Annotated in this window: 56 protein-coding genes (2 of these 56 cut by a window edge); 35 read left to right on the top strand and 21 right to left on the bottom strand. The window is 68.3% G+C overall.

The annotated features are described in order from the left end of the window. A protein-coding gene (locus tag OG555_RS08925) for a PLP-dependent cysteine synthase family protein (RefSeq protein ID WP_329482337.1) crosses the window boundary here: on the top strand, window positions 1-308 show its end. 817 nt of this gene lie to the left of the window's left edge; the window shows 308 of its 1125 coding nt (coding positions 818-1125); its start codon lies off the left edge, out of view; the stop codon is at window positions 306-308. 18 nt (window positions 309-326) lie between these two features. Here the strand turns inward: OG555_RS08925 and OG555_RS08920 are convergent, their stop codons facing one another. Next, a complete protein-coding gene (locus tag OG555_RS08920) occupies window positions 327-1481 on the bottom strand; it encodes a hypothetical protein (RefSeq protein WP_329482336.1) in 1155 nt (384 codons plus the stop codon). A gap of 176 nt (window positions 1482-1657) precedes the next feature. Continuing rightward, window positions 1658-2530 carry a 1,4-dihydroxy-2-naphthoate polyprenyltransferase gene (locus tag OG555_RS08915; protein WP_329482335.1) on the bottom strand — a complete coding sequence of 291 codons (873 nt, stop codon included), beginning with the start codon at window positions 2528-2530 and terminating at the stop codon, window positions 1658-1660. Between the two features lie 63 nt (window positions 2531-2593). On the opposite strand from OG555_RS08915, the gene menE reads away from it, so the two are divergent. The 3 genes from menE to menD are packed head-to-tail and all read left to right on the top strand — an operon-like array spanning window position 2594 to window position 6260. Next, a complete protein-coding gene (gene menE, locus OG555_RS08910) occupies window positions 2594-3694 on the top strand; it encodes an o-succinylbenzoate--CoA ligase (RefSeq protein WP_329482334.1) in 1101 nt (366 codons plus the stop codon). After that, window positions 3691-4623, top strand: coding sequence for an o-succinylbenzoate synthase (locus OG555_RS08905; protein WP_329482333.1), 933 nt, complete (start codon window positions 3691-3693; stop codon window positions 4621-4623). The genes menE and OG555_RS08905 overlap by 4 nt, the downstream gene beginning before the upstream one ends. Beyond that, on the top strand, window positions 4620-6260 hold the full coding sequence (gene menD, locus OG555_RS08900) for a 2-succinyl-5-enolpyruvyl-6-hydroxy-3-cyclohexene-1-carboxylic-acid synthase (protein ID WP_329482332.1): 1641 nt from the start codon (window positions 4620-4622) through the stop codon (window positions 6258-6260). The genes OG555_RS08905 and menD overlap by 4 nt, the downstream gene beginning before the upstream one ends. Here the strand turns inward: menD and mptB are convergent. The 4 genes from mptB to OG555_RS08880 all read right to left on the bottom strand — a co-directional run bounded on the left by mptB (window position 6247) and on the right by OG555_RS08880 (window position 10377). After that, window positions 6247-7689 (bottom strand): polyprenol phosphomannose-dependent alpha 1,6 mannosyltransferase MptB, encoded by a 1443-nt coding sequence (gene mptB / locus OG555_RS08895; protein ID WP_329482331.1) that lies wholly within the window; start codon window positions 7687-7689, stop codon window positions 6247-6249. The genes menD and mptB overlap by 14 nt on opposite strands. A gap of 49 nt (window positions 7690-7738) precedes the next feature. Beyond that, a complete protein-coding gene (locus OG555_RS08890) occupies window positions 7739-8539 on the bottom strand; it encodes an ABC transporter permease (protein WP_329482330.1) in 801 nt (266 codons plus the stop codon). After that, window positions 8536-9537, bottom strand: a complete 1002-nt coding sequence (locus OG555_RS08885) for an ATP-binding cassette domain-containing protein (RefSeq protein WP_329482329.1) — start codon at window positions 9535-9537, stop codon at window positions 8536-8538. The genes OG555_RS08890 and OG555_RS08885 overlap by 4 nt, the downstream gene beginning before the upstream one ends. A 210-nt stretch (window positions 9538-9747) precedes the next feature. Continuing rightward, window positions 9748-10377: a PadR family transcriptional regulator gene (locus OG555_RS08880; RefSeq protein ID WP_329482328.1), complete on the bottom strand. Its 630-nt coding sequence runs from the start codon at window positions 10375-10377 to the stop codon at window positions 9748-9750. A 57-nt stretch (window positions 10378-10434) separates the two neighbouring features. Between OG555_RS08880 and OG555_RS08875 the strand changes: the two genes are divergently transcribed. Both OG555_RS08875 and OG555_RS08870 read left to right on the top strand, forming a co-directional pair. Beyond that, on the top strand, window positions 10435-11262 hold the full coding sequence (locus OG555_RS08875; RefSeq protein WP_329482327.1) for a GNAT family N-acetyltransferase: 828 nt from the start codon (window positions 10435-10437) through the stop codon (window positions 11260-11262). Next, entirely contained in the window at window positions 11259-12095 is an 837-nt protein-coding gene (locus OG555_RS08870; RefSeq protein WP_329482326.1) for a GNAT family N-acetyltransferase, read from the top strand. The genes OG555_RS08875 and OG555_RS08870 overlap by 4 nt, the downstream gene beginning before the upstream one ends. Here OG555_RS08870 and OG555_RS08865 read toward each other — a convergent pair. Together OG555_RS08865 and OG555_RS08860 are read right to left on the bottom strand one after the other, a co-directional pair. Further along, window positions 12088-12705, bottom strand: coding sequence for an MBL fold metallo-hydrolase (locus tag OG555_RS08865; protein ID WP_329482325.1), 618 nt, complete (start codon window positions 12703-12705; stop codon window positions 12088-12090). The genes OG555_RS08870 and OG555_RS08865 overlap by 8 nt on opposite strands. Window positions 12706-12707: 2 nt before the next feature. Further along, window positions 12708-13979: an isochorismate synthase gene (locus tag OG555_RS08860; RefSeq protein ID WP_329482324.1), complete on the bottom strand. Its 1272-nt coding sequence runs from the start codon at window positions 13977-13979 to the stop codon at window positions 12708-12710. A gap of 142 nt (window positions 13980-14121) precedes the next feature. On the opposite strand from OG555_RS08860, the gene OG555_RS08855 reads away from it, so the two are divergent. The 17 genes from OG555_RS08855 to OG555_RS08775 all read left to right on the top strand — a co-directional run bounded on the left by OG555_RS08855 (window position 14122) and on the right by OG555_RS08775 (window position 32806). Then, window positions 14122-14820: a demethylmenaquinone methyltransferase gene (locus OG555_RS08855; protein WP_329482323.1), complete on the top strand. Its 699-nt coding sequence runs from the start codon at window positions 14122-14124 to the stop codon at window positions 14818-14820. A 164-nt stretch (window positions 14821-14984) separates the two neighbouring features. Then, a complete protein-coding gene (locus OG555_RS08850) occupies window positions 14985-16298 on the top strand; it encodes a geranylgeranyl reductase family protein (RefSeq protein WP_328526922.1) in 1314 nt (437 codons plus the stop codon). A 105-nt stretch (window positions 16299-16403) separates the two neighbouring features. After that, entirely contained in the window at window positions 16404-16763 is a 360-nt protein-coding gene (locus OG555_RS08845; protein ID WP_132147066.1) for an NADH-quinone oxidoreductase subunit A, read from the top strand. A 3-nt stretch (window positions 16764-16766) separates the two neighbouring features. Continuing rightward, window positions 16767-17321 carry a NuoB/complex I 20 kDa subunit family protein gene (locus OG555_RS08840; protein ID WP_329482322.1) on the top strand — a complete coding sequence of 185 codons (555 nt, stop codon included), beginning with the start codon at window positions 16767-16769 and terminating at the stop codon, window positions 17319-17321. Beyond that, window positions 17318-18025, top strand: coding sequence for an NADH-quinone oxidoreductase subunit C (locus tag OG555_RS08835; protein WP_405069452.1), 708 nt, complete (start codon window positions 17318-17320; stop codon window positions 18023-18025). The genes OG555_RS08840 and OG555_RS08835 overlap by 4 nt, the downstream gene beginning before the upstream one ends. Continuing rightward, the gene (locus OG555_RS08830; protein ID WP_329482321.1) at window positions 18025-19377 is read left to right on the top strand and encodes an NADH-quinone oxidoreductase subunit D; all 1353 of its coding nucleotides are present in this window, start codon (window positions 18025-18027) and stop codon (window positions 19375-19377) included. Before OG555_RS08835 ends, OG555_RS08830 begins: the two co-directional genes overlap by 1 nt. Beyond that, on the top strand, window positions 19378-20109 hold the full coding sequence (gene nuoE / locus OG555_RS08825; RefSeq protein WP_329482320.1) for an NADH-quinone oxidoreductase subunit NuoE: 732 nt from the start codon (window positions 19378-19380) through the stop codon (window positions 20107-20109). It begins immediately after the preceding gene. A 2-nt stretch (window positions 20110-20111) separates the two neighbouring features. Continuing rightward, entirely contained in the window at window positions 20112-21413 is a 1302-nt protein-coding gene (gene nuoF / locus OG555_RS08820) for an NADH-quinone oxidoreductase subunit NuoF (RefSeq protein ID WP_329482319.1), read from the top strand. Continuing rightward, a complete protein-coding gene (locus OG555_RS08815; protein ID WP_329482318.1) occupies window positions 21410-23839 on the top strand; it encodes an NADH-quinone oxidoreductase subunit G in 2430 nt (809 codons plus the stop codon). Before nuoF ends, OG555_RS08815 begins: the two co-directional genes overlap by 4 nt. Continuing rightward, window positions 23836-25146 (top strand): NADH-quinone oxidoreductase subunit NuoH, encoded by a 1311-nt coding sequence (gene nuoH, locus OG555_RS08810; RefSeq protein WP_329482316.1) that lies wholly within the window; start codon window positions 23836-23838, stop codon window positions 25144-25146. The genes OG555_RS08815 and nuoH overlap by 4 nt, the downstream gene beginning before the upstream one ends. Continuing rightward, entirely contained in the window at window positions 25139-25696 is a 558-nt protein-coding gene (nuoI, locus tag OG555_RS08805) for an NADH-quinone oxidoreductase subunit NuoI (protein ID WP_442914492.1), read from the top strand. Before nuoH ends, nuoI begins: the two co-directional genes overlap by 8 nt. After that, window positions 25693-26502 (top strand): NADH-quinone oxidoreductase subunit J, encoded by an 810-nt coding sequence (locus OG555_RS08800; protein WP_329482314.1) that lies wholly within the window; start codon window positions 25693-25695, stop codon window positions 26500-26502. Before nuoI ends, OG555_RS08800 begins: the two co-directional genes overlap by 4 nt. Next, the gene (nuoK, locus tag OG555_RS08795) at window positions 26499-26798 is read left to right on the top strand and encodes an NADH-quinone oxidoreductase subunit NuoK (protein WP_328525962.1); all 300 of its coding nucleotides are present in this window, start codon (window positions 26499-26501) and stop codon (window positions 26796-26798) included. The genes OG555_RS08800 and nuoK overlap by 4 nt, the downstream gene beginning before the upstream one ends. Window positions 26799-26809: 11 nt before the next feature. Further along, a complete protein-coding gene (gene nuoL / locus OG555_RS08790; RefSeq protein WP_329482313.1) occupies window positions 26810-28681 on the top strand; it encodes an NADH-quinone oxidoreductase subunit L in 1872 nt (623 codons plus the stop codon). Window positions 28682-28737: 56 nt separating this feature from the next. Further along, entirely contained in the window at window positions 28738-30201 is a 1464-nt protein-coding gene (locus OG555_RS08785; RefSeq protein WP_442914523.1) for an NADH-quinone oxidoreductase subunit M, read from the top strand. Further along, complete coding sequence (gene nuoN / locus OG555_RS08780; RefSeq protein WP_405072120.1) at window positions 30201-31787, top strand: NADH-quinone oxidoreductase subunit NuoN; 1587 nt, start codon at window positions 30201-30203, stop codon at window positions 31785-31787. The genes OG555_RS08785 and nuoN overlap by 1 nt, the downstream gene beginning before the upstream one ends. Further along, window positions 31784-32806 (top strand): polyprenyl synthetase family protein, encoded by a 1023-nt coding sequence (locus OG555_RS08775; protein WP_329482309.1) that lies wholly within the window; start codon window positions 31784-31786, stop codon window positions 32804-32806. The genes nuoN and OG555_RS08775 overlap by 4 nt, the downstream gene beginning before the upstream one ends. Here the strand turns inward: OG555_RS08775 and OG555_RS08770 are convergent. Then, window positions 32803-34362 carry a phospholipase D family protein gene (locus OG555_RS08770; protein WP_329482308.1) on the bottom strand — a complete coding sequence of 520 codons (1560 nt, stop codon included), beginning with the start codon at window positions 34360-34362 and terminating at the stop codon, window positions 32803-32805. The genes OG555_RS08775 and OG555_RS08770 overlap by 4 nt on opposite strands. A gap of 81 nt (window positions 34363-34443) precedes the next feature. Continuing rightward, window positions 34444-34956, bottom strand: a complete 513-nt coding sequence (locus OG555_RS08765; protein ID WP_329482307.1) for a hypothetical protein — start codon at window positions 34954-34956, stop codon at window positions 34444-34446. A gap of 74 nt (window positions 34957-35030) precedes the next feature. Here OG555_RS08765 and OG555_RS08760 point away from each other — a divergent pair, with 74 nt between their 5' ends. Next, a complete protein-coding gene (locus OG555_RS08760; protein WP_329482306.1) occupies window positions 35031-35795 on the top strand; it encodes a hypothetical protein in 765 nt (254 codons plus the stop codon). A gap of 134 nt (window positions 35796-35929) precedes the next feature. On the opposite strand, the gene OG555_RS08755 is transcribed toward OG555_RS08760, so the two are convergent. Genes OG555_RS08755 through rarD form a run of 3 tightly spaced genes read right to left on the bottom strand, consistent with a single transcriptional unit; the run spans window position 35930 to window position 37904 of the window. Beyond that, on the bottom strand, window positions 35930-36406 hold the full coding sequence (locus tag OG555_RS08755) for a cupin domain-containing protein (protein ID WP_329482305.1): 477 nt from the start codon (window positions 36404-36406) through the stop codon (window positions 35930-35932). A gap of 37 nt (window positions 36407-36443) precedes the next feature. Further along, window positions 36444-36926 carry an RrF2 family transcriptional regulator gene (locus tag OG555_RS08750; protein ID WP_329482304.1) on the bottom strand — a complete coding sequence of 161 codons (483 nt, stop codon included), beginning with the start codon at window positions 36924-36926 and terminating at the stop codon, window positions 36444-36446. Window positions 36927-36986: 60 nt separating this feature from the next. Continuing rightward, entirely contained in the window at window positions 36987-37904 is a 918-nt protein-coding gene (gene rarD / locus OG555_RS08745) for an EamA family transporter RarD (protein WP_329482303.1), read from the bottom strand. A gap of 108 nt (window positions 37905-38012) precedes the next feature. Here rarD and OG555_RS08740 point away from each other — a divergent pair, with 108 nt between their 5' ends. Next, window positions 38013-38765, top strand: coding sequence for a sugar phosphate isomerase/epimerase family protein (locus OG555_RS08740; protein WP_329482302.1), 753 nt, complete (start codon window positions 38013-38015; stop codon window positions 38763-38765). Here OG555_RS08740 and OG555_RS08735 read toward each other — a convergent pair whose 3' ends face one another. From OG555_RS08735 to OG555_RS08720, 4 genes are all read right to left on the bottom strand, one after another. Next, complete coding sequence (locus tag OG555_RS08735) at window positions 38766-39800, bottom strand: hypothetical protein (protein ID WP_329482301.1); 1035 nt, start codon at window positions 39798-39800, stop codon at window positions 38766-38768. Then, window positions 39797-40345 carry a SigE family RNA polymerase sigma factor gene (locus OG555_RS08730; protein WP_329482300.1) on the bottom strand — a complete coding sequence of 183 codons (549 nt, stop codon included), beginning with the start codon at window positions 40343-40345 and terminating at the stop codon, window positions 39797-39799. The genes OG555_RS08735 and OG555_RS08730 overlap by 4 nt, the downstream gene beginning before the upstream one ends. An 82-nt stretch (window positions 40346-40427) precedes the next feature. Then, on the bottom strand, window positions 40428-41675 hold the full coding sequence (locus OG555_RS08725) for a DUF445 domain-containing protein (RefSeq protein ID WP_329482299.1): 1248 nt from the start codon (window positions 41673-41675) through the stop codon (window positions 40428-40430). Window positions 41676-41710: 35 nt separating this feature from the next. Then, window positions 41711-42925, bottom strand: a complete 1215-nt coding sequence (locus OG555_RS08720; RefSeq protein ID WP_329482298.1) for an MFS transporter — start codon at window positions 42923-42925, stop codon at window positions 41711-41713. A 163-nt stretch (window positions 42926-43088) separates the two neighbouring features. Here OG555_RS08720 and OG555_RS08715 point away from each other — a divergent pair, with 163 nt between their 5' ends. The 6 genes from OG555_RS08715 (at window position 43089) to OG555_RS08690 (ending at window position 47779) form a co-directional block, all read left to right on the top strand. Beyond that, window positions 43089-43532: an SRPBCC domain-containing protein gene (locus OG555_RS08715; protein WP_329482297.1), complete on the top strand. Its 444-nt coding sequence runs from the start codon at window positions 43089-43091 to the stop codon at window positions 43530-43532. Between the two features lie 28 nt (window positions 43533-43560). Continuing rightward, entirely contained in the window at window positions 43561-43869 is a 309-nt protein-coding gene (locus tag OG555_RS08710; protein WP_329482295.1) for a putative quinol monooxygenase, read from the top strand. Window positions 43870-43973: 104 nt separating this feature from the next. Then, entirely contained in the window at window positions 43974-45125 is a 1152-nt protein-coding gene (locus tag OG555_RS08705) for an alpha-hydroxy-acid oxidizing protein (RefSeq protein WP_329482294.1), read from the top strand. Continuing rightward, window positions 45122-45766, top strand: coding sequence for an HAD family hydrolase (locus tag OG555_RS08700; protein WP_329482293.1), 645 nt, complete (start codon window positions 45122-45124; stop codon window positions 45764-45766). Before OG555_RS08705 ends, OG555_RS08700 begins: the two co-directional genes overlap by 4 nt. Before the next feature lie 119 nt (window positions 45767-45885). Further along, a complete protein-coding gene (locus OG555_RS08695) occupies window positions 45886-47037 on the top strand; it encodes a serine hydrolase domain-containing protein (protein WP_329482292.1) in 1152 nt (383 codons plus the stop codon). After that, a complete protein-coding gene (locus tag OG555_RS08690; protein WP_329482291.1) occupies window positions 47018-47779 on the top strand; it encodes an alpha/beta fold hydrolase in 762 nt (253 codons plus the stop codon). Before OG555_RS08695 ends, OG555_RS08690 begins: the two co-directional genes overlap by 20 nt. Here OG555_RS08690 and OG555_RS08685 read toward each other — a convergent pair. Next, window positions 47772-48851, bottom strand: coding sequence for a 2-oxoacid:ferredoxin oxidoreductase subunit beta (locus tag OG555_RS08685; protein ID WP_329482290.1), 1080 nt, complete (start codon window positions 48849-48851; stop codon window positions 47772-47774). The genes OG555_RS08690 and OG555_RS08685 overlap by 8 nt on opposite strands. After that, the gene (locus OG555_RS08680; protein WP_329482289.1) at window positions 48848-50848 is read right to left on the bottom strand and encodes a 2-oxoacid:acceptor oxidoreductase subunit alpha; all 2001 of its coding nucleotides are present in this window, start codon (window positions 50846-50848) and stop codon (window positions 48848-48850) included. Before OG555_RS08680 ends, OG555_RS08685 begins: the two co-directional genes overlap by 4 nt. Window positions 50849-51120: 272 nt before the next feature. On the opposite strand from OG555_RS08680, the gene OG555_RS08675 reads away from it, so the two are divergent. Together OG555_RS08675 and OG555_RS08670 are read left to right on the top strand one after the other, a co-directional pair. Further along, window positions 51121-51939, top strand: coding sequence for a hypothetical protein (locus tag OG555_RS08675; RefSeq protein ID WP_329482288.1), 819 nt, complete (start codon window positions 51121-51123; stop codon window positions 51937-51939). A 10-nt stretch (window positions 51940-51949) separates the two neighbouring features. Next, window positions 51950-52306 carry an NADH-quinone oxidoreductase subunit A gene (locus OG555_RS08670; protein WP_329482287.1) on the top strand — a complete coding sequence of 119 codons (357 nt, stop codon included), beginning with the start codon at window positions 51950-51952 and terminating at the stop codon, window positions 52304-52306. Window positions 52307-52602: 296 nt separating this feature from the next. Here OG555_RS08670 and OG555_RS08665 read toward each other — a convergent pair whose 3' ends face one another. After that, window positions 52603-53502: an ornithine cyclodeaminase family protein gene (locus tag OG555_RS08665; RefSeq protein ID WP_329482286.1), complete on the bottom strand. Its 900-nt coding sequence runs from the start codon at window positions 53500-53502 to the stop codon at window positions 52603-52605. 64 nt (window positions 53503-53566) lie between these two features. On the opposite strand from OG555_RS08665, the gene OG555_RS08660 reads away from it, so the two are divergent. Together OG555_RS08660 and OG555_RS08655 are read left to right on the top strand one after the other, a co-directional pair. After that, complete coding sequence (locus OG555_RS08660; protein ID WP_329482285.1) at window positions 53567-54916, top strand: serine hydrolase domain-containing protein; 1350 nt, start codon at window positions 53567-53569, stop codon at window positions 54914-54916. A gap of 179 nt (window positions 54917-55095) precedes the next feature. After that, window positions 55096-55416 (top strand): hypothetical protein, encoded by a 321-nt coding sequence (locus tag OG555_RS08655; RefSeq protein ID WP_329482284.1) that lies wholly within the window; start codon window positions 55096-55098, stop codon window positions 55414-55416. 131 nt (window positions 55417-55547) lie between these two features. Here the strand turns inward: OG555_RS08655 and OG555_RS08650 are convergent, their stop codons facing one another. Continuing rightward, on the bottom strand, window positions 55548-56186 hold the 3' end of the coding sequence (locus OG555_RS08650) for a helix-turn-helix transcriptional regulator (protein WP_329482283.1). The gene runs 2283 nt beyond the window's last position; 639 of the gene's 2922 nt are visible here — the last part of the coding sequence; its start codon lies off the right edge, out of view — the gene reads right to left on this strand; its stop codon occupies window positions 55548-55550.

Here is a 56186-nt window from a genome sequence, read left to right as displayed (position 1 = left end):
GGATGATCTCGGTCCCCGACGCCGCCTCGATCGCCGCGATGCGCTTCTGCTCCCGCGTCACCGGCCGCCTGGTGGGTGGCTCGACCGGCACCAACCTGTGGGGGTCGTTGCGGCTGGCCGCGGAGATGCGCCGTACCGGGGTCCGCGGCAGCATCGTCACACTCCTCTGCGACAGCGGCGAACGCTACGGCAACACGTACTACGACGACGCCTGGCTACGGACGAGCGGCATCGACATCACGCCGTACATGACAACCCTCGAAGCCTTCGCAACCACCGGCCACTGGAGCGAGCCCGGGCCGGTGTAGGGGGTAACCCACGCGTGCCTACAGGTAGTCCGCCTGGTGTCGGGCTCGGGACCGGGCGAGGTAGGTGCCCAACTCCACACGTCCGCCGTCGTGGTCGTCGTCGCCCTCCAAAATGCCTTGGAGATAGATTCGGTTCGCCATGCCCTCGAGCACAGCCTCCCTGACCTCTTCGGGTTGATTGGCGATGAATCCATGGACGGTCCGCAGCCGGAGATCGGCTCGCTTGGCTCTTCGTGATTCACGATGATTGACGGACCCGCGGCGGAAGCAGAGACAGGCGAGCCCGATTGCTGTGAGGGCGATCCCGAGCCTGGTCAAGGTGATGGTCGTCGATGACAGGACATTTGAATCCGAGCTGAAGTAGTGGGTCAGGAGGATGACCAGCGGAACCCCGCCGACCGCAAGTCCCAGCAAATCCCAGGTCCACCCGGCGAACGCCTTGTTGCGCGCATTCTCTCCGTAGCTGTCGGCGACCGCCTGTTGAGTAAGCGCAGTCAAGACATTCGCACCCTGGGATCGCATCTCCGTCAAGCTGGCCAGGTCTCGACTTGCCCCGAGTACGGCCGTCATGAGCGTTTCCTCGAGCTCATCGAGGTTCGCCCGATAAGTCTGCGTACTAGCCGAGATCTGCAGCTCCAGCGAATCCTTGATCTCCTTCTCCAGCTCTTCCTTGTACTGCGTGATCGTGACGGCGACGGCCTGACGAATTTCCTCCACCTGGCGAAGTAGCTGATCTCGATCTCCTTGGAGAGCTTCGAGCGAAACCTTCATCGAGGCTTCGTACTGTGAGTGCGCCTTCCGCGCGGCTTGCCCGGCACCTTTCGGACTCAGCGGCGGCCAGGTTCCCAGGTGCTCGAGCACAGCGTCGATGCCGTCAGCGGCAGTCCGCAGGTGCGACGCGAAACCGTCGGGATCCCGCGCATACTGAGAGAGGTGCGGCTGCACGTGTGCGGCGATATGAATGTGGACATTGTCCAGCATGCGCGTCGAGTAGCGTCGCGGGTCTTCCTGCCGATGCGCATCAATTGTCTCGACCAGCCACTGCAGGCGCGACAGCGAATCCGCTAAGCCCACATCATCCGGCAGCGCGAGGCCATTGAGTTCGCCAGTGATCTGATTGATCAGCGCCCAGAGCGGATGATTGTTGAATCTGGTCTCCCAAATCGACCCCATGATCCCCCTACAGACGTGATGCCAGGATGCGCTCCTGACCCAAACACGTCAACGCGTGCACGTCCCGGGTATCGACAAAGCGTGTGCAATCGTTACCCACCGTAGGAATGGAACCGGGCGGTCTCGGAACAATGCGCGACACGCTGCCCGATCGAGGCCTCCTCGGGTGGCAGACGCTAGCCGCCGAGGGCGAGGCCGATGGCCAATCCGATGGCGTAGAGGAGTTCGGTCAGGCCGGTGTTCTTGAGGACTGGGATGAGGGCTGGGCCGACGGCGTCGCTCAGGACTACTCGGACTGCCTTGACGGCGAGAGGCAGCGCGATGAAGGCAAGCAGTGTCCATGGGGTTGCGATCGCCGAGACGGCCGCAAGGACGAATGCGAGTGCGACGAGCGCGGCGTACAGCTTTCGTGAGCGGGAAGCGCCGAGGACTACGGCCAGGGTGCGTTTGCCGGTGGTGGTGTCGGTGGGGATGTCGCGGAGGTTGTTGGCGACCAGGAGGGCGCAGGCGATGGAGCCGACGGCGACCGCGCCGGCGACGGCTGTCCAGCTGAGCGTCTCGGCCTGCACGTAGGTGGTGCCGAGTACGGCGACCAGTCCGAAGAAGAGGAAGACGCTGACCTCACCCAGTGCGCGGTACCCGTACGGCCGCTTGCCGCCGGTGTAGAACCACGCTCCGATCAGTGAGGCCGCGCCGGCGACCAGTAGCCACCAGTTGGAGGTGGCGCACAGAATCACTCCGAGTACGGCGCCCACGCCGAAGCAGGTGAACGCTGCGGTCTTCACCTGTCTCGGAGTGGCGACCTTGGAGCCGACCAGACGCAGTGGGCCGACCCGGTTCTCGTCCGTGCCGCGGATGCCATCGCTGTAGTCGTTGGCGTAGTTGACCCCGATCTGGAGGGCCAGAGCGACGCCGAGGGCGAGCAGTGCCTTCCACCAGACGAAGCCGTCCAGGTACGCCGCCGCACCGGTTCCGACGAGGACAGGGGAGATCGCGGCGGGCAGCGTCCGTGGGCGCGCGCCTTCGATCCACTGGGCAGGGGTAGCCATGACCGTCGATTGTGTCAGCCACTCGGTCGGCACCCGCAACGAGGGCCGTACGCTCGGACTGACATGTCTACCTTGCGCCTGGTCCCCGGTACTCCGGATGCCGTGTTGTCCGCGCTCACCGGCGTACTGGACGGCAGCGGTACGCCGTTCGCACCGGTACCGTCCGATCCGGCGGCGGCCGCCCGTGTGCGGCAGGCTGCAGCGCCCGATGAGCCGCTGGAGGACGACTGTGCGGTGGTGCTGACCACCTCCGGGTCGTCCGGCGAGCCCAAGGGTGTGCTGCTCTCCCGAGACGCCTTGCTCGCGTCCGCGGTCGCCACCCACGACCGCCTCGGCGGACCGGGCCAGTGGCTGCTCCCGATGAAGCCGTACTTCGTCGGCGGCCTACAGATCCTCACTCGCTCGGTGGTGGCCGGCCTCGCACCGGTGATGCTCGGCGAGAGCTTCACCGCGAGCGCCAAGGTCATGACCGGGTCCCGGCGCTACACGGCGATGGTGCCGACCCAGCTGGCGCGCTATCTGGACACCGACCTGGACGCATTGCGATCGTTCGACGCGATCGTCATCGGTGGCGCCTCCACACCGGCACCTCTGAAGGCCCGAGCGGCGGAGGCCGGCATCACTGCGATCCCGGCGTACGGCATGACCGAGACGGGCAGCGGATGTGTGTACGCCGGGGAGCCGCTGGACGGGACGTGGATCGACTTGGACGACGGGCGGATCCTGATCAAGGGCAGCACACTGTTCTCCGGGTACCGGCTGCGGCCGGAGCTCACCGCGGAGGTGCTGCGGGACGGGTGGTTCCGGACCCAGGACCGCGGCGAGTTCGTGAACGGCCGGCTGCGAGTGGTCGGTCGGGTCGATGACGTGGTGATCTCGGGCGGGGTGAACGTCACGCTGACGACTGTGCAGGCGCGGTTGCTCGAGCATTCACAGGTGGCGGAGGCTGCGGTGCTGGGGGTTCCGGACGCGGAGTGGGGGACGCGGGTGGTGGCGTTCGTGGTCACCAAGCCCGGCGGTCCGGGTCGGGACGAGGTGCGGGATTTCGTGGCGGAGGTGCTGCCGCGGACCTGGGCGCCGCGGGACGTGATCCGGCTGGACGCGTTGCCGATGCTTGCCTCGGGCAAGGTTGATCGCCAGGCGCTGCTGGAGGGCGTGCGGTGATCACCTACTCGATCGGGCTGAAGAACAAGTTCCGGGGCATCACCGTCCGCGAGGGCATGTTGTTCGAGGGTCCTGCGGGCTGGGGCGAGTGGAGCCCCTTCCTGGAGTACGACGACGCGACCTGCGTGGCCTGGTTGCGGGCGGCGCGGGAGGCCGCTGTCGACGGGTGGCCGGCACCGGTGCGGGACGTCGTACCGGTGAACTGCACTGTGCCGGCGGTCGGCCCGGTGACGGCGGCGGAGATCGTGAGAGCGTCCGGCTGCAGCACTGCGAAGGTGAAGGTGGCCGAGCCGGGCCAGACACTCGCGGACGATGTGGACCGCCTCGAAGCGGTCCGGGACGCCATCGGATCGGGCCGGGTGCGGATCGACGCCAATGGTGCGTGGTCGGTCGACGAGGCCGTGCGGTGCCTCAAGGAACTCAAGCGCTTCGACCTGGAATACGTCGAGCAGCCGTGCGCGACCGTGGAGGAGTTGGCCGCGGTCCGGCGACGCACCGACGTGCTGGTTGCGGCGGACGAGTCGATCCGCCGGGCCGAAGACCCTTTGCTGGTCAAGAAGCTGGACGCGGCGGACATCGCGGTTCTGAAGGTGCAGCCCATCGGTGGAGTGCGTGCGTGCTTGGAGATCGCTGAGCAGATCGGACTGCCCGTCGTGGTGTCGTCCGCGCTCGAGACCTCAGTAGGGATCGCCGCCGGCGTCGCCCTCGCCGCTGCGCTGCCGGAACTGCCCTACGCCTGCGGTCTCGCGACGGTGTCGATGTTCACGCAAGAGGTTGTGGCTGAGCCGCTGCTGCCGGTGGACGGCTTGCTGTCGGTGAAGCGCGTGCAGCCGGACCCAGCACTGCTGGAAGCGGCCCGCGCATCAGAGTCCAGGACCGCGGTGTGGGAAGAGCGGATGACCCGAGTGCAGAAGAGGAGTGCCGGATGAACCCGTCCACAGCGTTCGCGACGGTGGTCGTCGACGAGCTGATCCGGAACGGCGTCCGCGAGGCCGTGGTGGCTCCGGGCTCGCGGAGCGCCCCCCTGGCGTTGGCCTTCGCCGCTGCGGACCGGGCCGGCAGGCTCCGGCTACACGTCCGGATCGATGAGCGTACGGCGGGATTCCTAGCCATCGGCCTGATCCGGGGGACCGGACTGCCAGTGCCCGTGGTGACAACTTCCGGTACTGCGGTGGCCAACCTGCACCCGGCTGTGCTCGAGGCATCGCACAGTGGACTGCCGTTGATCGTGCTGAGCGCGGACCGGCCGCCGGCGTTGCGGGGGAGCGGTGCCAATCAGACGACGGACCAGCTGAAGGTGTTCGGCTCCGCGGTCCGGCTGTTCCACGAGATGGGTACGCCGGTCCGCGAGATCGGTCAGGTCGCGTACTGGCGCTCGCAGGTCGCGCGGGCCGTGGCCAACGCAGTGGGCGCGCGGTCCGCCGATCCGGGGCCGGTGCAGCTCAACTGCCCGTTGTCGGAGCCACTGGTGCCGACGGACGGGCCTGAGTGGCCGGAGTCGCTGTCTGGACGCAGCACTGGGCCGTGGACCGCCGTGCATGCCGCAGCCGGGCCGCCGTCGGCGGTGGCGCCAGGCCCGAAGACCGTGGTGGTCGCGGGGGACGGCGCTTCGCAGGCCGCGCGGTTGGTGGCCGAGGCGGGTCACTGGCCGTTGTTCGCGGAGCCGTCCAGCCGGGCCCGGATCGGTCCGTCGGTGATCACGGCGTACCGCTTGTTGCTGCAGGCAAGCTCTCTGGCGGATGAGATCGAGCGGGTGCTGGTGTTCGGGCACCCGACGCTGTCGCGGCCGATCTCCAGGTTGCTGGCGCGGCCGGACGTCGAGGTGGTCGTGGTCTCGCCGACCGGGCTGTGGCCGGATCCGGCCCGCCGGGCGAAGGCCGTCGTCACCGGGCTGGAGGTCACCGCGGCCGATGCAACCAACTGGTTGGACAGATGGCAGCAGGCGGACCAGCTGGCGCGTCCGGCGATCGACAAGGTGCTCGCCGACACCCTGAGCGGACCGCGCGTCGCGGCGATCGTCGGCGAGGCGGTCGGTGCCGACGGCATGCTCGTGGTCGCCTCGTCGAACCCGGTGCGCGACCTCGACCTCGCCCCGGTCGTCCCGATCCGGACCATCGCCAACCGCGGCCTGGCCGGGATCGACGGCACCATCTCGACCGCGATCGGCGCCGCGCTGGCGAACGCCGGCCCGACGCACGCGCTGATCGGTGACCTGGCGTTCCTGCACGACGGCAATGGGCTCGTCATCGGTCCCGACGAAGCCCGGCCCGACCTGCGCATCGTGGTCGTGAACGACAACGGTGGCGGCATCTTCTCCACCCTCGAGCAGGGCGACCCGACCCACTCCACCCATTTCGAGCGCGTCTTCGGCACTCCGCACAACGTGGACCTCGCCGCGCTCTGCGCCGCCACGGGTACGCCGTACCAGCTGGTGGAGACACCCGACGCGCTCCGAGCCGCGCTCTCGCCAACGGTCGCCGGTCTGGACGTTGTGGAAGCGCGCATTCCTCGGAGCAGCCACCGGCCTCTGAACGAGGCGCTTGTGGCCGCCCTCAGCCAGCCGTAACCGGGCTGCTGGGCGGCACCTCGGCCGTCGCCACTTTCCTCGCCGGATGCAGCGTGCGGAGGTGGTTGAGCAGCGGTAGGACCGAGGCGATCACGAGCGCTGTCGTGGTGAGGATCGGGATCGTCGCGCCGCGCAAGGATGAGTTGAGTGGCGCGGCGATGGTGAAGATGAGGCTGACCGCGGTCATGGTCGTGATCAGCCGGCGGCCCGGCCGGGCGACGGCCAGGAACGGCAGACACCACAGGAAGTACCAGTCGTGCGCGCTCGGACCCAGCAGGACCACGGCCAGCAGTGCGATGCCCACAGCCCGGGCGGCGTGGTGGATGGACGAGCGCAGACTCAGTGCGGCGATCAGACTGACCGCGACCACCATTCCGACCAGGCGGACGATCTGCAGCGCCTGTTGAGCCGCTGAGTCGTCACCCAACCACTGCAGTACGCCGGACGCCGCCATGCCGATCAAGTTGGCGATGGAGAACGGCGAGCGGACCAGTCCGGGTACGTCGAGCGCACCCATCCAGCCCGAGCCCACCCCGGTCAGTTCGCCGATGGTGACGAGGGTGAGCACCGAGACGGCTCCTGCGATCACCAGACTGGCGAACCGCAGCGCCCGTCCGGCCAGCGGGCTCATCACTGCGGCGATGGCTATCACCACTAGCCCGCCCGGCAGTTTCACCGCAGCCGCGGCACCCGCTACGACGGCCGCCGTACCCCATCTGCCCGTGAGGGCCAGAGCGAACGCGCTGCTGGCCAGTCCGAGCATCAGTACGTCGTTGTGGGCGGCGCCGATGCCATGGGTGATCAGCATCGGGTTCAGCACCACCAGCCAGGTCGCGAAGGTCGGATCCACGCGGCAGGCAGTTGCGAGCCGCGGTACGGCCCAGGCGATGAGCACGATGCCCAGTACGGCGAGGAGTCTGTGGGCCAGCATCAGGAGGTACGGGTCCATGGTCAGGTGCGCGACCAGACCGCCGTACGCGAGTGGCAGTGGACCGTACGGCGCGGGTGTCTGCATCCACATCGGGTCGACTGCCTCGACGATGTGGCCGGACAGTACGCCGGGGCCCACGTCGTACGGGTTGTAGCCCTCGGCGACCAGTGCGCCTTGCGCCGCGTAGCTCCAGGCGTCGCGGCTGAACAGTGGCGGGATGAGAAGCAGCGGTGCACTCCAGTACGCCGCCATCCGCAGCAGCGGCGCCCGTTGCCCGGTCATGACCTGGCGGCCCACGGTCAGCCAGGCCCAGGCCATCAAGCCGAGTCCGGCCACCATGAACGTCAGTCCGACCATCCGGCCTGGCAAGGAGTGCCGCAGGTCGCCGGTGATCGGCAGCGCGGCGACCCACGAGGAAGGCGGCACCACCGACGTCACCAGACTCGCCAGGGCGACTACGACGGAGCCGACGAGCCCACGGACCATCGGCGAGCGCATGGCCGGACGCTAACCCGGCCATGCAACCCACTGATGAACAACGGCTTACCTAAGCGGATTCCTTCCGGAATGTACGCGCACCGACCGCCAGGCCGATGACTGTCAGCAGGACCACCCAGAAGAGGCCCCACAGCGACGCGCTGCTGCTGATGTCGCCGCGGAACAGTGCCCGGACGCCGGTCACGACGTGCTTGAGCGGGCTGATGTCGGACAGCCGCTGCAGCCAGGTCGGGCCGATCTGCATCGGCAGCAGGATGCCGGACAGCAGCAGCAACGGCATGGCGATCCCGTTCAGCAGCGGGGCCAACGCGTCCTCGCTCTTGGTGATGAGCGCGACCGAGTACGACAGCGAGGCGAACGTCGCGCCGAGCAGGGCGACGACCACCAGCGACAGCAGTACGCCGTCCCACGGCGCGCGCAGGCCGAGCGGGAGAGCGGCGAGCAGCAGCAGGATCGACTGGACCACGAGTACGACGACATCGCGCAGTACTCGCCCGGCCATCAGGGCGATCCGGGACGCCGGGGTGACGCGGTCGGCCTCGATCACGCCGGCCCGGTACTCCGCGATCAGGCCGAAGCCGACGAACATCGCGCCGAACATGCCGAGCTGGACGATCAGGCCGGGGATGAACACCTGGTAGGCGTTCGTGGTCGTGCCCTGGCTGATCTGCGCGGTGATCGGCTTCAGCAGCGGGCCGAACAGGAACAGGTACATCAGCGGCTGGCTGAGCATCAGGATGGACCACATCGGGTTGCGCAGCGACAACCGCATCGCCCGGTGGAACACGATCCAGGTCTCGCGGAGCACGTTGCCGGGGTAGTGGGATCGGGTCAGGGCTGGCGCGGTCATGCCACGGCCTCCTTCTCTGCGTCCTTCTCAGGTGCGGGCGCGGGGGCGTCCTCGTCCCGCAGGGAGCGACCGGTCATGGTCAGGAACACGTCGTCCAGGGTCGGGCGGTGCACCTCGACGCCGTGCAGTTCGATGCCCTGGGCATCGATCGAGCGGAGCAGGCCGGGCAGCACCGAACCACCCTGGGGGATCCGGAAGCCGACCACGTCGCCGTCGGTCTCGACCTCGACCGCGCCCTGGAGATCGGCCGCGATCTTGCTCACCGCGGGAGCCTGGGTGGCGTCGGCCAGGCTGAGCCGGACCGCGTCGCCGGAGACCTGCTGCTTCAGTACCTCCGGGGTGCCGGAGGCAACGATCTTGCCGTGGTCGATGACCAGGATCCGGTCGCAGAGCGCGTCCGCCTCGTCCAGGTAGTGCGTGGTGAGGAAGATCGTCGCGCCGCGGTCGCGCAGGCCACGGATGTGCTCCCACAGGTTCGCCCGCGCCTGCGGGTCGAGGCCGGTGGTCGGCTCGTCCAGGAAGATCAGCTTCGGATCGTGGACCAGGCCCATCACGATGTCCAGCCGGCGCCGCTGGCCGCCGGACAACGTCTTGCACTGCCGCCGCCACAGGCCGGGCAGGTCGAGCTCCTCGAACAGCCGTTGCCCGTCCGCGATCGCCTTGGCCTTCGGTACGCCGTACAGGCGGGCGTGGTCGACGACCTCGTCACCGGCGACCGCCTCGGGCAGCGTCGACCCGCTCTGCGGCACGTAACCGATGCCGCGGCGAACGCCGACCGGATCCCTGGCCAGGTCGCAGCCTGCCACCGTCGCGGTCCCGCTGGTCGGCGTGATCAGGGTCGCCAGCATCCGCAGCGTGGTGGTCTTGCCGGCCCCGTTCGGGCCGAGAAAACCGACGATCTCCCCGTCGGCAACATCCAGGTCTACCCCCTGCACGGCCTGCACCGGCCCGCGCTTGGTCTTGAAGGTGCGGACAAGTCCGCGAGCTTCGATCATCATCCGGCCAGTCTGGAATACTCAACCTTGACTAGTCAATGTTGATTAATCGAACTGCCCGATCGCCGAGTCGTGCATCAAGGTCCCCTCGTCCCCGGAGATCCGTCGTCGAGTCGTGGATCCGGGTGCGAGTCGACGGCGTGTCGGCAACCACGATCCACGAATCAGGGCTGGCCGGCTCAGCTCGGTTGTCCCGGAGAGGGGGGCGCGACCTCACTCGGTGGGTGGGTCGGGGATTTCGCCCCAGTGGGTGACCATGCCGGGGTAGGGTTTCCAGTCGGCTGGTTCGCCGGCGAAGGCGTAGGCGCCGTCGAGGACCCGGCGGCGGAAGCTGCGGGTCCATTCGAGTTCGCCGTTGTCGCGGGCGGTGCTGATGCGGAACATCTCCACCACGTGGTTCGGCGTACCGGGGTCCTCCTCGATCTGGCGTTCCGCGAACGGCTCGGCCTTCAGGCGTTGCTCCATCTGCACGATCCGCGCCTCGAGTGCGGCCAGCACCTCGTCCCGCCGTAGCGACCACAGGAAGACCAGCGCCGCCTGCATCCGGTCCGGGTGGAAGCCGTCCACGGTCCACAACATCTGCCGCAGCAGCGAGAAGTACTCCGTCTCACCGTCGGTCGTCAGCTTGTACGACGTACGCCCGGGCCGGTGGGCGCCGTCCTGCTCGAGCTCCTGAAGGTAGCCGTGTTTGGCCAGGGTGCGGAGACCGGTGTAGACCGAGCCGGGGTTGATGTTCGCCCAGTCCTGCACGTTCCAGGTGAGCAGCTCGCGGCGCAGCTGGTAGCCGTAGGCCGGCTGGAAGATCCGCACGACCCCGAGCAACAGCAACCGCGTGGTGGACATGTTCGCAGTGTAAATCCGGGCGACGCGAACAAGGTCGAAGGCGTACTCTCCGGGGGCATGGACGTGCGTGTGACGAGTGACCCGGGGGCTTTCGAGCGGACGGTGTTCCCTTTCCTGCAACAGGATCCGGTGCTGCACACGATCATCATGAGCAACGTCCATGAGCGCGCGAACGGGACCGCCCGCGCCGAGGACGAGCCGTCGTACTTCGTCTCTGTCCACGACGGCGACGTGGTCGGCGTCGCGATGCGGACCCCGGGCCGCGGGGTGTACCTCGGCGCGCTGCGGGAGGACCTCGCGGAGGTGATTGCCGATGCGTACGTCGACGTACTGCCGGAGCTGAGCGGTGTCGCGGGGGATCGCCCGGCCGCCCGGCGGTTCGCGGCGCGGTGGTGCGAGCGGCGGGGTGGTCAGGCGACCGAGACCAAGGGCACCCGGCTGCACAAGCTGGGCGAACTCACGCCGCTGTCAGCGGACGGGGGCAGTCCGCGGCCGATGCGCGCGGACGAGGTCGACGTGGTCAGCGGTTGGGGGAACGACGGGTTCGCCGAGGAGCTGGGGACCGGCTACCGGGAGTGGGCGGAACGGCAGCTGCAGCAGCAGACCATGTGGATCTGGGCGGCCGACGGCGAGCCGGTGAGCATGGTCGGCTACCACCTACCGATCTTCGGGGTCTGCCGGGTCGGGCCGGTCTACACCCCGCCCGAGCGGCGGCGGCACGGGTACGCCGGAGCCCTGACCAGTCACGTCTCCGCCGAGATCCTTGCGCAGGGCAACCAGGCCTGCCTCTACACCGACCTCGCCAACCCGACCTCGAACAAGATCTATCACCAGGCCGGTTACCGCCCGCTGACCGACTTCGTCGATGTGGAGTTCACCGCATGATCGTCCGAACCACCAGTGATCCGGCCGCGTTCAAGGACCTCGCTTTCCCTTTCCTGCAACGCGATCCGGTGCTCAACACCGGCGTCCTGAGCAACACCGCCGACCGGATCCGCGGCATCCTGAACGATCCGGAGCCACCGGTGTTCGTCTCGGTGCACGACGGTGACGAGGTGGTCGGCACAGTTCTGAGTAGGGCGTTGCGCGGTATCAACCTGGGCAGTCTGCCGGCCGGGCTGGTGCCGCTCGTGGTCGATGTACTGGCCGAGGCCGCACCCCGGGCCAGCGGAGTCGCGGGCTCGGCGGACGCCGCGCGCTTGTTCGCCGAGCTGTACTCAGCGCGGACCGGCCGAAGCTTCCTCGAGGCCGAGCGGGTCCGCCTGCACAAGCTCGAGGAGTTCGTCGAGCAGAAGGCCGACGGCGCGCCGCGGCCGGCGACCGAGGCCGACCTGACCGTCCTCACTCCGATGGTCGGCGCCTTTCGCGCCGACGTCGGCCACCCTGGCGAAGGTGTCGCCGAAGACCGCCGCTGGCTGGAGCAACGGATCACGCGAGAACGCCTGTGGGTGTGGGAGGACGACGACCGCATCGTCAGCATGGTCGGCCACCAAAGCCCGGTCTTCGGCGTGGTCCGCGTCGGTCCCGTCTACACCCCGCCAGACCGACGCGGCCACGGCTATGCCAGCGCCTTGACCGCCGAGGTGACCCGCCGCCTGCAGGAAGCCGGCAATCAGGTCTGCCTCCACACCGACCTCGCCAATCCCACCTCGAACAAGATCTACGCGGCGATCGGCTACCGCGCGGTCCAGGACTTCGTCGGTTACGCCTTCAGTTGATCTCGGTCGACTCGCCGGGGGCGAGGCCGACGAAGGGGCGTTCGTCGGAGTTGAGGAACCGGGGGAACATGCCGAGCCCGATCGGGCTCAGCAGCGCGTCGTGAATGCCGACGAGCTGCTCGGACTTCACCGAGCGCGCGTACTCGACCGCCGGCGGGAGCGAGAACCACGGGCCGGAGATCGGGACCAGGTTGGTGTGGACGGCGCGATCGGGCTGGGTGAAGGAATCACCGGGGTGGTAGACGGCGTCGTCGATCAGGAAGCCGATGTTCTCGCACGGAACACCCCACTCGGGCAGGATCACCGCGTGGTCCTTGCCATAGGCACTGATCGAGAAGCCGGCCGTCTCGAACGACTGCCCGCCGGCGATCACGTGCACCCGGTCGCCCAGCTCGGTCAGCTGCGCGGCGACACCGGCGTTCGTGTAGACGGGGACGTCGAGCGCCTGGACCCGCTCGATGTCCAGGTGGTCCTGGTGTTCATGCGTGACCAGGATCGCGTCGGCGCGCTCGAACGCGGCCGCCTCGCTGAACGTGCCCGGATCGACCAGCAGGACCTTGCCGTCCTTCTCCAGCCGGACACAGGCATGTGCGAACTTCGTGAGCTTCACTCTCAGTCTCCCAACGCGTCTCTCATCGGAACCAGCTTGGCGTTCGTCTCGGCCAGCTCGGCCACAGGGTTGGAGCCCGCCACGATCCCCGCGCCGGCGAACAGCCGCATCCGGCGTCGGTCGTCAGGGTCGGCCTGACCGCAGCGCAGCGCGATGCACCATTCGCCGTCCCCGGCCGCGTCCATCCAGCCGACCGGTCCGCTGAACCGGCCGCGCTGCATGCCCTCGACCTCACCGATCAGGTCGCGCGCGACGGAGGTCGGCGTACCGCAGATCGCGGCGGACGGGTGCAGCGCGGCGGCCAGGCCGAGCGCGTTCGCTCCGTTCGCGGCGACGCCGGCGACGTCGGTGGCCAGATGCATCACGTTCGGCAGGTGCAGCACGAACGGCGTCTCGGGCACGTTCATCGACTTGCAGTGCGGCTTGAGCGCGTCGGCCACCGACCGTACGGCGTACTCGTGCTCCTCCAGGTCCTTGCTGGACCGGGCCAGCGACGCGGCCAGCGCCAGGTCGTGCGCGTCGTCGCCGGTACGGCGGATGGTCCCGGCCAGCACGCGGGACGTGATCAGGCCCTTCTCCCGCCGGACCAGCAGCTCCGGGGTGGCGCCGATCAGCCCGTCGACGGAGAACGTCCAGCAGTTCGGGTACGACGTCGACAGCCGGCGCAACGGCCAGCGCAGGTCGATCGGCTGCGCGGCGATCGCGATCAGGTCGCGGGCCAGCACCACCTTGTCCAGCTCGCCGGCGGTGATCCGCTGCACCGCGTCCGCGACGATGCTCGACCAGTCCGTGCCGGACCGGGCCCCGTCCGCGAACGTCACGTCGTACACCGGCGACGGCTCGTTGGTGACCAGATCGGGAAGCGCGGGTAACGAGCTGGCGAGCGAGATCGTGGTCACCCAGGTGGTGCCGCCCCGGCGGCCGACGATCACCTCCGGGACGACCAGCTCACTCGGGTCCTGATCGGTGAAGCCGAACGACCCGAAGCAGACCAGTCCCGAGCCTGGTACGCCGACCTCGTCGCGGATCACCGCAGCCGCGGTCAGCTCGTTCCACCAGTCCACCGCTTCCTGGAAGCGGTTGCCACCGGCAACGTCGAGCCGGGCGGCGACGCCCCAGCCGACCTGACCGTCGCCACGTCGTACCCAGGCCAGTCCGCCGTCGGGCGGCAGGTGGTCCATCAGCTGCGCCGACACTCCGTCGGCGGGCTGGCTGCGGATCACTAGATGGGGAGCGGGCTGATGACCGGATCGGACCGGGTCAGACAAGGCCACAGAACCCCTCCTCGCTCGCGCTCCGGCCCCGGATCACGATGGCCGGCCGACACCCTGGAGATGCACTCACGAGATGCAAGCGTATGCCTGTCCGATGTCCAGCGAATTTCGGTGCCTCTCGGCCCCGTGATCAACTAGACATGTGACCCGCGCAGATCTCAGCAAGGAACCGCATGCCGTGGCGGCCATGTTCGACAACGTGGCCGAGGGGTACGACCGGACCAACGCGGTGGCGACGATGGGTCTGGAGAAGCTGCACTGGCGGCCGGCCACGCTGGCCGAGATCGCGCCGCACAAGGGGCTGAAGATCCTCGACCTGGCCGCCGGGACCGGCGCGTCCAGCATCAAGTTGCGGGAGGCCGGCGCCGAGGTGGTGTCGTGCGACTTCTCGGTCGGCATGCTCCGGGTCGGCAAACGCCGCTACCCCGAGCTCGACCTGATCGCCGGGGACGCGCTGCGGCTCCCGTTCGCCGACGACACGTTCGACGTGGTGACGATCTCGTGGGCGCTGCGGAACGTGAACGACGTCACGGTCGCGCTGTGCGAGATGCTCCGGGTGACCCGGCCCGGCGGGCGGCTCGTCGTACTGGAGAACTCGCATCCGACCTGGAGGCCGTTCCGGGTCGCCTACCTGGAGTACATGATGCGTGCCGTGCCGGTAGTCGCCAAGGCGGTGTCGACGAACCCCGAGGCCTACGAGTACCTGGCCGAGTCGGTCCGCGCCTGGCCGGCCCAGGAACCGCTGGCCCGCACCATCGAGGACGCCGGCTGGACCCGCGTCCAGTGGCGCAACCTGACCGGTGGTCTGGTCGCCATCCACCGCGCGGTGAAGCCGGTCTAATTTTCGCAAGGAAAGCCGCGCGTAAATCGGTTGCTACCAAGGGATTCCGGGCCGGTTTCGTGTCGAAGTCAGGCAGTTCTAGACTGTCGGATGACGAGCATTCGTGAATCGCTTCACGAGCGCGTCGGAAGATACAGCCCCCCAACTTCCAGGCCGGGATCGAGATGAGCCAGAGCGTGCCGAACGGGCAGCAGGCGGAGACCGCTGATGTGATCGTCGTCGGCGCCGGACCCGCCGGCTCGGCCGCGGCGTACCACCTGGCCAACGCCGGACTCGACGTCCTGTTGCTGGAGAAGACCGCGTTCCCGCGGGAGAAGGTCTGCGGCGACGGGCTCACCCCGCGGGGCACCAAGCAGCTCATCAACATGGGCATCGACATCTCCGAAGAGGCCGGCTGGATCCGCAACTACGGTCTGCGGATCCAGGGCGCCGGGCACGTCCTGCAACTCGACTGGCCGGACCTGGCCAGCCACCCGAACTACGGCCTGACCCGGAACCGGATGGACTTCGACGACATGCTCGCCCGGCAGGCCGTGAAGGCCGGGGCGCGGCTGCGCGAGCGGACCAACGTGAGCGGCCCGATCCTGGACGACCGGGGCCACATCGTCGGCGTCACCGCGAAGCCGGTCGACGACAACGGCCGGCGGGCGGGCGCCGACGTGGAGTTCCGGGCGCCGCTGGTGATGGCCGCCGACGGCAACTCGTCGCGGCTCAGCATCGCGATGGGCCTGCACAAGCGCGACGACCGGCCGATGGGTGTCGCCGTACGGACGTACTTCACCAGCCCGCGGACCGACGACGACTACCTCGAGTCGTGGCTCGAGCTGTGGGCCGACGACCCCAAGCAGCCGGGCCAGCGGGTGCTGCTGCCCGGGTACGGCTGGATCTTCGGGATGGGCGACGGCACCGTCAACGTCGGGCTCGGCATCCTGAACACCTCCGACGCGTTCGGCAAGGTCGACTACGCCGACCTGCTGAAGCAGTGGCTGAAGAACACGCCGGAGGAGTGGCAGTTCCGCGACGAGTTCCAGACCATCCCGATTCGCGGGGCGGCGCTGCCGATGGGCTTCAACCGGCAGCCGCACTACACCCGCGGACTCATGCTGCTGGGTGATGCCGGCGGCATGGTCAACCCGTTCAATGGCGAAGGCATCCCGTACGCGATGGAGTCCGGGGCGTTCGCCGCCGAGGTCGCCGCCCAGGCCCTGCACCGGCAGCCGAACCAGCGGGAGCGCGCGTTGTCGGCGTACCCGAAGGCGCTGAAGCAGGAGTACGGCGGTTACTACACGCTCGGCCGGATCTTCGTGAAGCTGATCGGAAATCCGGAGGTGATGCGGCTGTGCACGAAGTACGGTCTGCCGCGCACCACTTTGATGAAGTTCACCTTGAAGTTGCTGGCCAACCTCACCGACCCGCGCGACGGCGACGTGATGGACAAGATCATCAACGGTCTCACCAAGCTCGCACCGGCGGCCTGACCGGCGGGGCGGGTGAGCTGACCCACAGCGGTACTGATAACACAGTGCTGTTCCGAAACACAGACAGACAAGACCACCGGCTGAAGGAGAGGGAGCACGAGAACGATGCACCCTTACGTACCGATCCTCGTTCTCGGTGTGCTCGCGGCGATCTTCGTGGCGGGCACTCTGGTGACGAGCGCGCTGGTCGGACCCAAGCGCTACAACCGGGCCAAGCTCGACTCCTACGAGTGTGGGATCGAGCCGACCCCGCAGCCGGTCGGTGGCGGGCGGTTCCCGGTCAAGTACTACATCACCGCGATGCTCTTCATCGTGTTCGACATCGAGATCATCTTCCTCTACCCCTGGGCGGTCGCCTTCGACCAGATGGCGCTGTTCGGGCTGATCGAGATGGTCATCTTCATCGTCACCGTCTTCGTCGCGTACGCCTACGTGTGGCGTCGGGGCGGACTGGAGTGGGACTGAACTATGGGTGTTGAGGAACAGCTTCCGGCCGGCGTACTGCTGACCACCATCGAGGGCCTGTCCGGCTACATGCGGAAGGCGTCGTTGTGGCCGGCAACCTTCGGGCTCGCCTGCTGCGCGATCGAGATGATGACGACGGGTGCGCCGCGGTACGACGCCGCCCGCTTCGGCATGGAGGTCTTCCGGGCGTCGCCGCGGCAGGCCGACCTGATGATCGTGGCCGGCCGGGTGAGCCAGAAGATGGCCCCGGTACTGCGCCAGATCTACGACCAGATGCCGAACCCGAAGTGGGTGCTGGCGATGGGTGTCTGCGCGTCGTCCGGCGGCATGTTCAACAACTACGCGATCGTGCAGGGCGTGGACCACGTCGTACCGGTCGACATGTACCTGCCCGGCTGCCCGCCGCGGCCGGAGATGCTGCTGGACGCGTTCCTGAAGCTGCACGACAAGATCCAGCACAGCAAGCTCGGCGCCAACAAGCGCGCGGAGCTGCAGGAGCGGGAGGTGGCCGCGCTGGCCGCTGCCCCGACGATCGAGATGAAGGGGCTTCTCCGGTGAGCGACACGCAACCCGAGAACCTGCCGGCGACGTCGGCGGCCGGTGACGCTCAGACCCCGGCGGCCGAGGTGGTGGACCAGCGCGAGGGCATGTTCGGTGTCCGCGGCACCGGTGACACCTCCGGCTTCGGCGGCCTGCGCCGCCAGGTCGCACTGCCCGGCGGTACGCCGAAGCCTTACGGCTCGTGGTTCGACGGCGCGACCGACCGGCTCGAGGGCCTGGCCGGCGACGGCGCGATCGAGAAGGTCGTGGTCGACCGCAGCGAGCTGACCCTGCACATCAAGCGCGAACATCTGGTCGATGTCTGCCGGCACCTGCGCGACGACGAGGCGCTGCGGTTCGAGTTCTGCTCCGGTGTCAGCGGGGTGCACTACCCCCACGAGACCGGCCGCGAACTGCACGCCGTCTACCACCTGCTGTCGATCACCCACAACCGCCGGATCCGGCTGGAAGTGTCGGCGCCCGACAGCGACCCGCACATCCCGTCCGTCGTCTCGGTCTACCCGGCCAACGACTGGCACGAGCGCGAGACCTGGGACTTCTTCGGCATCGTCTTCGACGGTCACCCGGCGCTGACCCGGATCCAGATGCCCGACGACTGGCCGGGCCACCCGCAACGCAAGGACTACCCGCTCGGCGGGATCGACGTCGAGTACAAGGGCGCCGTCATCCCACCGCCCGACACGCGGAGGTCGTACAACTGATGACCCAAACACAATCGACACCGTCAGACCCGTACGCGACCACTCGCGACACCACCGAGGGCAAGGTCTTCACCGTCACCGGTCAGGACTGGGACGCGGTCGTGGCCGGCCTCGGCGACGAGCCCGAAGAGCGCATCGTCGTCAACATGGGGCCGCAGCACCCGTCCACCCACGGCGTACTCCGGCTGATCCTCGAGATCGAGGGCGAGACGGTGACCGAGGCCCGCTGCGGCATCGGCTACCTGCACACCGGTATCGAGAAGAACATGGAGTTCCGCTCCTGGGTGCAGGGCGTCACGTTCTGCACCCGGATGGACTACCTGTCGCCGTTCTACAACGAGGCGGCCTACAGCCTCGCGGTCGAGCGGCTGCTCGGGATCGAGGACCAGATCCCCGAGAAGGCGAACGTGATGCGGGTGCTCCTGATGGAGCTCAACCGGATCAGCAGCCACCTGGTCTGCATCGCCACCGGTGGCATGGAGATCGGCGCGCTGACCGTGATGACGATCGGCTTCCGCGAGCGGGAGATGACGCTCGACCTGTTCGAGCTGATCACCGGCCTGCGAATGAACCACGCGTTCATCCGGCCGGGCGGTGTCGCCCAGGACCTGCCGCCGGGTGCGCTGGACAAGATCCGCGAGTACATCACCTGGATGAACAAGCACCTGCCCGAGTACGCCGAGCTCTGCAACGCGAACCCGATCTTCAAGGCCCGGCTGCAGAACGTCGGCTACCTGGATCTGGCCGGCTGCATGGCCCTCGGCATCAGCGGCCCGCCGCTGCGCTCGACCGGCTACGCGATGGACCTGCGCAAGTCCCAGCCGTACTGCGGCTACGAGACGTACGACTTCGACGTACCGACCTGGGACTCCGCGGACTCCTACGGGCGGTTCCGGGTCCGGCTGCAGGAGATGCACGAGTCGCTGAAGATCGTCGAGCAGTGCGCCGACCGGCTGGCGAAGATGGAAGGCGAGCCGGTGATGGTGGCCGACAAGAAGATCGGCTGGCCGAGCCAGCTGGCTGTCGGCTCCGACGGGATGGGCAACTCCCTCGACCACATCAAGCACATCATGGGCGAGTCGATGGAAGCACTGATCCATCACTTCAAGCTGGTCACCGAGGGCTTCCGGGTGCCGGCCGGCCAGGCGTACGTCGCCCTCGAGTCGCCGCGTGGTGAGCTCGGCTGCCACCTGGTCTCCGACGGCGGCACCAAGCCGTACCGGGCGCACTTCCGTGACCCGTCCTTCGCAAACCTGCAGGCGATGCCGATCATGTGCGAGGGCGCACAGGTCGCCGACGTGATCGTCGCCGTCGCCAGCCTTGACCCGGTGATGGGTGGAGTGGACCGATAGATGGCCGAGAACCACGCGACCGCAACCGACAAGCCGGTGCCGTACAGCACCGGTGACTCGAAGATCACCGACGCCACGATCGCGGAGATGCGCGAGATCATGGCGCGGTACCCGCAGGCCCGGTCGGCGCTGCTGCCGATGCTGCACCTGGTGCAGTCGGTGGAGGGCCGGGTCACCCCGGAGGGCATCGAGATCTGCGCCGACCTGCTCGAGCTGACCGGCGCCGAGGTGTCCGCGGTGGCGACCTTCTACACGATGTACAAGCGCCGCCCGGTCGGCGACTACCACGTCGGGGTCTGCACCAACACGCTCTGCGCCGTGATGGGTGGCGACCTGATCTTCGACCGGCTCAAGCAGCACCTCGACGTCGGCAACGACGAGACCACCGAGGACGGCAAGATCACCCTCGAGCACCTCGAGTGCAACGCCGCCTGCGACTACGCGCCGGTGATGATGGTGAACTGGGAGTTCTTCGACGACATGACGCCGGAGTCGGCCACCAAGCTGGTCGACGACCTGCGCGAGGGCAACGAGGTGAAGTCGCCGCGCGGTGCGACGATCTGCACCTGGCGCGAGGCCGAGCGAGTGCTGGCCGGCTTCCCCGACGGCCGTGCCGACGAGGGTCCGACCGGCGGCAAGGCGACGCTGGCCGGACTCCGGCTGGCTCGCGAGCGCAACTGGACCGCCCCGGGGCAGCCGTCCCGGCGCGACCGGACCCAGAAGGAGGACTGACCATGCTGACCCCGGTGCTGTCCGACAACTGGGACCAGATCCGTTCCTGGCAGCTCTCGTCGTACCAGCGGTCCGGCGGGTACGAGGCCCTCCGTACGGCGCTGCAGATGCAGCCGGCCGACGTGGTCACCGCCGTCAAGGACTCCGGTCTGCGCGGCCGTGGTGGCGCGGGCTTCCCGACCGGGATGAAGTGGTCGTTCATCCCGCAGGACAACCCGAAGCCGAAGTACCTGGTGGTGAACGCGGACGAGTCCGAGCCGGGCACCTGCAAGGACATCCCGCTGATGCTCGCCTCGCCGCACACGCTGGTCGAAGGCGTCATCATCGCGTCCTACGCGATCCGCGCGAGTGCTGCGTTCATCTACGTCCGCGGTGAGGTCCTGCACGTGGTCCGCCGGCTGCAGCAGGCGGTTGCCGAGGCCAAGGAAGCCGGCTTCATCGGCCAGAACATCCTCGGCAGCGGCTACGACCTGGACGTGATCGTGCACGCCGGCGCCGGCGCCTACATCTGCGGCGAGGAGACGGCGCTGCTGGACTCGCTGGAAGGACGTCGCGGTCAACCTCGGCTGCGTCCTCCGTTCCCGGCGGTGGCGGGTCTCTACGGCTCGCCCACTGTTATCAACAACGTCGAGTCGATCGCGTCGGTTCCCGTCATCCTCAAGAACGGCGCCGACTGGTTCTCCTCGATGGGCACCGAGAAGTCCAAGGGCATGACGCTGTACTCGCTGTCCGGGCATGTCACCCGCCCGGGGCAGTACGAGGCACCGATGGGCATCACGCTGCGGGAGCTGATCGATCTGGCCGGCGGTGTCCGTCAGGGCCATGAGCTGAAGTTCTGGACGCCGGGTGGTTCGTCCACGCCACTGCTGACCTCGGAGCACCTCGACGTACCGCTGGACTACGAGGGCGTCGGCTCGGTCGGCTCGATGCTGGGCACCAAGGCGCTGCAGATCTTCGACGACAGCACCTGCGTGGTCCGCTCGGTGCTCCGCTGGACCGAGTTCTACAAGCACGAGTCCTGCGGCAAGTGCACGCCCTGCCGCGAGGGCACCTGGTGGCTGGTGCAGATCCTCGAGCGGCTGGAGCACGGCAAGGGCACCGAGGAGGACCTGGTCACCCTGCTCGACCTGTGCGAGAACATCACCGGCCGTTCGTTCTGCGCGCTGGCCGACGGTGCGACCGCGCCGATCACCAGCTCGATCCAGTACTTCAAGGACGAGTACCTGGCGCACTTCGAGAACGGCGGCTGCCCGTTCGACCCGATGGCAAGCACTGTCTTCGCTACCGCTGGAGCAAGCGCATGACGATCCAAGCGAACCCGCCGGCCGGGTCGGAGGTGGAGCGCACCGATCTGGTGACGGTCACCATCGACGACATCGAGGTGAAGGTTCCGAAGAACACCCTGCTGATCCGCGCCGCGGAGCAGATCGGGATCCAGATCCCGCGGTTCTGCGACCACCCGCTGCTCGACCCGGTCGGCGCCTGCCGGCAGTGCCTGGTCGAGATCACCGACGCCGGGAACGGCCGGGGGATGCCGAAGCCGCAGGCCTCCTGCACGATCACCGTCGCCGACGGCATGGTGGTCCGGACCCAGGTGTCCTCGCCGGTGGCGGACAAGGCCCAGCACGGGAACATGGAGTTCCTGCTGATCAACCACCCGCTGGACTGCCCGGTCTGCGACAAGGGCGGCGAGTGCCCGCTGCAGAACCAGGCGATGAGCAACGGCGGCGGCGAGAGCCGGTTCCACGAGATCAAGCGGACCTACCCGAAGCCGATCAACATCTCCGCCGAGGTGCTGCTGGACCGCGAGCGCTGCATCCTCTGCGCGCGCTGCACCCGGTTCTCCGAGCAGATCGCCGGTGACCCGTTCATCGCGCTGATCGAGCGCGGCGCGCTGCAGCAGGTCGGCATCTACGAGAAGGAGCCGTTCGAGAGCTACTTCTCCGGCAACACGATCCAGATCTGCCCGGTCGGTGCGCTGACGAGCGCGGCGTACCGGTTCCGGTCCCGGCCGTTCGACCTGGTGTCGGTGCCGTCGGTGGCCGAGCACGACTCCTCCGGTGCGGCGATCCGGGTCGACTACCGGCGCGGCAAGGTGATGCGCCGGCTCGCCGGTGACGACCCGCAGGTCAACGAGGAGTGGATCTCCGACAAGGACCGGTTCGCGTTCAACTACGCGACCACCGGCGACCGGCTGACCCACCCGATGATCCGCGAGGACGGCGAGCTGCGGCCGGCGTCCTGGCCGGAGGCACTGTCCTTCGCGGCGGAGAACCTGACCGCGGCCCGTGGCAACGCGGCCGTGCTGACCGGCGGCCGGCTGACCGTCGAGGACGCCTACGCGTACTCGAAGTTCGCCCGGGTCGCCCTCGGCACCAACGACATCGACTTCCGGGCCCGGCCGCACTCCGCGGAGGAGGCGGACTTCCTCGCCGCCGCGGTGGCCGGCACCGGTCTCGGTACGACGTTCGGCGACCTCGAGCGGGCCGGATCCGTGCTGCTCGTCGGGTTCGAGCCGGAAGAGGAAGCGCCGTCGGTCTTCCTCCGGCTGCGCAAGGGCGTCCGGGCCCACGGCACCAAGGTCTTCACGGTCGCGGCCTACGGGTCCCGCGGCATCGAGAAGCTGGACGGCGTCGTCGTACCGGCATCGCCGGGCACCGAGGCCGCCGTACTGGCCGACCTCAGTGCCGCCGGTTCGGCCGGGGCCGCGGCGCGGGCCGCGCTCGGTGCGGACTCGATCATCATCGTGGGTGAGCGGCTCGCGAGCGCGCCGGGTGGTTACTCGGCCGCGCTGCGGCTGGCGCTCGACACGGGTGCGCAGCTGGCCTGGATCCCGCGGCGTGCGGGTGACCGCAGCGCGCTCGAGGCCGGCTGCCTGCCGGGGCTGCTGCCCGGTGGCCGGCTGGTGTCCGACCCGCAGGCGCGCGTCGACCTGCAGGCCGCGTGGGGTGTGGAGCACCTGCCGGCGAACGTCGGCAAGGACCTGACCGAGATCCTGGCTTCGGCCGGATCCCTGGCCGCCCTGGTGGTCGCGGGGGTCGAGATCGACGACCTGCCCGACCCGGCGGCTGCTCTGGCCGCGCTCGAGGCCGCGCCGTTCGTGGTCAGCTTCGAGGTCCGCAACTCGCAGGTGACCGAGCACGCAGATGTCGTCTTCCCGGTGGTACCGCCGGCGGAGAAGGACGGCACCTTCGTCAACTGGGAGGGCCGCGAGCGGTCGTTCCCGGTGGTGCTGCCGGTCCCGGCCGCGATGCCCGACGTCCGGGCGCTGGCCGCGCTGGCGCAGGAGATGGACCGGTCGCTCGGGTTCGCCACTCCGGCCGGGGCGAAGAAGGAGTACGACGAGCTCGGCCGCTGGGACGGGGATCGCGCGCAGGAGCCGACGTACCCGGCCGGTCCGTCGCTCGGCGCGTTCGACTCCACCCGGCTGGCGACCTGGCGGATGCTGATCGACGACAGCCGGGCGAACGACGGTGAGCCGCACCTGACCGCCACCGCGCGGACGCCGGTCGCACGGATCTCGCTCACCACCGCGCGGCGGCTCGGTGTCGCCGACGGGGACGAGTTGGCGGTCAGCACCGACGCCGGCTCGATCCGGCTGCCGGTGGTGATCACCGACATGACCGACAACGTGGTCTGGCTGCCGACCAACTCGGCCGACTCCCATGTCCGCCGGGCTCTGCACGCCGACCATGGCTCGATCGTCACGATCGCCGGAGGGAACGCATGACCAACATCCCGCTCGCGGTGCCGGACGCAGGGGTCGGGAACGACGACTGGTGGGTCGTCGGCCTCAAGGTGCTGCTGGTCTTCGTCTTCCTGATCGTGCTGACGCTGTTCAACATCTGGTGGGAGCGCCGGGTCGTGGCCCGGATGCAGCACCGGATCGGACCGAACGTGCACGGCCCGTTCGGTCTGCTCCAGTCGCTGGCCGACGGAATGAAGCTGATGTTCAAGGAAGACCTGATGCCGAAGGGCGTGGACAGGCTCGTCTACGTCCTGGCGCCGGTGATCGTGTCGATCCCGGCCTTCCTGACCTTCGCGGTGATCCCGTTCGGTCCGACGGTGAGGATCCCGTTCACCGACACCTACACCCGGCTGCAGATCACCGACCTGCCGGTCTCGGTGCTGTACGTGATGGCGGTCGCCTCGATCGGCATCTACGGCATCGTGCTCGGCGGCTGGTCGTCCAACTCGACGTACTCGCTGCTCGGTGGCCTGCGGTCCAGCGCGCAGATGATCTCGTACGAGGTCGCCATGGGCCTGGCGCTGGTGACCGTGTTCCTGTTCGCCGGCTCGATGTCCACCTCGGAGATCGTCGCGGCGCAGTCGCACCAGACCGTGCACGTGCTCGGTACGGCGATCTCGCTGCCCGGGTGGTACGCGTTCCTGCTGTTCCCGTCGTTCGTGATCTACGTGATCTCGATGGTCGGCGAGACGAACCGGGCGCCGTTCGACCTGCCGGAGGCCGAGGGCGAGCTGGTGGCCGGCTTCCTGACCGAGTACTCGTCGATGAAGTACGCGATGTTCTTCCTGGCCGAGTACATCAACATGGCGACCGTGTCGGCGCTGGCCACCACGCTGTTCCTGGGCGGCTGGCGGGCCCCGTGGCCGATCTCGCTCTGGGACGGCGCGAACTCCGGCTACTGGCCGGTGCTGTGGTTCGTCGGCAAGATGATGTGCTTCATCTTCTTCTACATCTGGCTGCGCGGCACGCTGCCGCGACTGCGCTACGACCAGTTCATGCGACTCGGCTGGAAGATCCTGATCCCGATCTCGCTGGCCTGGATCCTGCTGGTCGCGACCGTCCGCGCGGTCGGCCGGGAGACCACCTTCAGCCGCAGCACGCTGCTGGTCGCCGCCGCCGTCGTGCTGGTGATCGCGGTGATCACCCTGTTCGTGCCGGGGAAGCCCAAGGAAGACAAGACCGAGGTCGACGACGGCGAGGAGTTCGATGCCTTCGCCGGCGGCTTCCCGGTGCCACCACCGCTCGTCAAGACTCCGAGCCGAAATGAGGCGGACGTCAGCCGTGGCTGAGAAAAAGACAGTCAAAGAGTCCCTCTGGGATCCGGTAGCCGGGTTCGGGGTCACCTTCCGGACGATGTTCCGGAAGGTGTTCACCGAGCAGTACCCGTTCGAGAAGAAGCCGACCGCCCCGCGCTTCCACGGCCGGCACCAGCTGAACCGCTGGCCGGACGGGCTGGAGAAGTGCATCGGCTGCGAGCTGTGCGCGTGGGCCTGCCCCGCGGACGCGATCTACGTCGAGGGTGCGGACAACACCGATGGAGGCCGGTTCTCCCCTGGTGAGCGGTACGGCCGGGTGTACCAGATCAACTACCTGCGCTGCATCCTCTGCGGGCTGTGCATCGAGGCCTGCCCGACCCGGGCGCTCACGATGACCAACGAGTACGAGCTCGCCGACACCAGCCGCGCGTCCCTCATCTATGAGAAGAAGGACCTGCTGGCGCCGCTGCTCCCGGGCATGCAGGAGCCGCCGCACGACATGCAGCTCGGCAGCACCGAGAAGGACTACTACCTCGGCCTGACCGGTGCCGCCGTACCGGCCGAGGGTGGTGACGCCAAATGATCGGCATGGTCACCGGCGGGCAGTTCGCGTTCTGGATGCTGGCCCCGGTCATGATCCTGGCCGCGATCGCGATGGTCCTGGTCCGCAAGGCGGTGCACTCTGCGCTGTTGCTGGCGACGGTGATGATCTGCCTCGCGGTGCAGTACGCCGCTCAGGACGCGCCGTTCCTGTTCGCCGTACAGATCATCGTCTACACCGGCGCGATCCTGATGCTGTTCCTCTTCGTGCTGATGCTGGTCGGTGTGGACGCCTCCGACTCCCTGGTCGAGACGATCCGCGGGCAGCGACTGCTGGCCGCGGTGGCGTTCCTCGGCTTCGGGATCCTGCTGGTCGCCGCCGTCGGCAACGGGATCTGGGGGCACCCGCTCGGCCTGGCCGACGCGCAGCCGGAGGGGAACGTCAGGGGCCTCGCGCAGCTGCTGTTCGGCAAGTACGTGTTCGCCTTCGAAGTGACCTCGGCGCTGCTGATCACCGCGGCGATGGGCGCGATGATGCTGGCCCACCGTGAGCGGCTGACCAAGAAGAGGACCCAGCGCGACCACGCCGAGGAGCGGATCCGCAAGTACGCCGAGCAGGGGATCCATCCGGGTCCGCTGCCGACTCCCGGCGTACTGGCCCGGCACAACGCCGTCGACACGCCGGCGCTGCTGCCGGACGGGTCGATCGCACCGACGTCGGTTTCGCGTGTGCTGCAGGCACGTGGCACCGTGTTCCCCGAAGCCGAGGAGCGGGCCGACATCGACGAGGTCCGCCAGCTCGACTCGGGCGACGACTACGACGACTCCGACGAGGGAGCGAAGGCATGACGACCGAGCCGTACATCGTGCTCGCGGCGATTCTTTTCAGTATCGGCGCACTCGGCGTGCTGGTGCGCCGCAACGCCATCGTCGTCTTCATGTGCGTCGAACTGATGCTGAACGCAACGAACCTCGCGTTCGTCACCTTCGCCCGCCAGCACGGCAACCTCGACGGCCAGATCGCCGCCTTCTTCGTGATGGTGGTGGCCGCGGCCGAGGTGGTCGTCGGGCTGGCGATCATCATGGCCATCTTCCGCACCCGTCGCTCGGCCTCGGTCGACGACGCCAACCTGCTCAAGTACTGAGGTAAGCACCGATGAGTCATGAGCTGACGTGGCTGCTGATCGCGGTCCCGGCCGTGTCCGCGGCGATCCTGCTGCTCGGTGGCAAGGCCACCAACGCGTGGGGTCACCTGCTGGGCACGCTGGCACCGCTGATCTCCTTCGCCTTCGGCGTCGTTCTGTTCGTCCAGATGCAGGGCAAGCCGAGCGACGACCGGGCCGAGACGGTCCGGCTGTTCGAGTGGTTCTCTGTCGGCAACATCAAGGTGGAGTTCAGCCTGCTGATCGACCCGCTGTCGATCCTGTTCGTGCTGCTGATCACCGGTGTGGGTTCGCTCATCCACATCTACTCGATCGGCTACATGGAGCATGACGAGCGCCGGCGCCGGTTCTTCGGTTATCTGAACCTGTTCATCGCGTCGATGTTGCTGCTGGTTCTCGCGGCCGACTACCTGGTGGTCTTCGTCGGCTGGGAGGGTGTCGGCCTGGCGTCGTACCTGCTGATCGGGTTCTGGCAGTACAAGACCACGGCCGCGGTCGCCGCGAAGAAGGCCTTCGTGGTGAACCGGGTCGGTGACATGGGCCTGTCGCTCGCGGTGATGAGCATGTGGGCGCTGTTCGGCTCCTCGGCCTTCGCGACCGTGAACGCCGGCGCGGACAAACTGTCGGGTACCTGGGCCACGCTGCTCGGGCTGATGCTGCTGCTGGCGGCGTGCGGCAAGTCCGCGCAGGTGCCGCTGCAGTCCTGGCTGCTGGACGCGATGGAGGGGCCGACCCCGGTGTCGGCCCTCATTCACGCGGCGACCATGGTCACCGCGGGCGTCTACCTGGTGGTCCGCTCGAGCGCGATCTACAACGTCACCGACGCCGCGTCCACCGCGGTGGTGGTCGTCGGCACGGTGACCGTCCTGTTTGGCGCGATCATCGGTTGCGCCAAGGACGACATCAAGAAGGTCCTGGCCGGTTCCACGATGAGCCAGATCGGCTACATGATGCTTGCCGCCGGCCTCGGTCCGGTGGGCTACGTCTTCGCGATCTTCCACCTGCTCACGCACGGTTTCTTCAAGGCCGACATGTTCCTCGGTGCCGGTTCGGTGATGCACGGCATGAACGACGACGTGAACATGCGCCGTTACGGCGCCCTGCGGAAGTACATGCGGGTCACCTACGTGACGTTCGCCTTCGGCTACCTGGCGATCCTGGGCATCCCGCCGTTCTCCGGCTTCTTCAGCAAGGACCACATCATCGAGGTCGCCTTCGCGGAGAACACGGTGGTCGGTCTGTGTGCGCTGCTCGGCGCCGGAATCACCGCGTTCTACATGACCCGGCTGATGATGATGACCTTCTTCGGCGAGAAGCGCTGGGAGGAGGACGTGCATCCGCACGAGTCGCCCAAGGTGATGACCGGTCCGCTGATCGTCCTGGCGATCCTCTCGCTCGTCGGCGGCGCGCTCTACTTCGTCGGCCACTGGATCGTGAAGTGGCTGGAGCCGGTCACCGGTTTCGAGGAGGCTGAACCGCCGATCGGCGCGCTGGCGATGTCGCTGATCATCCTCGCGGTCGTGATCGTCGGTGCTGCCATCGGTGTCGTGCTGTTCCGCCGGGACATCCCGCGCCTGGCACCGGTGAAGGTCTCGCCGGTCACCACCTTCGCCCGCCGGGACCTGTACGGCGACGCGCTGAACGAGGCGGTCCTGATGCGTCCGGGCCAGTACCTCACCCGCACGCTGGTCTGGTTCGACAACCGCGTTGTGGACGGCCTGGTGAACGGGCTGGCCGCACTGTTCGGTGGACTGTCCGGAAGGCTCCGGCGGGTCCAGACGGGCTTCGTCCGTTCCTACGCACTCAGCATGGTTTTCGGCGCCGCACTCGTGGTCGTCGCCCTCCTCGCGGTGAGGTTGTCGTGAACATCGGTTGGTTGACCCTCCTACTGCTCCTGCCGTTCGTCGGGGCCATCGCGACGATGCTGGTGCCCAAGGCGAAGGCGCTGCTGGCCAAGCAGGTCGCGCTCGGGTTCTCGCTCGTCACGCTGGTACTGACGGCGGTGATCACGATCGGCTACCAGCGCAACGGCCCCGCGGACTACGCCGAGGTCCACAACTGGATCAAGCCGTTCGGTGCGCACTTCGCGCTCGGCCTCGACGGGGTCGGGGTGGTGCTGCTGGTGCTGACCGCGCTGCTCACCCCGGTCGTGCTGATCGCGTCCTGGAACGACGCGCAGAACGGCCGCTGGTCGGAGAAGGCCTTCTTCGCCTGGATCCTCGGCCTGGAGGCACTGTCGCTCGGCGTGTTCGCCGCCACCGACGTGTTCCTCTTCTACGTGCTGTTCGAGGCCACGCTGATCCCGATGTACTTCCTGATCGGTGGCTTCGGCGGCCCGCAGCGCTCGTACGCCGCGGTGAAGTTCCTGCTCTACTCGCTGCTCGGCGGTCTGCTCATGCTGGCCTCGGTGGTCGGCCTGTTCGTCGTTTCGTCGCGCCAGGGCGATCCGTCGTACCTGCTGTCCGACATGATGAAGCTCGACATGAGCCAGAACACGGAACGCTGGCTGTTCCTCGGCTTCTTCTTCGCCTTTGCGGTGAAGGCGCCGATGGTGCCGTTCCACACCTGGCTGCCGGACGCGGCCGGCGAGGCGACACCGGGTACGTCGGTCCTACTGGTCGGCGTCCTGGACAAGATCGGCACCTTCGGGATGATCCGGTACTGCCTGGGCCTGTTCCCGAACGCGTCCGAGTGGGCCACCCCGGTCGTCCTGGTGCTGGCCCTGATCTCGGTCCTGTACGGCGCGCTGCTGGCGATCGGGCAGACCGACATCAAACGGCTGATCGCGTACACCTCGATCTCGCACTTCGGCTTCATCGTGATGGGCATCTTCGCGCTGACCTCGCAGGGCCTGACCGGATCGACGCTGTACATGTTCAACCACGGGCTCTCCACCGCGGCACTGTTCCTGATCGCCGGGTACCTGATATCCCGGCGCGGATCCGCCCGGATCGCCGACTACGGCGGGGTGGAGAAGGTGGCGCCGGTGCTGGCCGGCACGTTCCTGTTCGCCGGCCTGGCCAGCCTGGCACTGCCCGGTCTGTCGCCGTTCATCTCCGAGTTCATGGTGCTGGCCGGGACGTTCAGCCGGCACAAGACGATCGCGGTGATCGCGGTGTTCGGTATCGTGCTCGCCGCGCTGTACATCCTGCTGATGTACCAACGCACGATGACCGGACCGGTCCGGGACGGGATCGAGAAGCTGAAGGACCTGAACACGCGTGAGGTACTGGCGATCGCGCCGCTCGTGATCCTGATCATCGGCTTCGGCATCTACCCGAAGCCGGTGGTCGACATCATCAAGCCCGCGGTCCAGTCGACCATGCAGCGGGTGGGCGTGACCGACAAGGCTCCGCAGATCCCCGTGACGGAGGGACAGAAGTGATCGCGCACATCCTGCCGCTGGCGGATTTCACGGCGCCCAAGATCGAGTACAACGAGCTGGCTCCGCTGCTCGTGGTCTTCGGTGCGGCGTGTGTCGGCGTCGTGGCCGAGGCGTTCCTGCCCCGGCAGTTGCGGCATCTGGTGCAGCTGGCGATCACGGTGGTAGCCCTGGTCGTCGCGGGCGTGCTGACCGCCATCCTGATGGGCGGCGACAAGGAGGTGATCGCGGCCCAGGGCGAGATCTCGGTCGACGGCCCGGCGCTGTTCACCTGGATCCTCCTGCTGGGGCTGACGCTGATCAGCGTGCTGCTGTTCGCCGAGCGGTCGGTCGACGGTGGACTGTCCGCGTTCGCCGGCCAGGCGGCCGCCGTACCGGGGTCCGAGGCCGAGCGCGAGGGCACCGCGGCGCGGGTCGAGCACACCGAGGTCTTCCCGCTGACGCTGTTCGCGGTCGGCGGCATGATGCTGTTCGCCTCGGCCAACGACCTGCTGGTGCTGTTCGTCGCGCTCGAGGTCTTCTCGCTGCCGCTGTACCTGCTGTGCGGGCTGGCGCGTCGTCGCCGGTTGATCTCGCAGGAAGCCGCGATGAAGTACTTCCTGCTCGGTGCCTTCTCCTCGGCGTTCCTGCTGTTCGGCATCGCGCTGCTCTACGGGTACGCCGGGACGATGTCGCTCGGCGGGATCTCGGACGTGCTGGCCACCCAGACCGGCGGTGACGTGATCCTGCTGGCCGGGACGGGCCTGGTGGCGGTCGGCCTGCTGTTCAAGGTCGGTGCCGTACCGTTCCACTCCTGGACGCCGGACGTCTACCAGGGCGCCCCGACGCCGGTCACCGGGTTCATGGCGGCCTGCACCAAGATCGCCGCGTTCATCGGGCTGATGCGGGTCTTCTACGTCGCCCTCGGCGGGACGCGCTGGGACTGGGCGCCGATGATGTGGATCGTCGCGATCCTCACCATGGTGGTCGGCTCGATCGTCGCGATCACCCAGTCCGACGTGAAGCGGATGCTGGCGTACTCGTCGATCGCCCACGCAGGCTTCCTGCTGACCGCGTTCGTCGGGCTCTCGCAGGCAAGTAGCGGCAACCACAACGGGATCACCTCGACCCAGGCGGTGCTGTTCTACCTGGTCTGCTACGGCTTCCCGACCGTCGGCGCCTTCGCCGTCGTGACGCTGGTGCGGGACGCGGGTGGCGAGGCGACGCACCTGTCGCGCTGGGCCGGACTGGGCAAGAAATCGCCGCTGCTGGCCGGCATCTTCGCCTTCTTCCTGATCTCCTTCGCCGGGATCCCGCTGACCGCCGGCTTCACCGGCAAGTGGGCGGTGTTCACCGCGGCGTGGAGCGGTGGCGCGTGGCCGCTGGTCGTGGTCGCCGTACTGTGCAGCCTGATCGCCGCGTTCTTCTACGTCCGCGTGATCGTGCTGATGTTCTTCTCCGACCTCCCGGCCGACGCACCGGACGTGGCCCTGCCCGGCTGGCAGACCACGACCGCCGTCGCCCTCGGTCTCGCCGCCACCGTGGTCCTCGGCCTGGTCCCCGGACCGGTGCTCGACCTGGCGGCCCGCGCAGGTGAGTTCATCCGTTGAGTCCGACCCCGCTGCCGGCCGAGAGCCTGGGATTCGCGTTCGCCGACGAGGCGCTCGAATCCCGGGTTCGTGCCGGCCTGGAGACCGTCGAGCAGGCGCTGCGCGACGCGACCCAGTCCGAGGCGCCGTTCGTCACCGCGGCCGCGCAGCACGTCATGGTTGCCGGTGGCAAGCGGTTCCGGCCGCTGCTGGTACTGCTGGCGGCCGAGTTCGGGCCTGCTCCGGACGCCTCGGAGGTCGTCAAGGCGGCCGCGGTGGTCGAGCTCACCCATGTCGCGACCCTGCACCACGACGACGTGATGGACGAGGCCGCGCTGCGGCGGGGCTCGTCCACCGCGAACGCCCGCTGGGACAACTCGGTCGCCATCCTGTCCGGTGACTGGCTGTTCGCCCGGGCGTCCTACCTGCTCGCCGACCTCGGGCCGGAGGCGGTCCGGATCCAGGCCCGGACCTTCGGCCGGCTCGTCGAGGGCCAGATCCGCGAAACCCTGGGGGTCGGCGAGGGCCAGGACCCGCTGAAGCACTACCTCTCGGTGGTCGCCGACAAGACCGGCTCGCTGATCGCGACGTCGGTGCTCTTCGGAGCCCGGTACGCCGGTGCCTCCGAGCAGATCCAGGAATCGCTGCGCGCCTTCGGCGAGGAGATCGGCGTCGCCTTCCAGCTCGCCGACGACATCCTCGACATCGCCTCGGAGTCCGGCCAGTCCGGTAAGACTCCCGGCACCGATCTGCGCGAGGGCGTCCCGACCCTGCCGGTCCTGATCTTCCGGGCTCAGGCCGACCCGTCGGACCCGACGGACGCACGCCTGCTCGAGCTGCTCGACTCGGACCTGTCCGACGACACCCGCCTGGCCGAGACCCTCGACCTCCTGCGGGCCCACTCGTCCTTCCGGCAGGCCGAGGACGACGTACGCCGACGCGCCGCCGACGCGCGCAAACTCCTCGCCGACCTTCCCGAAGGCACCGCCCGCGACGCCCTCGACTCCCTCTGCGACCTGGTCGCCACCCGCTCGGTCTAGAAGGCGTTGCGGCGCCGCATCGCGCGCGGCCGCCCGTCCGGGTCGTAGACGTGACGGGCCAGCCGGCTCGCCCAAGCAGTCTGCAGGCGGGACACGGGGTGCGGGCTGTGCCGGCGGATCCGGCCGGGAGGTCGTGGCCCGAGGCAACCATTCGCGATCCACTCGTCGAGAGTGGCGGCCTGCTCCTGCCAGAGCTTGAAGCCGCTGATCGGGTCGAGGTCGGGGGCATCGGTGGCGAGATGTTCGGACCACAGCTCCGAGCGGAGCGACCGGGCCAGGTCCGCGGACTCGATCGCGCAGGTCAGTTCGCTGTCGTTGGTCCAGGACCTGCGATTGAAGTTGTCCGAGCCGCAGGTCAGCCACTGGTCGTCGACGATACAGACTTTCGCGTGCACATAGATCGGTACGCCGTACTCGTTCTCCAGGTTGTAGACCGCGACGCGATCCGACTCCAGCAATCTCAGTGCCTCGAGCTGGGCGTAGCGGGCCGGCGGGCCGCTGATCCGGCCGTCCTGGTCCGGATACCGTGGCACGACGGCGATGATCCGCAGCTCGGGCGACCGGTCCAGCGCCTCCCGCAGGCGATGCGTCACCTCCGCTGACCACAGGTACTGATCCTCGACGTAGACCAGGGTCTTCGCTCGCGCGAACGCCTTCAGATAGCCGCGAGCCACGCTGTATTCACCGTGCGGCGCGAACGGGAAAGTCGGATGCTTGTGCGCGTAGGTCCGCAGCACCTGCACCGGATGCGGCCCGGCCGGCGGCGGATCCGGGAACGCCTCCGGCAACTTCGACGGGTGTCGCGGCATCCGGGCCAGCCGCTGGACCACCATCCGGTACGGCGTCCGGCGGTCCAGCGGATGCGGATCGTCCCAGCGTTCGACGAAGCAGCGCAGGAGCTCGCCTACCGCCGGACCGTGGATCTCGAGCACGACGTCGTGCCAGGGAGCCCGGGACCCGTAGCGCGGGTCCATCGGTGCGGTTTGCGGATCGCCCAGGTGCCGTGCGTCGTCGCGTCGTCCGTGACACAGGTCGATACCTCCGACGAAGGCGACATCGGCGTCCGGATCGCCGCGATGCCGGATCACGAACAGCTTCTGGTGGTGCGACGCCAGCCGGCGGACCCGCTGGTCGAGCAACACCTCGGCGCCGGCCTCGTTCAACTCGGTCCCGAGCCGCTGGTTCTGCTGCGAGTTGAAGTTCATGCGGTCGGAGTGGGACCGCCACAACAGCGCCCGGATCTCCACCCCGGTGCGCGCGAGGTCGCAGAGGAGCGACCCGATGCTCGGGCCGTCCTCGAACAGCACCTCGTCCGGATCCCCGCGCCAGTCGGTGAAGTACACCCGGTCACCGGACCGCAGGCCGCACAGCTCGTCGTACAACCGCCGGAAGTACGTCGCTCCATGCACCAACGGCCGCACCAGATTCCCCTCGGTCCACGCCCCACCCTCGTCGATGCCAGTGGCCGCATTGCCACGCTCGCCCGCGCTGAGAAACCACTCGTACGTCATACCCACCCCAGTGCCCTCCCAGTCCCGGCACACACTCGATGCCACCCCACCGACCTCCACCAGGCCCCCGCCCGAGACGCCCTCTGCGACCTGGTAGCCACCCGCTCCGTCTGACCCACGGCGCGGTCACTCCAGCGTCAGGACGATGGCTTGCCCCCCAGGCTCCGACCTGACTGCCAAGTCGTCGCCCGGAGAGGCGTCGACAACGCCCCGGCCGTAGGCAGCGACCTCGACGTCTCCGTTGCCGGATCGGAAGGTGGTTCTCCCCGCAAGGCGGTAGGTGTGGCTGCCCGCGCTGGTCACCGGCACGTCCAGCACCGCTGTCGGGTCGTTGAGACTGACGGTCAGCAGACCCGCGGGCCGGCCGTCCATGACCACCGAGATCTCTCCGGCAATCTGCTGAGCTGCGAGTGTGTAGAAGATCCTGACACTGCTGGACGACGACGGTTCGGGCTCGGGGCTACTACCGGTGGGAGCAGGACCGCTGACCGTGATAGGAGGCGCCGAGCCGGTGTCCGGGCCGCTGGACTGACTCAGCAGGCCCAAACCGACCGCCCCGACAAGCAACGTGAGCGCCAGCAATCCAACCGAAAGTGACACTTTCAGGCCGCGCCCGCTCATCGGTCCGGCATTGCTCATGTCTCCCCCTCTGCTTACGATAGGCCCGAGCGAACCGGCGCAGCAAGAGCGACCTCTCCTCACGGAGGTGCTGGGTGTTTTTCAAGGACCATCCCGCGCTGGTCACGGCAGCACTCTCTGCCCTGCTGATTGCCGCGCGACTGCTGTCCATCGCGCGTTTTGACGTAAGTACCGCTGCAACAATTCTGCAAACCTCAGGAACAGCAACCGCGGTCGCCGGGACCACGCTCACTCTGCTGCCCTTTGCGTTGATGGTGGCAACTTGCCTGCTGGCAGTTGTCGTCCTGATCGACCCTTCTCTGATCAACCTGAGTCCAGGGTGGGCGTGGACTCTTTTCAGCCTGGCCCTGGGTGCGACGCTCTGCCTGACGGCCACCGCACTCGTGGTCGCCACGGTGGCCGTCGTAGTCGTCGTGGCCGTCATCGGCCGCTATGTTCGCCGAAACTCGCGGACGGTTCATATCGCTGAAGCCGTTGCCTCGAGCCGGCTGCTGAGAATTCAGCTCACGGTGCTGCTGGTGGTCGCCGCAATGACTCCGATCATCTTGCAAAGACCGTGGCTACCGGTGCAGACCATTACCATGACGGATGGAAAGCTCCGGGTCGGTTACGTACTCGGCGAATCGCAAGGGGCATTGGTGCTCATGAGTGAAGCCGATCGATCTATCGAGTTTCTTGATCCTGACAACGTCAAATCTCGGGCTATTTGCAGCGGACCGCCGGCGGTCAGTGGAGCGCTCCGGAAAGCACCACAGCTGGAATTCAGGGGATCATTTCTCGGAGCGCTGCTCTGGGGCCGAAACACCCCGCGCTATCCACCGTGCCCCAAAGGCCAGTGAGCCCACCGGTCCGGTACGGATCTGAACGGGTGGAACTGCTCGCCGCTAGGGTCCTCGGGTGAGCGAGCGCACCTTGTCCAACGGCAGCCGAGCTGGTTCGTGAGATCGAGAGCCGGCAGCCCCACCGCTGAGGGCTAGCGGTTCTGCCAGGTGGGACTTTCGACGTAGTGGTTGTCGTAGCGGTCGCTCGTCCTCCCGAGCTCGGCCGGGTCGGTTTCACCGCGGTACACGGATTCCAGGAGGCGGTAATAGCCGAAGCGAGGCTTGGCGTGGGTGAGGACGAAGAGGACCTCGGTATCGTGGTCGCCGGCGGCTTCGAAGGCGTGCGGAGTGTTCGGGGGTACGACGAGGAAGTCGCCTGGCTCCAGCGTGGTGATGTTGTCGCCGGTGAGGACGCGGAGGGAGCCGTCCAGGACGAAGAAGAGTTCGGCGGCCTCATGGTGGAGGTGCGGGGGAGCGCCTTCCTTGCCGGGCTTGAAGATCGAGCGGTGGCTGGTGAGGTGTCCGTTGGTGTCGGGTACGTCGGCGAGCAGCGTGACGCCGCTGGCGGACAGGACCTCGGCCTCGATGGAACGGGTCAGGACGGCCGCGGGGTTCTGGATATTTGACATCTTGAATCAACTCCTGGCTAGGAACAGGCGTGGTGGATCAGGACTTGAGGTTGGCGAACCAGGTGCGGGTGTTCTCCGGAGCGGCCGGCGTCTGCTGCACTACGCGCGTGGCGATGTCGGCGATTGTCGTTCCGGCCAGCTCGCGGCGGTAGGTGAGCTCCGCCGCACGCATTGCCTGGGAGACCAGGCAGGCTTCCCGGTAGTCGGCGCGGGCGTCTGCGCGAGGCCCGGACTTCAGGATCTGGGTGCAGCGGAAGGCGTCGTCGGTGCCGTCGATGGCGACGACGATGTCGAGCAGCGTGATGTTGCGCGGGTCGCGGGCCAGTTGGAAGCCACCCTTCGGCCCGGAGACCGAGGAGAGAATGCCGGCCCGGGTCAGCGCCTGCAACTGCTTGTTCAGGTACGCCGTGGGAAGGTCGTAGAAGGCGGCGAGTCGCTTGGCGGTCACCGCCTCACCGGGCAGCCAGCCGAGGTTCACGCAGCTGTGCATCGCCCATTCGACGCCCTCGTTCATCTTCATAACCTGGATATTAAATGTCCTGAATAGCAGGAGTCAAGAGACCCGGCGGAAGCCGAAAATTCAGACTGCGGAGGCGGTCACCGCGGCCCGCTCGAGGGCGATGCTCTGGCGGCGGCGGTTCATGCTGTCCCAGGTGAAGATGACGAGGGCGAGCCAGACCAGGCCGAAGCCGGCCCAGCGCATGGTGGACATGGCCTCGTGGAAGACCAGGACGCCGACGATGAACTGCATGATCGGCGCGATGTAGTTCAGCAGGCCGAGCGTCGTCATCGAGACCCGCGTCGCGGCGGCTCCGAAGAGCAGGAGCGGTACGGCGGTGATCGGGCCGGTCAGCAACACCAGCACCAGGTAACCGGCGCCCTGGTGGGTGACCGTCGAATCACCGTGGAGCCCGAGTACGGCGATCGCGGCGAGCGCGAGCGGGAACGCAGTTCCGGACTCGATCGCCATCCCCTCGATCGCCCCGGCGCCGGCCTGCTTCTTCGCCAGGCCGTAGAGACCGAACGAGAACGTCAGGATGATCGCCACCCACGGCGGCTGCCCGTTCTCGATGGTCAGCCCGACGACGGCGACGAACGCGATGGACAGCGCCACCCATTGCGCCGTACGCAGCCGTTCCTTCAGGACGAAGACGCCGAGCAGCACCGTGAACAGCGGGGTGATGAAGTACCCCAGCGACGTCTCCACCACCCGGCCGTGGTTCACCGCCCAGATGTACGTGCCCCAGTTCGCCGAGATCAGGAACGCCGCGGCGATCAGCGGCCACCGCCGCCGCGGCTCCCGCAGCAACGCCTTCACCTGGCCGAACTTCCGCAGTACGACGACCAGGATGGCGATCGTGACCAGGGACCAGAGGACCCGGTGGGCGAGCAGTTCGATCGCGCCGGAGTGGTCCAGCAGCTTCCAGTACAGCGGAAAGAGGCCCCAGATCAGGTACGCGGTGAAGCCGTAGGTGAACCCTTTTCGCTGTTCTGGCACGCCGTCAGCCTAAGCCCGCGCGACAGTGGCATCCAATTGCTTTGCTCATGACGTGAGACGGGCTGGTGCGATGGGGTTGGATAGAGAGGTGGAAATGAGGAGGCACCAGTGGGTGTGAGGACCGGTCTGGTCTCGGTGACGTTTCGCCAGTTGCCGGCCGACGAGGTGGCGGAGGTGGCGGCGAAGGCCGGGCTCGCGGCGATCGAGTGGGGTGGTGACGTACATGTCCCGCTCGGCAATCTGGTTGCCGCCCAGCGGGTGAAGGCGCTGTCCGAGGTCCACGGCCTCGAGATCGCGGCGTACGGCTCGTACCTGCGGGCCGGCAGTGTCGACCGCGAGGAGATGCGTTCGGCGGTCGCCACCGCCGAGGCGCTCGGCGCGCCCCGGATCAGGGTCTGGGCCGGCAATGTCAGTACGGCGGAAGCCGGCGTGGGGGACCGGATGGCGGTGACCCGCGGGCTGGCCGAGTTGGCCGACGTTGCCGCGACTGCCGGGATCGAGGTCGCGCTGGAGTTCCACCGCAACACGCTCACCGACGAGGTCGACTCGACGATCACGCTGCTGCTCGACGTCGGTGCGCCCAACCTCAAGACCTACTGGCAACCGCCGGTCGATCTGGACGACGCCCAGTGCCTCGAGCAACTCGAGGCCCTGATGCCGTGGCTCAGCACTGTCCACGTCTTCTCGTGGTGGCCGTCCAACACCCGCCTGCCACTAGCGGCCCGGGCATCCCTCTGGCGCCCCGTCCTGGACCGCCTCGGCGCCGAACCCCGCGAAATCAACGCCCTCCTGGAATTCGTAGCCGACGACTCCCAGGACCAGTTCGCCAAGGACGCCGCCGACCTGCACTCCTGGGTCTGATCAGTCGGTCGTGTAGACGCCGACACCGATCGTCCCCCTGGGCTCGGTCGTCGGCCCGTTGGTGCCGTACACGAGCGTGGCGGTCACGGTCACCGGCTGTCCCTTCGGGACGGCCGGCGTGAGCGTCGCGCTCGGGTCCGGCCCGGCCTGGTAGCCACCCAACGGCCGTCGGCTGATCACGGTCCCGTCACTCAGCCGGAGCTGGATCCGGTACGGCGCGCCGAACTTGTAGCCGTTCGTGGTGGAGAGCAGGCGCAACGCGACCGGACCGCCGGTGGAGGTGAAGGTCGTGGTGACCTGTGCCTGGCCCCGATCCCCGATAGTCGCCGCGAGGAGCGTCTGAGGTCCGACCTTGCGCCGGATGATCAGCTCGTTCTTCACATAATCGCCGGGCTGTGCGGGGACGACGGCGGGGAACGGGCCGCCACGTTCGGCGTAGATGCCCAGGCCGATCTGCTGGGCCGGGTCGTCCGGCGCCGGCGGGCCGGACGGGGGTGCGACGAGGTCCATGGTGACCTTGGCCGGCTGCCCCAGGGGAGCGGGAGCGTCGGCCCAGACCCCGGTCTCGCCGGCGATGCTCAGGGGGTACGTGGTGCCGGGGGGCGGGCAAGACCCAGCCAGAACCGTGTAGCCGTTGATCCGAACCCAGACCTGGTCCTTCGTCGCGATCCGGCAGATCGGGGCGAAGGCGACCCCCTTCGTGGTCGCGGCCCAGTCGAACTCGAGGTGGGTCCGACCGGGCTCGCCGGACGCGCTCCGCAGCAGCGTGTTGCCGGGGAAGGCGCCGGGAATGGGCAGGTCGTTCTGGAGGTGCTGCGTTCGGTCCGTCGGCTCCGGCGTGGAGGTCGACAGGGCACCCGGCAGCACCGCGACGGAGATCGCGACCGCAGCCGCTGCGGCGGTCGCGGCGGCGATCAGGCGCCGGCGCCGGGTGCGCCGGATCTTCGTTCGGACGCCGGGGAGAAGGTCGGCAGGGCGGTCGTCTGCGGTGGCGGCGCGCATGGTCAGTTCGTCGCGGAGGTTCTGGAGGTTCATCGCGAGGGCTCCTGGTCGGCGGAGGCGACGGAGGCGAGTGCTGGGTCGAGGCGGAGTTTGGCCAGCGCCTTCGCGGCTTGGCTTTTGACGGTGCCGACGGCGCAGCCCATCAGGCGTGCGGTCTCGGCTTCGGTGAGGTCCTCGTAGAAGCGGAGTACGACGACGGCGCGCTGGCGCCGGGGGAGGCGGCCGAGGGCGTCCCAGAGGTCGACGCGGTCCTCGCCGGCGGGGGCCGGCGACTCCGGCAGTTCGTCGGTCGGGATCTCGCCGGTCCAGCGGCGGCGCCACCAGGACGAGTACGTGGTGACGAGGATCCGCCGTACGTAGGGCTCCGGGTCGTCCGTGCGGATCCGGGACCAGTGGAACCAGGCCTTGGCCAGCGCGGTCTGGACCAGGTCCTCGGCGAGCGCGTGGTCGCGGGTCAGCAGGTACGCCGTCCGCAGCAGAGCCCGGGAGCGGGCCGCGACGAACGCGTCGAAGCTCTCCAGGGTCCGCACCGCCACCCCCGTCTCGCGCGCGGTCAACGCGCCGTTCTCGATGCTCACATCGTGCTCGACCGGCTGGGCCATCCGGATGGTTGCCCGGCTGTGCGCCAGTTGCAGATCCGGGTCCGCCCAACTGCGGGATCTAGAGGAGTTGGCTGAATGCGTGGATGAGGAGGCCGACCAGGGCGCCGACGACGGTTCCGTTGATCCGGATGAACTGCAGGTCGCGGCCGACGTGCAGTTCGATCCGGGCGGCGGCCTCGCGGCCGTCCCAGCGTTCGATCGTGTCGGAGATGATCGAGACGATCTCGTTGCCATAGGTGCGAACGACGTACCCGACCGCCTCGGCGGCGCGGGCGTCGACCCTGCCGCGGAGTCCGTCGTCGTCCTGCAGTCGTTTGCCCAGCTCCTGCAGGGCTGTCGTCGCGCGCACCTGCAACGTGCTGGCCGGATCGTTGATCGCCTCGATCAGCGCCTTGCGTACGGCGTCCCACACAGCGGTCAGGCTCGAGCCCATGTCGGGGTGCGTTAGCATCCGGGCCTTGAACGCCTCGAAGCGGCCCATCATGTCGGGGTCGTTCTGCAGATCGTCGGCGAGCTGGCCGAGGAGCCGGTCGAGCGCCTGGCGAGTCGGGTGCGAAGGGTTGTCCCGTACGTCGGCCAGCCACGCCAGCGCCTCCCGGTGGATCCGGTCGATCACGATCCGGTCCACCCATTGCGGCGACCAGCTCGGCGCGCGCGAACCGACGATGTCGGCGACCACGTCCCGGTTGTCCCGCAGCCAGTCGTGCGCCTCGACCAGAACCAGCTCGAGCAACGCGTGGTGGGCGCCGTCCTCGACCACCGACTGCAGGAAATGCCCGGCGATCGGGCTCAACGGCTCTCGGACGAACCGCGGTAGCAACGATCCCCGCACGAACGCGGTCACGTCCTCGTCGCCCAGCCTCGGCAGCGCCGCGCCGACCGTCCGGGCTCCCTCGGCCACGATCCGCTCGGCGTGGTTGCCGGCGGCAAGCCACTCGCCGACCCGGCGGCTCACCTCGGCGGTGCGCATCTTCTCCGCCACCACCTCTTCGGAGAGGAAGTTCTCGGTGACGAACTGCTCCAGGCTCTCGGCGAGGCTGTCCTTGCGGGTCGGCACGATCGCGGTGTGCGGGATCGGCAGCCCGAGCGGATGCCGGAACAGGGCGGTGACCGCGAACCAGTCCGCCAGCGCACCCACCATCGCCGCCTCGGCCGCGGTGTTCACGTAACCCCATCCGCCCTCGAGGTGCAGAGTGGCCACGTAGATCGCGACTGCCAGCAGCAACAACCCCAACGCGACCGATCGCATCTGCCGCAACCCGCGCCGCCGAACCTGGTCAGCGGCGCTCAACGTCATTGTCGCCATACACCGATCTAACCAAGTGGGCGGTGATCAGGTGGTCAGGCGACGGCCTGGTCGACCCCTGAATTACGCACGGTCCGCCGATCCATCAGCCCCGAGATGAGCGCCAGCGCCAACCCGGCGACGGCCAGTACGGCGCCCAGCCGGCTCGGCCACTCGTAGCCGAATCCGGCGGCCAGCACGAGGCCGCCGAGCCAGGCGCCGAGTGCGTTCGCGATGTTGAGCGTCGAGTGGTTGAGTGAGGCGGCCAGCGACTGGCCTCCGTGCGCGACATCCATCAAGCGGGTCTGCAACGCCGGGACCAGGATGCTCGCGGAGAAGCCCATCGCGAACACCCCGATCAGCGCACCCGGCTTGGTCTGCGCCAGCCAGCCGAACGTTCCGAGGACGACGGCCACCGCGATCAGGCCGCCGTACAGGCTCGGCATCAGGGCGCGGTCGGCCAGGCGGCCGCCGACCACGGTGCCGCAGGTCATGCCCACGCCGTACGCGGCCAGCACGACGGTGACCGCGGACTCGGAGAAACCGGCCAGCTCTGTCATCGTCGGGGTGATGTAGGAGTAGGTGGCGAACATGCCGCCGAAGCCGACCATGCCGACCAGCAGGGCCATCCACACCTGCGGCCGGGCCAGCGCACTGAGCTCGCTGCGGATGTTGACGTCGCTGCCGACCGGCTGCGCCGCGACCCAGAACCAGACCGCCACCAGCGTGAGCAGTCCGAGGCCGCCGACCGCGAGGAACGGTGCCTGCCAGCCGAGCCGCTGGCCCATCAGAGTGGTGAGCGGTACGCCGATGATGTTGGCGACCGGGAGTCCGACCATCGTCATCGAGACCGCCCGGGCCCGCCGGTTGGCCGGCACCAGCGTCGTGCCGACCACCGCGCCGATCCCGAAGAACGCGCCGTGCGGCAGACCGGTCAGGAAGCGCGCGGCCATCAGGAACTCGTAGCTCGAGGCAACAGCCGAGAGCACGTTGCCGAGCACGAACACCGCCATCAGTCCCAGCAGCAACCGCTTCCGCCCGGTCCGCGCGCCGAGTGCCGCGATCACCGGTGCGCCGACCACGACCCCCAGCGCGTACGCCGAGATGACGTGACCGGCGGTCGGGATCGAGATGTGCACGCCGTCCGCGATCTGCGGCAGCAACCCCATCGTGACGAACTCGGTGGTTCCGATCGCGAAACCACCGGTCGCCAGCGCGAACAACGCCAAACCGACGTGGCGCGCGGTAGTCGTGCGAGTGTCAGGAGTCACCGAGTTTTTCACGGCTGATTGTCGCATCCAACCGCATTCCCGGACGATCGGACAACCATCGCGGCTGCTCAAACATTGGCGTGGCGGCGTCGGAGCGAGACGCTGAACTCGCAAGGGATCCCCGCAGTCGCGGAGTCCCGGCCGTCACGTCAGGAGCCGCCGTATGAAGACCATCCATCACGTACTCGACATCGATGGGCCGGTGGACTCGGTGTGGAGTGCGCTCACCGAAGGCCCGCGCCTCGCGTCGTGGTGGTCCACGCGCGTGGAGACGGCGCCGGCAGCGCTCGGCGTTCAGGCTCACTGGACGTTCAGCGGCGACTTCAACCCCATCATGCAGGTGACTGAGATCGTGCCGCGTTCCGCGGTGTCCTGGCGGTGCATCGGTGGACATGACAACTGGCAGGACAACGACTTCCGCTTCCAACTCGTTCCACTCGAGTCCGACCGCACCCGGCTGCGGTTCTGGCAGGAGTACGCAACCGAGCTCTCCGACGACGACTACGGCATCTACAACTTCAACTGGGGCTACTACCTCGAGAGCTTGCGGCTCCTGTGCACCCGCGGCCGCGGCCGACCTTACGTCCCCAGCGCCGGACCGACGTAGCACCCCGCACCATCCGAAGGAGATCCTGATGCCCATTTACCAGACCGCGCACTACGAGGTCCGGGCCGACGCCGTTGATCGTGTCAAGGCTGCGATCACCGAGTTTGTCCGCTACGTCACGGACAATGAGCCAGGCAGCCGCCTGTACGCGGCGTGGCAGGAGGTCGATGATCCGACCAAGTTCGTTCATCTGTTCATCTTCGAGGACGAGGCGGCCCATGAGGCTCACAGTCGATCTGACGCAGTCGCCGCGTTCGAGGCTGTCTACACGCCCGAGTTGACGGCCGGCCCTGTCGTCTTCACCGACTATGACCTCGTCGCAGCCACCATGAGATAGGCGCGGTTGCGCTGTGCGCACGTTGTTCGTCTGGCTGTGCGGTCTGGTTGCCTTGGCCGGGATGGCGTGGTTGAGGTCGCGAGGTGGGCGTGGGAGCATCCGGCATGGCCAACTTTGGGGACTACCAGTTGCAGATCTACCTGCAGGGGATGTTGCAGGGGATCCGGCCGGAGATCACGACCGACCTGGCCCGGCTGGAGTCGCAGGCGGCCGGGAAGCTGCCGGTGGAGGCGATGGGCTACATCGTTCCGAGCGCGGGGAGTGGCGCGACGGCACGAGCCAACCAGGTGGCGTTCGATCGGTGGCGGCTGGTGCCCCGGATGCTCCGTGGCAGCACCGAACGCGACCTGTCCTGCACCATCCTCGGTACGGCGATGCCCGCCCCGGTGGTGGTCGCACCGATCGGCGTCCAGACGCTGGCGCATCCGGACGGCGAACTCGCGACGGCCCGGGCCGCCGACACCCTCGGCCTGACCTACACGCACTCGACCCAGGCGAGTCACGCGATCGAGCAGATCGAGGCCGGCAGCAAATGGTTCCAGCTCTACTACCCGACCGACCGGGACGTCTGCCTCAGCTTCCTCCAGCGTGCCAAGGCCGGCGGGTACGGCGTACTCGTCGTCACGCTCGACACCGGAACGATCGGGTGGCGGCCGTCCGACCTGGACCGCGGGTTCCTGCCGTTCCTGAAGGGTGAAGGGCTGGCGAACTACTTCAGCGACCCGGCCTTCCAGGCGAAGCTGGTCAAGCCGGTCGCCGAGGACCCGGGTGCCGCGGTGATGCACTGGGCGCAGATGTTCCCGAACGTCGGCCTGGCCTGGGACGACCTGTCGTTCCTGCGCGACAACTGGGACGGCCCGATCGTGCTGAAGGGGATCACCGCGGTCGAGGACGCCAAGCTCGCGGCCGAGCACGGCGTGGACGGCATCGTGGTCTCGAACCACGGTGGCCGCCAGGTGGACGGCGCAGTCGCGTCGCTGGATGCGTTGCCCGCGATCGCGGATGCGGTGGGCGAGCAACTGACGGTCCTGTTCGACTCCGGCGTACGCACTGGCGCCGATGCCGCCAAGGCGCTCGCGCTCGGTGCCAAAGCGGTGCTGCTCGGACGTCCGCTGCTCTACGGCCTGGCGCTGGCCGGGCAGGCGGGTGTCGAGCATGTACTGCGATGCTTCCTGGCCGAGCTCGACCTGACGCTGGCGCTGGCCGGGTACGCGAACCATCGTGAGCTCAACCGCGACTCGGTGGTCCGGGCGTGAAGGCGGTCATCTTCGACCTGGACAACACGCTGTTCGACCACACCGCGTCGGCGACGTACGCGATCCGCACCTGGATCCCCGAGCTCGGTGGCACCCCGTCGGACGAACTGGTCGCGCAGTGGTTCGTGATCGAGGACCGCGTTTACCCCCAGTGGCTGGCCGGTGCGCTCACCCACCAGGGCCAGCGGCGCGCCCGGCTGCGGGACTTTCTGCCGCTCCTCGGCCATCCGGTCCCGCCGACCGACGCGGAGCTGGATCAGCTGTTCACGGGCTACCTGCGCCACTACCGGGGCAGCTGGACCGCGTTCCCGGACGCGCGGCCCGCGCTGGAAGTTGCCCGGAGCAACGGTTGGCGGATCGGCGTGCTGACCAACAGGAGTACGACGCAGCAGAACGCGAAGCTGGCCGCGATCGGGCTGGCCGAGCTGGTCGACGTGGTCTGTACGTCGGAGTCGCTCGGCGCCGGCAAGCCGGCGCCCGAGGCGTATCTGAAGACCTGCGAGGCCCTCGGCGCCGAGCCCGCGGACACTCTGATGATCGGCGACAACCTCGAGCTCGATGTCGTGGCGGCGCGGGCCGTGGGGCTGGCCGCGCGGCATCTCGATCGGCCGGCCGGGATCACTCTCCTGCAGTTGCTTTGACGCCGTCCACGAGCAGACGGATCAGGCGGTTGGCGCGAGCGGATGCCGGGGTAAGGGTTGTCGTGTAGCGACCATTTCAGATATCTTCTTGTCTGAAGTAGACGTTACAAGGAGGTTCGATGGAGCGCGTCACAGCGGTGGCCCGGCGGTACGTCGACGCGGGCCGGTACCCGGGGACGATCACGGTGGTCGCCCGGCGGGACGAGGTGGTCTGCTTCGACGCGTACGGGCGTTCCGACGTGGAGCGGGACCGGCCGATGCGAGCGGACACCATCTTCCGGATCTACTCGATGACCAAGCCGATCGTCAGCCTCGGCCTGATGCAGTTGTACGAGGAAGGGCTGTTCCAGCTCGACGATCCGGTGGTGAAGTTCCTGCCCGCGCTCGGTCGCCCGAAGGTGTACGACGACGATGGCTTGCGGGAGTCGGGTCGCGAGATGACGGTGCGGGATCTGTTGATGCACATGTCGGGGCTCGCGGCGTCGAACGGCAAGCATCCGGTCAGCCTGCTGTATCAGGAGGCCGGGCTGACCGGCATGGATTCGGACGCGGCGCTGTCGGAGCTCCCGGCCCGACTGGCCGGGCTGCCGCTGCAGGCGGATCCGGGGTCGCGCTGGATCTACGGGATCTCCACCGATCTGGTCGGACTGTTGTGCGAGGTGATCAGCGGGCTGCCGCTGGATCGCTATCTGCAGACCAGGATCTTCGAGCCGCTCGGAATGACGGACACCGGATTTTCGGTGCCTGAGGCAAGCATCTCCCGGTTCGCCGCGAGCTATGCGTACGACGACGGTGGGTTCAAGCTCGCTGATGATCCGCTGACGAGTGCCTACACCCGGCCGCGGTCGTTCCTGTCCGGGGTCGCCGGGCTGGTGTCGACGGCGGGGGACTACCTGCGGTTCGCCCGGATGCTGGCCGGTGGCGGTTCGCTCGACGGGGTCCGGATCATCGGGCCGCGGACGCTGCGCTTCATGACCATGAACCACTTGCCGGGCGGTCAGGATCTCGCGGCGTTCGCAGACTTCGGCGGCGAGACGAAGCGGGCGGGTCAGGGGTTCGGACTCGGCTTCGGGGTGTTGCTCGATCCGGTGGTGGCGCAGACGATCGGTACACCCGGCGAGTACTTCTGGGGTGGCGCGGCCTCGACCGCCTTTTTCGTGTCACCCGAGGATGAGCTGATCGTCATCTTCCTGACCCAGTTGCGGCCGTCTGCCAGTTATCCCGTTCGCCGTGAACTGAGAGCCGCCGTCTATGCCTCACTTGCGGACTGACGACGGCTGTCGGCTCTGGTCCGAGGTGAGCGGCGACGGCCCACCCGTCGTCCTCGTCCACGGCGGCCCCGGCTGGTGGGATGTGTTCCACGACCTCGCACTCCCTGGGTTCACTCTTCACCGCTGGGACCAGCGCGGCGCCGGCCGCTCAGACCGCCGCGGTCCCTACACCCTCGCCCGTTTCGTCGCCGACCTCGAGACAATCCGCCGCGCTACCGGCCACGAGCAGGTCGCACTCATCGGCCACTCCTGGGGAGCCGCCCTCGCCCTCCAGTACGCCGCAGCGCACCTCGACCACCTCACCCATCTGATCCTGGTCTCGAGCACCGGCCTCGACGGCACACCGCCGACGTACCGCGTCCGCGTCGCCGAGATGCTCGCGCACATCCCATCCGACGACCCCTGGATCGCCCGTATTTCAACGGGTTTCGCCGACCGCGAGACCGCCCTCGACCACGCCCGCCAACTCAACACCCCCCGCTTCGAGCCCAACCAGGAGTGCGCCGACGCCGTACTCGCCGAGCTCCGCGCACTACCCGACAGAGCAGCCGCCTGCCGGCGGATCGCCGTACCCACGCTGCTGATCCACGGCGCCGAGGACCTCCGTCCGCCGTACGTCACGGACAGCCTCCTCGAAGCGCTGCCGAACGCAGAACGGGTAGTGCTCGACGGTGTCGCGCACTACCCGTGGGTGGAAGACCCGGACGACTTTCAGAAAGTCGTCCGAGCCTTCATCAGTTGACGGTCCAGGTATCGGCGCCGGTGACCAGAGCCTGCAGATCGCCGGTGCCCTGGGCTTCCTGGGCGGTGGTGATCTGCTGGCGGACCAGGTCGTCGTACGCCGGGCGCTCGACCGAGCGGAAGACGCCGATCGGCGCGCGGTGCAGGACACCGGCGTCGGTCAGCCGGGACAGGGCGAACGCGTACGCCGGGTCCTCGGTGTGGGCGTCGTGGATGACGAGGTCCGCCTCGCCACCGGGCAGGTCCGCGACCTCGCGGACGGCCAGTGAGGCGAAACCGTCGCGGACCACGCCGAGCCGCCCGTCCTTGCCGAACCGGATCGGCTCGCCGTGCACGAGCGGGATGATCGCGTCGTCCCGGGTCTCCGGGTCCTTGAACGCCTCGAATGCGTTGTCGTTGAAGATCGGGCAGTTCTGGTAGATCTCCACGAACGACGTGCCGCGGTGTTCGGCGGCCGCCCGCAGCACCGACGTGAGGTGCTTGCGGTCGGAGTCGACCGTGCGGGCCACGAACGTCGCCTCCGCGCCGAGCGCCAGCGAGACCGGGTTGAACGGGTTGTCCACCGAGCCCATCGGCGTCGACTTCGTCACCTTGCCCGGCTCGGAGGTCGGCGAGTACTGGCCCTTGGTCAGCCCGTAGATCCGGTTGTTGAACAGCAGGATCTTCATGTTCACGTTGCGGCGCAGAGTGTGGATCAGGTGGTTGCCACCGATCGACAGCGCGTCGCCGTCACCGGTGACGACCCACACGCTGAGGTCCGGCCGCGACACCGCCAGCCCGGTCGCGATCGCCGGCGCGCGGCCGTGGATCGAGTGCATGCCGTACGTCGACAGGTAATACGGGAACCGGGACGAGCAGCCGATACCGGACACCATCGCCACGTTCTCGCGCTTGATCCCCAGCTCGGGCAGGAAGCCCTGGAAGGCCGCGAGTACGGCGTAGTCCCCGCAGCCCGGGCACCAGCGGACCTCCTGGTCCGACACGTACTCCTTGCGGTTCTGCGGCTCGGTCGCGGCCGGGACGCCCTTCAGACCTCCGGGCAGACCCGGCAGACCGAGATCGACCGTGCTCATCGTGCTCCCTCCGGGTGGTGCAGCTGGCCGTTGGACCGGCCGTTCGGCTCGGTGTGCAGCGCTTCGCCATGGGTCAGGCTGGCCGCGGCCTCGCCCAGGTGCCGGGCGTCGTCGTCGATGCCCTCGGTCTCCTCGACCAGGTTGCCGATGACCTCGGCCAGCTCGGCCGCGCCGAGCGGCATACCCCGGACCTGCGCGTACGAGACCACGTCGACCAGGTACTTCGACCGCAGCAGCATCGCCAGCTGGCCCAGGTTCATCTCCGGCACCAGGACCTTCTCGTACGACTTCAGCAGGTCGCCGAGGTTCGACGGGAACGGGTTCAGGTGCCGCAGATGGGCCTGCGCGACCTTGCCGCCGACCTTACGGACCCGGCGGACACCGGCACCGATCGGGCCGTACGTCGAACCCCACCCGAGCACCAGCACCTTCGCCGTACCGTCGGGGTCGTCGACCTCGATCGGCGGGATGGAGCGGGCGATGCCGTCCACCTTCGCCTGCCGGGTGCGGACCATCAGGTCGTGGTTGGCCGGGTCGTAGGAGATGTTGCCGGTCTTGTCCTCCTTCTCCAGACCGCCGATCCGGTGGTCCAGGCCCGCCGTACCGGGGATCGCCCAGGCACGGGCCAAGGTCTCCGGGTCGCGCAGGTAGGGGAGGTACGCCGGCTCGCCCTTGGCATCGGTCGAGTTCGGCTCGAGGGTGAAGTTCGGGTCGATCGTCGGCAGGTCCTCGATCACCGGGACCTTCCACGGCTCGGAACCGTTGGCCAGATAGCCGTCGGACAGCACGATCACCGGCGTGCGGTAGGTGACTGCGATCCGGGCCGCCTCGATCGCGATCGCGAAGCAGTCCGCGGGGGACTGGGCCGCGACGACCGGCAGCGGCGCCTCGCCGTTGCGGCCGAACATCACCTGCAGCAGGTCGGCCTGCTCGGTCTTGGTCGGCATCCCGGTCGAGGGACCGGCGCGCTGGATGTCGCAGACGACCAGCGGCAGCTCCAGCATCACGCCGAGACCGATCGTCTCGGACTTCAGGCTGATGCCCGGGCCGGACGACGTGGTCACGCCGAGCGCACCACCGAACGACGCGCCCAGGGCCGCGCCGACACCGGCGATCTCGTCCTCGGCCTGGATCGTGGTGACGTTGAACCGCTTGAGCTTGGACAGCTCGTGCAGCACGTCGGAGGCCGGGGTGATCGGGTAGGCGCCGAGCACGAGCGGCAGGCCGGCCCGCTGGGCGCCCGCCACCAGGCCGTACGCCAGCGCGAGGTTGCCGGAGATGTTCCGGTAGGTGCCAGTGGCCATGTGGGCCGGCTTCACCTCGTACCGGACCGAGAACTCCTCGGCGGTCTCACCGAAGTTGTAGCCCGCGCGGAAGGCCGCGATGTTCGCGTCCCGGATGGCCGGCTTCGACGCGAACTTGGTCTCCAGGAACGTGATCGTCGACTCGACCGGCCGCTGGAACAGCCAGGACACCAGGCCGAGGGCGTACATGTTCTTCGCCCGGGACGCGTCCTTGCGGGTCAGACCGAACTCCTTGACCGATTCCACGGTCATGCCGGTCAGGTTCAGCGGTACGACGTGGTAGCCGTCGAGCTCGCCGGTCTCCAGCGGGTTCTCGTCGTACCCGATCCGCTTCAGGTTGCGGGCGGTGAAGTCGGCGGTGTCGACGATCAGGGTGGCGCCGCGCGGGACGTCGCGCAGGTTCGCCTTGAGGGCCGCGGGGTTCATCGCGATCAGCACATCGGGCGCATCACCAGGCGTCAGGATGTCGTGGTCGGCGAAGTGGAGCTGGAACGACGACACGCCCGGCAGGGTTCCGGCTGGTGCCCGGATCTCTGCTGGGAAGTTGGGCAACGTCGACAGGTCATTGCCGAACGACGCCGTTTCCGCTGTGAACCTGTCCCCCGTGAGCTGCATCCCGTCGCCGGAGTCGCCGGCGAAGCGGATCACCACGCGGTCGAGCTGCTTGACCTCGATGGTCACTGTTCTGTTCATCTCCAAGTCGAAGCTTGGGTCGGCCTACCGCTTCGTGGGCGGCACGTCGATCCCCCCGTCCAGGGCGATAACCCCAATATTAGTTCGCCCTTAGAACAGAACCATGCGGAAGCCCCGGTGGTCCACAGCCTGGGACGCAGTGTTAGGGGACCGCATCCGTCGGGTACGGCGAAATCCTCCAGTGTCACACTGCGGAGCCGCTCGTTTGCGATCCGCAGTGAGAACCGGCAGGGTGTCGTCATCACGTTGTGATCCACCCGCTGGGAGTCTCCATGGGCCGTCGCCGTTTCCGTGTTCTCGCCGGACTGCTGACCGTCGCGGTGGTCGGCTGTGCCGCTCCGATCGCACCGGCAGGCAGCGCGCTGAGTCTCGGCAGTACGGCGTCCGCGGTGGCGCCGGCGTCGGTGACCGCCCCCGCGCGGACCGCGAAGATCTCCAGCATCCGGACGACGGACGCGACCAAGGGCGTGATCACGGTGATCGGCACGCTGTCGCCGGCGCCGAAGGCGGGCACGCGGATCCCGCTGCACCAGTGGATCCCGTCCGCTCGCCGATGGCAGGAAGTCGCGCATGGCTACTCGTCCGGCGGCAGCGTGACGATCAAGACGGTGCAGCCGGGGTCGGTCCGGACGTATCGCATCGCGATCGGGGCACAGGCGCCGTACCAGGCGGCCCTCTCGCCGATGATCGGCTTCAAGCACTACGTATGGCGCGGGATCTTCAAGAAGGGGCTGCTGGCCACGGGCGGGCAGGGGCAGCCGCAGTTCACCGTCATCCCGCCGAACGAAGGACCCCGGCGGGCCGAGGCCGATGTGCTCGCGGACAAGGGTGGTTATGTCTGGGGCGACGTGGACTCGACCGGTTGCAGCTACGTGCGGAACTGGCTGGGCAACCTGACCGACGGCACTGCGCGGGTGTCGCTGCACAACGGGGCCAAGGCGATGACCTCGGTGCTGATGAAGCAGGAGACCGAGACCTGGCTCAACTACCAGATCCTCGGCGTGACCCGGCTGCGCCTGCAGGTCGCGGACGTCCGCTCGGGCTACGGCCCGTACGTCGCGGTCGACTCGATCATGCTCTGCACCAACTAAGCTGCTGCTCGTGTCGGAGAGCTATGGCGTCGTCCTCGCGGTGGTCGCGCTCGGCCTGGTCGGGCTGATCGGCGCCTTCGCGCTGAACAAGGCGCTCACCGTCACCTATCCGACCGAGGGCAAACTCAAGACCTACGAGTCGGGCGTCGACCCGGTCGGCGAGGGCTGGGCGCAGGTCCACATCCGCTACTACCTCTTCGCCTACCTCTACGTGATCTTCGCCGTCGACGCCGTGTACCTCTTTCCCTGGGCCACCATCTTCGTCACCCTCGGCTTCGCCACCCTGATCGAGATGTTCGTCTTCATCGCCTTCGTCGCGGTCGGCCTCCTCTACGCCTACCGCAAGGGCGTCCTCCGCTGGACCTGACCGCGAGCGAGGCTGCGCCCGCTCGGTCATCCGTGTCGGGGATGCCGGCCGATCATTTGAGTGGTTGACCCCTCGGCCGGTGGGTTGCCCCCTCAGATTCTCAGGGGGCAACCCACCGTCTCAGGGGTCAACCACTCACGTGGGGCGCACCCTCCGGTCGATCCGCGGGCGGGTGCGGTGCAGCTCGACAGGAGGTCTCCTGTGGTCGAGGCGGTTTCCCGGGGTGTTGAGGCGTGATGTGGGCCGCTGTGGGCATATACGTCCTGTCGAGCTGCACCTCGATCCCGGGGACTGGGCTAATCCCGGGCGAGGGCTGCGGCGATGGCCCAGTCCTGGGGCCCTACGCCTACGGACTTGAAGACTGTGCGGCCGGTTGGGACCGGCGGGTTGGCGAGGGCTGGGCCTAGCTCGACCAGGTCTGTGGTTTGCAAGGCGCCTGACGTGACCGCGTCGATGATCTCGCCGGACTCTTCCAGGGCTGCTTCGCGTTGGTCGACCAGGACTGTGGACGCGGTGGCGAGGAGGTCGCGGGGGAGTTCGCGCATGGTAGGCCGGAAGGCGCCGATCGCGTTGACGTGGACGCGGTCGGGGAGGGCGTCGGCGGTGAAGAGTGGGGTGGCTGAGGACGTGGCACAGCAGACGATGTCGGTGTCCGCGATCGCGTCGTCGATGCTCGTGCTCGGGGTGAACTTGACGTCCGGGAACTCGTCGGCCAGCTCCTGGCTGAGGGCGGCGGCACGGTCGGCCGACCGTCCGGTGACGGTGACGACGGCGATCCGTCGTACGGCGAGAACCGCGCGGACCTGGTCGGGCGCCTGAGCGCCCGTGCCGATCAGCGTGAGGCGGGTCGCGTCCGCGGGTGCGAGGAGGTCGGTGGCGACACCGACGACGGCGCCGGTCCGCAAGGTCGTGATCGAGACGCCGTCAGCGACGAGCTGCTCACCGGCGCCGGTCCAGATCACGGTCGCCCGGATCGCCGGCACCTGGTCGAGTGCGATGCCGATCTTCTTCACCACCGCGGTCCCGGTCGGCGTGTGGTACGCCGACATCACCAGCACCCTCCCGTCACCAAAGATCTGCCGTGCCGGCAACACGAAGTTCCCCGCCGCGAGCTCCCGGAACGCGTCCCGTACGGCGTCGATCGCCGTACTCATCGAGACGGTACGACGGACATCCTCTGCGGACAGAACTCTCATCGGCCCGAGGCTACCCTGGGTCGCGCCACGGGGATCGATGAACGACCACTCGAGGAGTGACATCGTGCAGAGCTGGCTCGACGAGAATCTCGCCCGGTTGATCGACAAGCATGGCGTCCCGGCCGCCTCGATCGCCGTCCTGGCCGACGGCGAGGTGAGTGCGACGGCCGCGGGGATCCTGAACCTGAACACCGGCGTCGAGGCGACCACCGACGCGATCTTCCAGGTCGGCTCGATCACCAAGTTGTGGACGACCACGCTGATCATGCAATTGGTTGCCGAGGGCAAGATTGAGCTGGACCGGCCGGTCCGGGGCTACCTGCCGGAGTTCAAACTCGCGGACGAGGCGGCGGCCGCGTCGATCACGCCGCGGCACCTGCTGACGCACACGGCGGGCTTCTCGGGCGACGCGTTCACGCCGACGTCCCGCGGTGACGACGCTGTCGAGCTGTTCGTCCGCGACGTGCTGCCCGGCCTGGCCCAGGAGGTTCCGCCAGGTGCCGGATTCTCCTACAACAACTCGGGCTTCGTCGTCCTCGGGCGGATCGCCGAGGTGCTGCGCGGGAAGCCGTTTCACGAGCTGGTCCGCGAACACATCGGCGTACCTCTGGAGTTGCAGTGCCTGGCCACGATCCCGGACGAGGCATTGCTTTACCGTGCCGCGGTCGGACATGTCAGGCCGACTCCGGATGCGCCGCTGCAGGCCGCGCCGGTGTGGAGTCTCGTCCATGCGATGGCCCCGGCCGGTTCACTGCTGGCGATGAGCGCTCGCGACCTGATCACGTTCGGCCGTGCCTATCTGGATGCGACGCTGCTCGACCGGGCCGCCATCGATCGCCTGTGGGAACCGCAGGTCGACGTGCCGCCGACCGGCGAGATGGCCGATCAGTGGGGTCTCGGCTGGATGATCTTCACGCTCGACGGCGGACCGGTCTACGGTCACGACGGCGGCACCATCGGCCAGTCCGCGTTCTTCCGTCTCGTCCCGGACAAGGGCGTGGCCGTCGCGCTGCTCACCAATGGCGGCAGTACCGCGGCGCTGTACGACGAACTGGTCGGGCACATCTTGCGGGAGACCGCGGGGATCGAGTTGCCGGCCCGGCCGGTGCCGCCCACCGAGCCGGTCGAGATCTCGGCCGACCTCGTGACCGGTCGGTATGACGGCGTCCTGGCCAGGGCTACCGTCAGCGTCGAGGACGGTGAGTTCTGGCTGCTGGACGAGGCTGTCAGCGACGCGGCGAAGGTACTGCTACCGGAACCCCGGCGGACCCGGCTCGTGCCATTGGACGAATCACGGTTGATCACTGCCGAACCCGGGAATGGAGTACATGAAGTGCTGGCGTTCAGGGAACCAAAGGATGGTCGCGCGGCGTATCTGTTTCGCGGCGGCCGCCTCACGCCGCGTGGTGACTGAAGGTAGTTGCGTCGCTCTCCCGGACTTGTTGCCCGATCACCCTTTGTGATTGCAATTGGCAACAAACGTGAGTTTGAATCGCCCGGGATAACGGAATGCGCACAGCCGGTCGCCAAGCGGTCAGTCCGGGTCTATGGTGATTACACGGGGGAACGAAGTGAGTACGGGGCGGTGAGGCTATGTCGTGGCAACTGTGGGTGTTGATCGCACTCGCGGCGACCGGTTTGGTACTGCTGGCCGTCGCGCGAATGCGGCACGCTCGCCACGTCTTCGATGACATCACTCGGCTCGACGGGTCGACGCACGGCAGTCAGCCCGGCGCGGGGAGACCACCCGGCCTCGCCGGCTTGACCGGTCTTGCGGGCCGGCCTGGGTTCGCCGGCCGGATCGCGCTGGCCGGCCGGAATGGGTTGCCCGGCGACGAGCTGGCGCAGGCCCGGGCCCGTCGGCTCGATCCTGGCGATGAACAGGCTCACGGCACGCGCCGGAAGCACGGCTAGACAGACTCAAGATCGCCCGGTCCCCACCCGGGTTCCGCCCAGAGCCGCTCATGTTCGGTGGCCCGCACAGCGCCGAACGTGAGCGGCCCGAGGCCAACCAGCCCGGCCGTTGACGCGGCCGGGCAGGCTGCCTACTGGTCCTTGTCGAGAAGGCCGTCGCGGCGGGCGACCGCCGCGGCTTCGGTGCGGGAGCGGACGCCGAGCTTGGCGAGGATGTTGGAGACGTGCACGCTGACCGTCTTCTCGCTGATGTACAGCTCCCGGGCCAACTGCCGGTTGGTCCGCCCCTCGGCAAGCAGCGCGAGTACTTCGGTCTCCCGCGACGTCAGCGCACCCGCGCCACCGGTGTCGACGCCACCGATCTCGTCCAGCAACGGCTTGGCGCCCAGTTCACGCCCGACCTCGGCGGCCAGCGCCGCCTGCTCGTTCGCCTCCGCGACCCGCCCGGCCGCGCGCAACGCGGCCGACAACCGCACCCGCGACCACGCCTGCTCGAAGGTGTACCCGTACCCGAAGGCGTCCACGGTCCGCTCCCACGCGGAGACATGGTCCGCAGGCGTCGGCGCATCGACCCCGGCCAGCCACCGCAGTCGCTCCCACTCCGACTCGAGCCGCGCGAGCCAGGCCAGCCCTTCGACGCCCATCAGCCGCCCCGGCGGCAGACCCTTCTCCGCTGTCGTCTGTCCATCGGCGAGCAACGCGGCACCGCGCGAGACGAGCTCCGCGGCAGACGATGGCTCGCCGACGGCCCGATGGCACAGGATCTGCAT

Source organism: Kribbella sp. NBC_01484, from assembly GCF_036227145.1.
Classification (GTDB): domain Bacteria; phylum Actinomycetota; class Actinomycetes; order Propionibacteriales; family Kribbellaceae; genus Kribbella.
The sequence above is the reverse complement of the archived record's forward strand: the minus strand, read 5'-3'. Positions and strand labels throughout refer to the sequence as shown.

Excerpts from the sequence above, each read along its gene's own strand:
- OG555_RS08885 (WP_329482329.1), bottom strand. The coding sequence starts at position 9,537 with ATGATGATCGAAGCTCGCGGACTTGTCCGCACCTTCAAGACCAAGCGC.
- OG555_RS08655 (WP_329482284.1), top strand. The coding sequence starts at position 55,096 with ATGTCGTGGCAACTGTGGGTGTTGATCGCACTCGCGGCGACCGGTTTG.
- OG555_RS08755 (WP_329482305.1), bottom strand. The coding sequence starts at position 36,406 with ATGTCAAATATCCAGAACCCCGCGGCCGTCCTGACCCGTTCCATCGAG.
- OG555_RS08845 (WP_132147066.1), top strand. The coding sequence starts at position 16,404 with ATGCACCCTTACGTACCGATCCTCGTTCTCGGTGTGCTCGCGGCGATC.
- nuoK (WP_328525962.1), top strand. The coding sequence starts at position 26,499 with ATGACGACCGAGCCGTACATCGTGCTCGCGGCGATTCTTTTCAGTATC.
- nuoL (WP_329482313.1), top strand. The coding sequence starts at position 26,810 with ATGAGTCATGAGCTGACGTGGCTGCTGATCGCGGTCCCGGCCGTGTCC.
- OG555_RS08800 (WP_329482314.1), top strand. The coding sequence starts at position 25,693 with ATGATCGGCATGGTCACCGGCGGGCAGTTCGCGTTCTGGATGCTGGCC.
- OG555_RS08715 (WP_329482297.1), top strand. The coding sequence starts at position 43,089 with ATGAAGACCATCCATCACGTACTCGACATCGATGGGCCGGTGGACTCG.
- menE (WP_329482334.1), top strand. The coding sequence starts at position 2,594 with ATGTCTACCTTGCGCCTGGTCCCCGGTACTCCGGATGCCGTGTTGTCC.
- mptB (WP_329482331.1), bottom strand. The coding sequence starts at position 7,689 with ATGCGCTCGCCGATGGTCCGTGGGCTCGTCGGCTCCGTCGTAGTCGCC.
- OG555_RS08870 (WP_329482326.1), top strand. The coding sequence starts at position 11,259 with ATGATCGTCCGAACCACCAGTGATCCGGCCGCGTTCAAGGACCTCGCT.
- OG555_RS08750 (WP_329482304.1), bottom strand. The coding sequence starts at position 36,926 with ATGAAGATGAACGAGGGCGTCGAATGGGCGATGCACAGCTGCGTGAAC.
- OG555_RS08685 (WP_329482290.1), bottom strand. The coding sequence starts at position 48,851 with ATGAGCACGGTCGATCTCGGTCTGCCGGGTCTGCCCGGAGGTCTGAAG.
- OG555_RS08875 (WP_329482327.1), top strand. The coding sequence starts at position 10,435 with ATGGACGTGCGTGTGACGAGTGACCCGGGGGCTTTCGAGCGGACGGTG.
- OG555_RS08815 (WP_329482318.1), top strand. The coding sequence starts at position 21,410 with ATGACGATCCAAGCGAACCCGCCGGCCGGGTCGGAGGTGGAGCGCACC.
- OG555_RS08695 (WP_329482292.1), top strand. The coding sequence starts at position 45,886 with ATGGAGCGCGTCACAGCGGTGGCCCGGCGGTACGTCGACGCGGGCCGG.
- OG555_RS08920 (WP_329482336.1), bottom strand. The coding sequence starts at position 1,481 with ATGGGGTCGATTTGGGAGACCAGATTCAACAATCATCCGCTCTGGGCG.
- OG555_RS08880 (WP_329482328.1), bottom strand. The coding sequence starts at position 10,377 with ATGTCCACCACGCGGTTGCTGTTGCTCGGGGTCGTGCGGATCTTCCAG.
- menD (WP_329482332.1), top strand. The coding sequence starts at position 4,620 with ATGAACCCGTCCACAGCGTTCGCGACGGTGGTCGTCGACGAGCTGATC.
- OG555_RS08665 (WP_329482286.1), bottom strand. The coding sequence starts at position 53,502 with ATGAGAGTTCTGTCCGCAGAGGATGTCCGTCGTACCGTCTCGATGAGT.
- OG555_RS08830 (WP_329482321.1), top strand. The coding sequence starts at position 18,025 with ATGACCCAAACACAATCGACACCGTCAGACCCGTACGCGACCACTCGC.
- OG555_RS08915 (WP_329482335.1), bottom strand. The coding sequence starts at position 2,530 with ATGGCTACCCCTGCCCAGTGGATCGAAGGCGCGCGCCCACGGACGCTG.
- OG555_RS08765 (WP_329482307.1), bottom strand. The coding sequence starts at position 34,956 with ATGAGCAATGCCGGACCGATGAGCGGGCGCGGCCTGAAAGTGTCACTT.
- OG555_RS08890 (WP_329482330.1), bottom strand. The coding sequence starts at position 8,539 with ATGACCGCGCCAGCCCTGACCCGATCCCACTACCCCGGCAACGTGCTC.
- OG555_RS08840 (WP_329482322.1), top strand. The coding sequence starts at position 16,767 with ATGGGTGTTGAGGAACAGCTTCCGGCCGGCGTACTGCTGACCACCATC.
- OG555_RS08705 (WP_329482294.1), top strand. The coding sequence starts at position 43,974 with ATGGCCAACTTTGGGGACTACCAGTTGCAGATCTACCTGCAGGGGATG.
- nuoE (WP_329482320.1), top strand. The coding sequence starts at position 19,378 with ATGGCCGAGAACCACGCGACCGCAACCGACAAGCCGGTGCCGTACAGC.
- OG555_RS08680 (WP_329482289.1), bottom strand. The coding sequence starts at position 50,848 with ATGAACAGAACAGTGACCATCGAGGTCAAGCAGCTCGACCGCGTGGTG.
- OG555_RS08690 (WP_329482291.1), top strand. The coding sequence starts at position 47,018 with ATGCCTCACTTGCGGACTGACGACGGCTGTCGGCTCTGGTCCGAGGTG.
- OG555_RS08785 (WP_442914523.1), top strand. The coding sequence starts at position 28,738 with ATGCTGGTGCCCAAGGCGAAGGCGCTGCTGGCCAAGCAGGTCGCGCTC.
- OG555_RS08710 (WP_329482295.1), top strand. The coding sequence starts at position 43,561 with ATGCCCATTTACCAGACCGCGCACTACGAGGTCCGGGCCGACGCCGTT.
- OG555_RS08735 (WP_329482301.1), bottom strand. The coding sequence starts at position 39,800 with ATGAACCTCCAGAACCTCCGCGACGAACTGACCATGCGCGCCGCCACC.
- OG555_RS08675 (WP_329482288.1), top strand. The coding sequence starts at position 51,121 with ATGGGCCGTCGCCGTTTCCGTGTTCTCGCCGGACTGCTGACCGTCGCG.
- nuoH (WP_329482316.1), top strand. The coding sequence starts at position 23,836 with ATGACCAACATCCCGCTCGCGGTGCCGGACGCAGGGGTCGGGAACGAC.
- OG555_RS08850 (WP_328526922.1), top strand. The coding sequence starts at position 14,985 with ATGAGCCAGAGCGTGCCGAACGGGCAGCAGGCGGAGACCGCTGATGTG.
- nuoF (WP_329482319.1), top strand. The coding sequence starts at position 20,112 with ATGCTGACCCCGGTGCTGTCCGACAACTGGGACCAGATCCGTTCCTGG.
- OG555_RS08725 (WP_329482299.1), bottom strand. The coding sequence starts at position 41,675 with ATGGCGACAATGACGTTGAGCGCCGCTGACCAGGTTCGGCGGCGCGGG.